40 protein-coding genes are annotated in these 53,120 nt (G+C 72.6%); 17 read left to right on the forward strand and 23 right to left on the reverse strand.

Going from position 1 to position 53,120, the window contains the following annotated elements:
- The 3 genes from DVH02_RS12435 to DVH02_RS12445 form a co-directional block, all read right to left on the reverse strand.
- Positions 1 to 798: ABC transporter permease (locus DVH02_RS12435; RefSeq protein WP_114623877.1), on the reverse strand; the 798-nt coding region annotated here is incomplete at its 3' end.
- Complete coding sequence (locus DVH02_RS12440) at positions 795 to 1,409, reverse strand: ATP-binding cassette domain-containing protein (RefSeq protein ID WP_114623848.1); 615 nt, start codon at positions 1,407 to 1,409, stop codon at positions 795 to 797. The genes DVH02_RS12435 and DVH02_RS12440, both read right to left, overlap by 4 nt.
- Positions 1,410 to 1,609: 200 nt before the next feature.
- The gene (locus tag DVH02_RS12445) at positions 1,610 to 2,932 is read right to left on the reverse strand and encodes a wax ester/triacylglycerol synthase domain-containing protein (RefSeq protein WP_114623849.1); all 1,323 of its coding nucleotides are present in this window, start codon (positions 2,930 to 2,932) and stop codon (positions 1,610 to 1,612) included.
- A 633-nt stretch (positions 2,933 to 3,565) separates the two neighbouring features.
- Between DVH02_RS12445 and DVH02_RS12450 the strand changes: the two genes are divergently transcribed.
- The 12 genes from DVH02_RS12450 (at position 3,566) to DVH02_RS12510 (ending at position 27,783) form a co-directional block, all read left to right on the forward strand.
- Positions 3,566 to 4,726, forward strand: a complete 1,161-nt coding sequence (locus DVH02_RS12450; protein WP_114623850.1) for an SDR family oxidoreductase — start codon at positions 3,566 to 3,568, stop codon at positions 4,724 to 4,726.
- Between the two features lie 125 nt (positions 4,727 to 4,851).
- Positions 4,852 to 6,435: a PfaD family polyunsaturated fatty acid/polyketide biosynthesis protein gene (locus DVH02_RS12455; protein WP_114623851.1), complete on the forward strand. Its 1,584-nt coding sequence runs from the start codon at positions 4,852 to 4,854 to the stop codon at positions 6,433 to 6,435.
- A gap of 56 nt (positions 6,436 to 6,491) precedes the next feature.
- Positions 6,492 to 12,776 carry a type I polyketide synthase gene (locus tag DVH02_RS12460; protein ID WP_233518187.1) on the forward strand — a complete coding sequence of 2,095 codons (6,285 nt, stop codon included), beginning with the start codon at positions 6,492 to 6,494 and terminating at the stop codon, positions 12,774 to 12,776.
- Between the two features lie 135 nt (positions 12,777 to 12,911).
- Positions 12,912 to 19,784, forward strand: coding sequence for a beta-ketoacyl synthase N-terminal-like domain-containing protein (locus tag DVH02_RS12475; RefSeq protein WP_233518188.1), 6,873 nt, complete (start codon positions 12,912 to 12,914; stop codon positions 19,782 to 19,784).
- Positions 19,785 to 20,077: 293 nt separating this feature from the next.
- Positions 20,078 to 20,326 carry a hypothetical protein gene (locus DVH02_RS35125; protein ID WP_158575874.1) on the forward strand — a complete coding sequence of 83 codons (249 nt, stop codon included), beginning with the start codon at positions 20,078 to 20,080 and terminating at the stop codon, positions 20,324 to 20,326.
- Between the two features lie 50 nt (positions 20,327 to 20,376).
- The gene (locus tag DVH02_RS12480; protein WP_407697615.1) at positions 20,377 to 22,626 is read left to right on the forward strand and encodes a heavy metal translocating P-type ATPase; all 2,250 of its coding nucleotides are present in this window, start codon (positions 20,377 to 20,379) and stop codon (positions 22,624 to 22,626) included.
- The gene (locus tag DVH02_RS12485; RefSeq protein ID WP_114623853.1) at positions 22,623 to 23,159 is read left to right on the forward strand and encodes a copper chaperone PCu(A)C; all 537 of its coding nucleotides are present in this window, start codon (positions 22,623 to 22,625) and stop codon (positions 23,157 to 23,159) included. Before DVH02_RS12480 ends, DVH02_RS12485 begins: the two co-directional genes overlap by 4 nt.
- A 108-nt stretch (positions 23,160 to 23,267) precedes the next feature.
- Complete coding sequence (locus tag DVH02_RS12490) at positions 23,268 to 24,050, forward strand: hypothetical protein (protein WP_114623854.1); 783 nt, start codon at positions 23,268 to 23,270, stop codon at positions 24,048 to 24,050.
- A 137-nt stretch (positions 24,051 to 24,187) separates the two neighbouring features.
- Complete coding sequence (locus tag DVH02_RS12495) at positions 24,188 to 24,841, forward strand: sigma-70 family RNA polymerase sigma factor (RefSeq protein WP_114623855.1); 654 nt, start codon at positions 24,188 to 24,190, stop codon at positions 24,839 to 24,841.
- A 112-nt stretch (positions 24,842 to 24,953) separates the two neighbouring features.
- Positions 24,954 to 25,988 carry an ABC transporter substrate-binding protein gene (locus tag DVH02_RS12500; protein WP_114623856.1) on the forward strand — a complete coding sequence of 345 codons (1,035 nt, stop codon included), beginning with the start codon at positions 24,954 to 24,956 and terminating at the stop codon, positions 25,986 to 25,988.
- A 56-nt stretch (positions 25,989 to 26,044) separates the two neighbouring features.
- Positions 26,045 to 27,013, forward strand: coding sequence for a FecCD family ABC transporter permease (locus DVH02_RS12505; RefSeq protein WP_114623880.1), 969 nt, complete (start codon positions 26,045 to 26,047; stop codon positions 27,011 to 27,013).
- Positions 27,010 to 27,783 carry an ABC transporter ATP-binding protein gene (locus DVH02_RS12510; protein WP_114623857.1) on the forward strand — a complete coding sequence of 258 codons (774 nt, stop codon included), beginning with the start codon at positions 27,010 to 27,012 and terminating at the stop codon, positions 27,781 to 27,783. Before DVH02_RS12505 ends, DVH02_RS12510 begins: the two co-directional genes overlap by 4 nt.
- A 166-nt stretch (positions 27,784 to 27,949) precedes the next feature.
- Here DVH02_RS12510 and DVH02_RS12515 read toward each other — a convergent pair whose 3' ends face one another.
- Positions 27,950 to 28,414, reverse strand: coding sequence for a TetR/AcrR family transcriptional regulator (locus DVH02_RS12515; RefSeq protein ID WP_114623858.1), 465 nt, complete (start codon positions 28,412 to 28,414; stop codon positions 27,950 to 27,952).
- A 183-nt stretch (positions 28,415 to 28,597) separates the two neighbouring features.
- Here DVH02_RS12515 and DVH02_RS12520 point away from each other — a divergent pair, with 183 nt between their 5' ends.
- Positions 28,598 to 29,209, forward strand: a complete 612-nt coding sequence (locus tag DVH02_RS12520; RefSeq protein ID WP_233518189.1) for a CGNR zinc finger domain-containing protein — start codon at positions 28,598 to 28,600, stop codon at positions 29,207 to 29,209.
- A gap of 116 nt (positions 29,210 to 29,325) precedes the next feature.
- On the opposite strand, the gene DVH02_RS12525 is transcribed toward DVH02_RS12520, so the two are convergent.
- The 6 genes from DVH02_RS12525 to DVH02_RS12550 form a co-directional block, all read right to left on the reverse strand.
- A complete protein-coding gene (locus DVH02_RS12525) occupies positions 29,326 to 30,669 on the reverse strand; it encodes an alpha-L-fucosidase (protein ID WP_114623860.1) in 1,344 nt (447 codons plus the stop codon).
- 42 nt (positions 30,670 to 30,711) lie between these two features.
- A complete protein-coding gene (locus DVH02_RS12530; RefSeq protein WP_114623861.1) occupies positions 30,712 to 31,566 on the reverse strand; it encodes a carbohydrate ABC transporter permease in 855 nt (284 codons plus the stop codon).
- Positions 31,559 to 32,503: a carbohydrate ABC transporter permease gene (locus DVH02_RS12535; protein WP_114623862.1), complete on the reverse strand. Its 945-nt coding sequence runs from the start codon at positions 32,501 to 32,503 to the stop codon at positions 31,559 to 31,561. Before DVH02_RS12535 ends, DVH02_RS12530 begins: the two co-directional genes overlap by 8 nt.
- A 12-nt stretch (positions 32,504 to 32,515) precedes the next feature.
- On the reverse strand, positions 32,516 to 33,739 hold the full coding sequence (locus DVH02_RS12540; RefSeq protein WP_114623863.1) for an ABC transporter substrate-binding protein: 1,224 nt from the start codon (positions 33,737 to 33,739) through the stop codon (positions 32,516 to 32,518).
- Positions 33,740 to 33,887: 148 nt separating this feature from the next.
- On the reverse strand, positions 33,888 to 34,628 hold the full coding sequence (locus tag DVH02_RS12545; protein ID WP_114623864.1) for an SDR family NAD(P)-dependent oxidoreductase: 741 nt from the start codon (positions 34,626 to 34,628) through the stop codon (positions 33,888 to 33,890).
- On the reverse strand, positions 34,625 to 35,461 hold the full coding sequence (locus DVH02_RS12550) for a fumarylacetoacetate hydrolase family protein (protein ID WP_114623865.1): 837 nt from the start codon (positions 35,459 to 35,461) through the stop codon (positions 34,625 to 34,627). Before DVH02_RS12550 ends, DVH02_RS12545 begins: the two co-directional genes overlap by 4 nt.
- A gap of 113 nt (positions 35,462 to 35,574) precedes the next feature.
- Between DVH02_RS12550 and DVH02_RS12555 the strand changes: the two genes are divergently transcribed.
- Positions 35,575 to 36,873, forward strand: coding sequence for an enolase C-terminal domain-like protein (locus DVH02_RS12555; protein ID WP_114623866.1), 1,299 nt, complete (start codon positions 35,575 to 35,577; stop codon positions 36,871 to 36,873).
- Positions 36,874 to 36,875: 2 nt separating this feature from the next.
- Complete coding sequence (locus tag DVH02_RS12560; RefSeq protein WP_114623881.1) at positions 36,876 to 37,814, forward strand: aldo/keto reductase; 939 nt, start codon at positions 36,876 to 36,878, stop codon at positions 37,812 to 37,814.
- Between the two features lie 137 nt (positions 37,815 to 37,951).
- On the opposite strand, the gene DVH02_RS12565 is transcribed toward DVH02_RS12560, so the two are convergent.
- The 5 genes from DVH02_RS12565 to DVH02_RS12585 form a co-directional block, all read right to left on the reverse strand.
- Complete coding sequence (locus tag DVH02_RS12565) at positions 37,952 to 38,791, reverse strand: amidohydrolase family protein (protein ID WP_114623867.1); 840 nt, start codon at positions 38,789 to 38,791, stop codon at positions 37,952 to 37,954.
- Positions 38,792 to 38,832: 41 nt separating this feature from the next.
- Positions 38,833 to 39,168: an L-rhamnose mutarotase gene (locus DVH02_RS12570; protein ID WP_114623868.1), complete on the reverse strand. Its 336-nt coding sequence runs from the start codon at positions 39,166 to 39,168 to the stop codon at positions 38,833 to 38,835.
- On the reverse strand, positions 39,168 to 39,839 hold the full coding sequence (locus DVH02_RS12575) for a FadR/GntR family transcriptional regulator (RefSeq protein ID WP_114623869.1): 672 nt from the start codon (positions 39,837 to 39,839) through the stop codon (positions 39,168 to 39,170). Before DVH02_RS12575 ends, DVH02_RS12570 begins: the two co-directional genes overlap by 1 nt.
- A 57-nt stretch (positions 39,840 to 39,896) precedes the next feature.
- On the reverse strand, positions 39,897 to 41,141 hold the full coding sequence (locus tag DVH02_RS12580; RefSeq protein WP_325051353.1) for an alpha-hydroxy acid oxidase: 1,245 nt from the start codon (positions 41,139 to 41,141) through the stop codon (positions 39,897 to 39,899).
- Positions 41,142 to 41,534: 393 nt separating this feature from the next.
- On the reverse strand, positions 41,535 to 42,152 hold the full coding sequence (locus DVH02_RS12585; protein WP_114623882.1) for a TIGR03086 family metal-binding protein: 618 nt from the start codon (positions 42,150 to 42,152) through the stop codon (positions 41,535 to 41,537).
- A gap of 238 nt (positions 42,153 to 42,390) precedes the next feature.
- Between DVH02_RS12585 and DVH02_RS12590 the strand changes: the two genes are divergently transcribed.
- Together DVH02_RS12590 and DVH02_RS12595 are read left to right on the forward strand one after the other, a co-directional pair.
- Positions 42,391 to 43,893 carry a multicopper oxidase family protein gene (locus DVH02_RS12590; protein WP_114623871.1) on the forward strand — a complete coding sequence of 501 codons (1,503 nt, stop codon included), beginning with the start codon at positions 42,391 to 42,393 and terminating at the stop codon, positions 43,891 to 43,893.
- A 40-nt stretch (positions 43,894 to 43,933) separates the two neighbouring features.
- Positions 43,934 to 44,632, forward strand: coding sequence for an SRPBCC family protein (locus DVH02_RS12595; protein ID WP_114623872.1), 699 nt, complete (start codon positions 43,934 to 43,936; stop codon positions 44,630 to 44,632).
- A 102-nt stretch (positions 44,633 to 44,734) separates the two neighbouring features.
- On the opposite strand, the gene DVH02_RS35130 is transcribed toward DVH02_RS12595, so the two are convergent.
- The 8 genes from DVH02_RS35130 to DVH02_RS12635 all read right to left on the reverse strand — a co-directional run bounded on the left by DVH02_RS35130 (position 44,735) and on the right by DVH02_RS12635 (position 52,651).
- Entirely contained in the window at positions 44,735 to 44,908 is a 174-nt protein-coding gene (locus DVH02_RS35130) for a hypothetical protein (protein WP_158575876.1), read from the reverse strand.
- A gap of 193 nt (positions 44,909 to 45,101) precedes the next feature.
- On the reverse strand, positions 45,102 to 45,839 hold the full coding sequence (locus DVH02_RS36050) for a hypothetical protein (RefSeq protein ID WP_233518191.1): 738 nt from the start codon (positions 45,837 to 45,839) through the stop codon (positions 45,102 to 45,104).
- Positions 45,839 to 46,411: an RNA polymerase sigma factor gene (locus DVH02_RS12605; RefSeq protein WP_147286048.1), complete on the reverse strand. Its 573-nt coding sequence runs from the start codon at positions 46,409 to 46,411 to the stop codon at positions 45,839 to 45,841. The genes DVH02_RS36050 and DVH02_RS12605 overlap by 1 nt, the downstream gene beginning before the upstream one ends.
- An 890-nt stretch (positions 46,412 to 47,301) precedes the next feature.
- Complete coding sequence (locus DVH02_RS12610; RefSeq protein WP_233518192.1) at positions 47,302 to 48,228, reverse strand: DUF6182 family protein; 927 nt, start codon at positions 48,226 to 48,228, stop codon at positions 47,302 to 47,304.
- Positions 48,225 to 49,439 (reverse strand): hypothetical protein, encoded by a 1,215-nt coding sequence (locus DVH02_RS12615; protein ID WP_325051354.1) that lies wholly within the window; start codon positions 49,437 to 49,439, stop codon positions 48,225 to 48,227. The genes DVH02_RS12610 and DVH02_RS12615 overlap by 4 nt, the downstream gene beginning before the upstream one ends.
- A 32-nt stretch (positions 49,440 to 49,471) precedes the next feature.
- Positions 49,472 to 50,368, reverse strand: a complete 897-nt coding sequence (locus DVH02_RS12625) for a class I SAM-dependent methyltransferase (protein WP_114623874.1) — start codon at positions 50,366 to 50,368, stop codon at positions 49,472 to 49,474.
- Positions 50,365 to 52,086 (reverse strand): GH3 family domain-containing protein, encoded by a 1,722-nt coding sequence (locus DVH02_RS12630; protein WP_114623875.1) that lies wholly within the window; start codon positions 52,084 to 52,086, stop codon positions 50,365 to 50,367. The genes DVH02_RS12625 and DVH02_RS12630 overlap by 4 nt, the downstream gene beginning before the upstream one ends.
- Positions 52,073 to 52,651 carry a nucleoside/nucleotide kinase family protein gene (locus tag DVH02_RS12635; protein WP_114623876.1) on the reverse strand — a complete coding sequence of 193 codons (579 nt, stop codon included), beginning with the start codon at positions 52,649 to 52,651 and terminating at the stop codon, positions 52,073 to 52,075. Before DVH02_RS12635 ends, DVH02_RS12630 begins: the two co-directional genes overlap by 14 nt.
- Positions 52,652 to 53,120: the final 469 nt, after the last annotated feature.

Genomic DNA, 53,120 nt, shown 5'->3' on the forward strand with positions numbered 1-53,120 from the left:
CGGGGCGGGGTGGTCCGGGGCGCGTCGCTTCCGTAGCGGTCGGAGCGCGTCTCGGGTGCGTCGGCGGAAGACCAGGAACGCGGCGAACGCCGCGCAGCCGAGCCACAGGAGCTGGATCGCGAGGCCCTGGGCAACCGACGCGGTGGAGAAGGCCGCGGACATGCTGGCCTGTACGGCCCCGTACGAGGGCAGGAAATGCACGACAGCGCTGTCGGATCCCGAACTGGACAGCGGGTTCTGGAGGGCGACATCGAGGATGCTGATCATCAGGATGGCGAACATTCCCTCGACCTCGCGGCCGAGCACCGACCCGAAGACCACGCCCAGCGCCCCGTAGGTCAGCGCGGCGCAGAACAGCGCGGCGCCGAGCATGAGGGGCTGCCGGGGCGACCAGGCGAATCCGGCGGCGGCCGTGGCGTACGCGGCGATGGCGGCGCAGACCAGCGTGAGCGCGGAGAGCTTGGCGAGCACCAGGTGGAAGCGTGGGTATCCCGCCATCGCCAGCCGCCGGTCGAAGGCGCCGCCCGTGAAGGTGGCGGCGAACATCATGAACCCGGCGATCAGCGTGACCGCGTTCAGCGCACCGGTGATCTGGGTGAGGTGATTGCCGGGCGGGGACAGGACCTGGCCCGTGGCCCGCAGCCGGAAGGGTGCCGGGCGGTCGGGAATGGTCACGTAGGCCAGGACGATCCAGACGGGGATGTACACGACGACCAGCAGCATCGCGAACCGGTTGCGGGCGTGCCCGATCAACGCGTACCGGGAAGCCGTGGTGAACAGGGTCCAGTGCCTTCTCATGCCGCCTCCTCCGGCCGCCGGTCCTGGCGGGTGAGGCGCCCGCCCTCCAGACGCCACAGCTCGTCCAGCCGACCGACGTCGTACGCCAGGTGCGAGACGACCAGCACCGAGCGTCCGGCGTCGCGCAACCCCGCCGCCAGCTCCCAGAAGCGCAGATACGTCTCCCAGTCGAAGCCCTGGTACGGCTCGTCCAGCAGCAGCACGTCCGGGTCGTGCATGAGCGCCAGGGTGAGGTTCAGCTTCTGCCGCGAGCCCCCGCTGAGCAGACCCGCGCGCTGGTCGAGATACTCGGTGAAGGACAGGGCCTCCATCACCTCCTCGGCCCGCCGCAGATCCGGGAGCCCGTAGGCGTGCCGGAAGAGGTCCAGGTGCTGGCGGACGGTGAAGGAGTCGTCGAGGACCACGGACTGCGGGCAGTAGCCGAACCTTCCGCTGTGGTGCACCGAGCCCCGGTCGGGGCCGAGTTCACCGGAGAGGATCTTGAGCAGCGTCGTCTTGCCCGCGCCGTTCTCCCCGACGATCCCGGCGAGGATCCCGGCCCGCAGACGGAGGTCCACGCCTCGCAGGACGGCGTGCCGACGGTAGGAATGATGCACTTGTCTGACGTCCATCGGGCCGCTCCCTCGATGCCAGGTCTTCCGGTCTTCGGGGCCATGTGCCCATGGGGCCACGGACGTCGGGCGCTTCGGGGCCACGGCGCCTCGGGGCTTCGGGGCTTCGGGGCGTCGGGGCTTCGAGGCTTCGAGGCTTCGGGCATCGGGGCTTTGGGCATCGGGGCTCACGAGCGGCGGCGAACCGCTCCGCACATCCCTCACCCGGGCCCCTGTTCCTGCGCCAGTTCGGCCACGGCCCGCTCCCACAGCCCCGGCAGCGACTCCCCGAGGGGAAGTGCGCGGTCGGCCACGAAGGACACCTCGGCCCAGGTGTCGAAGAACGACAGGCCCACCCCGAAGAGGTGCCCTGGCACGAGCAGGGGGAGCAGGGCGGTTCCCGTCACCCGGGTGTCGCCGAGGCCGCCCTTGTCGGCGAGGGGCATGGACGTGGCCATGACGTCGGTGACGCGCGGCGAGATCACCCGTCGCAGGTACCACGCGGTCGGACGGCCCGGCATGAACCGGACCATGTCCTGAATGGCCTGCCGCCAGGTGTCGCCCCGCAGCTTGCGGGTCCTCGCCATGACGCGGTCGAGTCGCCAGAGGGGCGAATCGCCGCTCCGGCCGCCCTCGGCGTTCCGGTCCTTCGGCCCTCTCCGTACGGGCAGTTCCAGCGGCACCGCGAAACAGCGATTGCCCCAGGTCTGATCCTCGTCGGGGCGGCGCGCGTCGACGGGTACCAGGGCCGTCACCCGTGGGAGCGGTACGCGGGACCGCTCCGACCACGCCGCCAACGTCCCGGCGAGCGCCGCCAGGTGGACGTCGTGGGCGGAGCCGCCGCGCGCCGCGCCGATCCGGCGGAGCGCGTCCGCGGGGACCCGGCCGCGCCACAACCGCCGTTCGCCCGTGGGTACGAAGGGGGCGGCCGGACGAGGACCGCGGGCGACGAGGGAGCCGGACGCGAACTTCGCCGCCAGCCCGACGGCCGTGCCCACGCGCCGCGGCAGGTCGGCCCGGCGGCCCTTCGGAGGCACCGGGCGGGCCGAGGGCTCCCCGTCGCCCAGCAGGGTCCGGAACGTCATCGCGGCCGCCGCACCGTCCTGACAGGCGTGGCGGAAGCGGTAACACACCGCGTACCGGTCGGGCGCGTGGCCGTGGAGCAGCCAGACCCCCCAGTAGGCGCCGGGCGCGAACGGCGCGTTGAGCGCGGTGTGCAAGGCCGCGTCCCACTCCTCGGGGCCGTCCGCGACCACCTCGTGGACGTGCCGGTCGACGGCGAAGTCCGCGTCCGTCCGCCACCCGGAACGTCGCGTACCGCCCTCGACCCGGCTCGTCAGCAGGGGCAGTCGGGAGAGGCGGAAGCCCACGTACAGCCGCAGGTCCGCCAGGCTCGGGGGCGGGCCGCTCAGATACGCGACGCCACCGGCGTCCCAACGGGCGTCGGGGCGGCGGCGCTCCATGCCGAGGAACGCGCGGTCGAGCGCGTGGGCGGGGTGGCGGGGCGAGGGAAGGGGCGGGACTGGCGGGACGGACCCGGGCATCGGAGGACTCCAGTTCGTACCGACGGGCGAACAGGCGAACATGCGGACAGGCGAGCGGACGGGCCGACGGGCAACGGACGGGCGGACGGGCGGACGGACGGAAAGACGAACCGGGCGGGTGGCTCCGGAGCGCGCGCTGCGCCCCTGCCGTACCGGGACCAGCGCGCTCACCCCGCATGCCAACCAGGTTCGCGCGCGCCGGGACCATGTCCCGGCCCACGACCGTGGAACCACCCGAATGGAGGACATGGCCGCAGGCGACGCCGCAGCGGCCACTTCCGTCACGTACGTACCATCGCGCCCCTGAGCTGCGGCGGAGGTACCGCAGAACCGCCAGCGGCGCACCCGGATCTGGCGTGAGTACTCCGTTCAGGTGAGTGCGGCGCATCGGGGTCCCGTCGTCGCCCGCCTTCTGACACTGTGTGCGTTGCGTCAGCGGTCACCGGCTCCGGGGGGAGTTCCTGACGGCCCCTCGGGTGACCTCCGACGACGTGGTCACGCACGGACGCACCCGGCTCCACGCGTTGCCGAAATGCCCTGGTAGCTCCGCACCGACGACAACGCCCCTCCCCACCGCACGCGTTCACGGTCCCGCCCCATGCGAAGCCCTTCGAAGCCCTTGGAGTCAAGGTCGTGCATGTCGCCCTCACCGGCGCCACCGGGTTCCTCGGACTGCGCCTGTTACGCGGTCTGCTCGCCGCACACCGATCGGTGACGGTCCTGGTCCACGCGGGCTCGGGCGACGCGCTGCGCCGTATCACCCGGTTCTTCGAACTGACCGGCTCCCCACAGGCGTTCACCGCCGGGCTGTCCGACCGGCTGCGGGTGGTGGAGACCGAGTTGGAGCGGCCGCGGCTGGGGCTCTCGGGGCGCGCCTTCGCGCAACTGGCCGACGGTCTCGGCGCGATCTGGCACAGCGCGGGCAGTATCAACCTGGAGGGAGACCTCCCCGAGCTGCGCCGGACCAATGTCGAAGGCACCCGCCGCGTACTGGAGTTGGCCGCCGCCGGACGCGGCAGGCCCGTGGTCCACCACGTGAGTACCGCGTTCGTGGCCGGGGGGCGGCGCGAGGGCGTGGCGTACGAGGACGAGCTGGACGGCGCCTACGGCTTCGAGAACGCCTACGAACACTCCAAGTACGAGGCCGAGCAGCTGATCCACACCTGGTCCCGGGAGCACGCCCGGCCCGTCGTCGTGCTGCGGCCGAGCATCCTGGTCACGGACCTGCCGCCGCACCCGGAGCTGCCGTCGCATCCGCTCCAGGTCGTCGAGCGGATCATGCGCGACGCACACCGCACCGCCGCGGCCACGGTCCGGGGCGAGCGCGACGACGGCCGCCCCCGCGTCCGGCTGGTGGGCCACCCGCACGGCCGGCTGAACCTGGTACAGGTCGAGCACGCGGCCGAGGTCATGGTGCGCCTCGCCGACCGGACGCCCTCCGGCGGCGTCGACACCTACCACGTCGTCCATGACCGTGACGTGCCCGTGCCGACGGTGGTGACCCTGCTGGAGGAGCTGGTGCCGGTCTCGATCGAGCTGGTCGCCGCGGAGCCGGACGACCCGTCGGCCCTGGAGTCCCTGTTGGAGTTCTACCCGGGGCTGACGGCCTACCTCGCCCACCGGCGGCGCTTCGACGACACCCGGGTCAGGACCCTGCTCGGGCCTTCGGCGACCTCCGGCCGCGTGGACCTCGGCTATCTGCGCTCCGGGCTGGCCGGGAGGGAGCGGGTCCCCGCCGGGCCGCCACCGACCGTCGGTTGTCCGGCCGACGTCCCGTCCGCGCCTCGTCCCTGACTATCCGTCACCATGTGCGGGCGATCACCGGACCGGGTCCTGCGAGACCGCGCCTCCCGCGACCGGTTCAGCGCCGTCAGAAAGCCTCAGTGACCGTCAGCCCCGCCTCCCCCACTGGAGCCCCCGTGTCCGTCCTCGCCGCACCCGACTCCCCCGCCACGTGCCCGCCGGTCTTCACCCCCGACGGGATCGCCGCCCTCGCCCGGCGCATCCGGGAACCCGTCCACATCGTCAGCGGTCCCGACGGACGCGAGCTGGGGCTCGCGACCGGCTCCGTCACCGGCGTCCCGGTGCTCGGTACGCTGCCGCCGCTGTACCCCGAGTGGCTCGGCGGGCGCACCTTCTGCGCGGCGCACGGCATCCGTTTCCCCTACGTCGCCGGGGAGATGGCGAACGGCATCGCGACCACCCGGATGGTGTCCGCGATGGCCCGTGCGGAGATGCTCGGGTTCTTCGGCGCGGGTGGCCTGGCCTACGCGGACGTGGAGCGAGCCGTGCGCACACTGGCCGACGAGCTGCGTTCCCACCCGAACTGGGGGGTGAACCTGATCCACTCACCGGCAGAACCCGAGCTGGAGTTCCGCGTCGCCCAACTGCTGCTGCGGTGTGGTGTGCCCAGGATCTCGGCCTCGGCGTTCATGGAGCTGACCCCGGCCGTCGTGCTCTGCTCGGCCCGGGGGCTGCGCCGGGACCCGGACGGCCGGATCGTACGGCGTACGCGGATGCTCGCCAAGGTCTCCCGTCCCGAGGTGGCCGAGAGGTTCCTCTCGCCGGCCCCGGCCGCGCTGCTGGACCGGCTCGTCAGAGAGGGTGAACTGACACTTCAGGAGGCGGAGTTGGCGGCCCTGGTACCGGTGGCCGAGGACATCACCGTGGAGGCGGACAGCGGAGGGCACACCGACAACCGGCCCCTGTCGGTCCTGCTGCCGGGAATCGCCGCGCTGCGCGACACACTGTGCCGGCGCTTCGGCTACCACCACGCGGTCGGGATCGGCGCGGCCGGCGGGCTGGGCACACCGGCCGCGGTGGCCGCGGCCTTCGCCCTCGGCGCGTCCTACGTGGTCGTCGGGTCGGTGAACCAGACGGCCACCGAGGCCGGGCTGTCCGACGAGGCCAAGGCGATGCTCTGCGAGGCGGATGTCGCCGATGTGGCGATGGCCCCGGCGGCGGACATGTTCGAGCTGGGCGTCCGGCTGCAAGTCCTCTCCCGGGGAACGATGTTCGCCCAGCGGGCGGGCAGGCTCCACGCGGCGTACCGGACGTACGGTTCGCTGGAGGAGATCCCGGCCCCGGTGCGCGCGCCGATCGAACGGGACGTGCTGCGCGCCCCGTTCGACGAGGTCTGGCGGCGCACCGTCGCGTTCTGGGAGCGGCGCGATCCCGCCGAGATCACCCGCGCCGAGTCCGACCCGAAGCACCGTATGGCGCTGGTCTTCCGCTGGTACCTGGGCAGTTCGAGCCGGTGGGCGATCACCGGCGAAACGGTCCGGCGCGCCGACTACCAGATCTGGTGCGGCCCGGCGATGGGGGCCTTCAACCGGTGGGCCGCGGGCACGTTCCTGGCCGAACCGGCGCACCGGTCGGTGGTGCAGATCGCGCTCAACCTGCTCGAAGGCGCGGCACTGCTCACCCGCGCCCATCAACTGCGCACCTACGGAGTGCCGTTGCCCTCCGGCGCGCTCGCCCACACCCCGTGCGCGCTGGGATGAGCGGCCCCGGTGCCCCGGATCCGTCAGCTCCCGCCGTCCGACCCCGAGGAGAGACCGTGACCGCCTCCACCCCGCGCCAGGTGCCCGTCGCCGTGGTCGGTGTCGGCGCCCTCGCGCCCGGCGCGACGGACGCGGCCGGCTACTGGCGGATCGTGACCGGCGGCCGGGACATGATGACCGAGGTGCCGGCCTCCCGCTGGCTGGTCGCGGACCACTACGATCCGGATCCGGCGGCCCCCGACAAGACGTACGCCCGCCGGGGCGCGTTCCTGCCGGACATCGACTTCGACCCGATGGCGTACGGTGTGCCGCCCACCAGCCTGTCCACGACGGACACCGCGCAGCTGCTGGCCCTGATGGTGGCCGACCAGGTGCTGACCGACGCCGGTGGTCTGCGGGACATGGACCGGGACCGGGTCGGCGTCGTCCTCGGAGTCTCCGCTCTGGAGCTGCTTCCGCACATGTACGGCCGCACCGAACGCCCCGTGTGGTTCAAGGCGTTACGGGAGAGCGGCCTCTCCGAGGCCGAGGCGCGGGCCGTGTGCGACCGCATCGCCGCGTACTACACACCGTGGAGCGAGTCGGCCTTCCCTGGGCTGCTCAGCAATGTCGTCGCGGGCCGGATCGCCAACCGGTTCGATCTGCACGGCTCCAACCACACCACCGACGCGGCCTGCGCCAGCTCCCTGGCGGCGCTGTCCACCGCGGTCGGCGAGCTGGCGCTCGGCCGGGCCGACCTGGTGATCAGCGGCGGTGTGGACACCGGCAACGGCATCGGCATGTTCCTGTCCTTCTCCAAGACCCCCGCGCTGTCACCGAGCGGTGACTGCCGGCCGTTGTCGGACGCGGCGGACGGCACGATGCTCGGCGAGGCCGTCGTCATGTACGCGCTCAAGCGGCTGTCCGACGCGGAGCGGGACGGCGACCGCGTCCACGCGGTGATCCGGGGCATCGGCTCCTCGTCCGACGGCAGGAGTTCGGCGATCTACGCGCCGCTGCCCGCCGGACAGGCGCGCGCCCTGCGCCGCGCCTACGAGGAAGCGGGCTACGCGCCGGGGACCGTGGAGCTGGTGGAGGCGCACGGAACGGGTACGAAGGCCGGGGACACCGCGGAACTCGACGCGCTGACCGAGGTGTTCGGCGCGGCCGGGCGCACGGACGGACCGTGGTGCGCGATCGGGTCGGTCAAGTCGCAGATCGGCCACACCAAGTGCGCGGCGGGAGCGGCGGGGCTGCTCAAGGCGGTCATGGCCCTGCACCACAAGGTGCTGCCGCCGACCATCAAGGTCGATCGGCCGAACCCGGCCGCCGCCGTCCCCGGCGGCCCGTTCTACGTCAACACCGCGGCCAGGCCCTGGGTACGGCCCGCCGGTCACCCGCGCCGGGCGTCGGTGTCGAGCTTCGGCTTCGGAGGCAGCAACTTCCACGTCACACTGGAGGAGTACGTGCCCTCGGGCACCGCGGGCCGGGTACCGCCGCGCCACCGCCGCGCGGCGAGCGAACTCCTCCTGTTCAGCGGCGCGTCGCCGTCCGACCTGGTGGCGCCGGACACCGACGGCGGCCGTCCGCTGGCCGCGCTCGCGCGGGACAGCCACCGCGCGTTCTCGCCCACCGCCGCGGTGCGGCTGGCCGTCGTCGTCGGCGACGTCGAGGAGCTGCGGGAGGAGTTCACGCGGGCGCTCGCGCTGATCCGGCGGCAGCCCGGCACGGCGTTCTCGACACCGAGCGGTGCCCGGTACGCCCCGGGGCCACCCGTGCCCGGCCGTATCGGCTTCCTGTTCCCGGGGCAGGGGTCCCAGTACGTGGGGATGGGCGCCGATCTCGCCATGCTGGCACCGGCCGCGCAGCGTGTGTGGGACCGGCTGGGCGGCGCCGAGTTCGACGGACTGCCACTGCACCGGGTGGTGTTCCCACCGCCCGCCTTCACCGGAGCGGAGCGTGCCGCCCGGCAGGCGTCGCTGGCCGCCACCGAGTGGGCGCAGCCCGCGCTCGCGGTGCACTCGCTCGCGGCGCTGGAGGTGGTGCGGTCCTTGGGGCTGCGGCCCGACTGCGTGGCGGGCCACAGCTTCGGCGAGCTGGTGGCGCTGCACTGCGCGGGCGTCCTGGACGCCGAGTCGCTGGTCACGGTGGCCCGCAGACGCGGCGAGCTGATGCGGGACGCCGGTGCGTCGCCGGGCGCCATGCTCGCCGTGGCGACGGATCGCGCGCGCGTGGCGGCGGTCCTGGCCGGGGACGGACTCGGCGACATCTGGGCGGCGAACCACAACTCGCCGCTTCAGACGGTACTTTCGGGGACGCTGGAGGCGGTCGCGCGGGCCGAGGCGGTGTTCGCCGCCGAGCGGGTCGACACCCGGCGGCTGGCCACCTCGACCGCCTTCCACAGCCCGCTGGTCGCCCCGGCCGGTGAGCCGCTCGCCGCCTTCCTGCGCACGGTCCCGCTCACGGGGCCCCGGATCGACGTCTACGGCAACGCGGACGCGGCCCCGTACCCGGCCTCGCCCGACGAGGTGCGCCGCAAGCTCGCCGGACATCTCGCCTCGCCCGTGCTCTTCCAGGACCAGATCGAGGCGATGTACGCGGCGGGGGTACGGACGTTCGTCGAGGTGGGCGCGGGCGCCGCGCTGACCGGTCTGGTCGGGCAGATTCTCGGCGACCGCGAGCACGCGGCGGTCCCGCTGGACCGGCCCGGCCGGTCCGGGATCGACACGCTGCACAGCGCGCTCGGCGAACTGGCCGTACGCGGTGTGCCCCTCGATCTCGCCCCTCTCTGGGCCCCGTACACCCCGCTCGAAGCGGCGGCGAGGGCGGCCGGGCCCCGGATGGCCGTGAAGATCAGCGGAGCCAACCACGGTCAGCTCTACCCGCCCCGCGCCGGAGCCGCCGACCCACCGCCGCCGCTGCCTCCGCCTCCGCCATCTCCCTCCACGCCCCTGCCTCCGCCCGCACCCGCATCCGCATCCGCACCCATGTCGAAGGCCACGGTGCGACGACAGCCTCAGCCCGATGCCGTCCCGACTCCCGTTGCCGTTGCCGTTCCCGCTTCCGCTTCCGACACCTTGGCGGTTCCCATGCCCGTGTACGACTCCACCGCCCGCCGCGCCTCGGAGCCGCAGGCGTACGATGCGGCGTCCACGGCGTCCGCCGAGGCCGCCGTGCCCCCTTACGACGCCGGGCCCGGGGCCACCGTCGGCCCCGACTGGTACGCCGCGGTCGAGAGCGTCCAGCGGCAGACGGCGGAGGCCCACGCCGCCTGCCAGCGCATGCTGACGGACAGTCATATCGCTTTTCTGCGCATGACCGAGACCACTCTGACCGCGATGCTCGGGGTGCGGGGCGGGCAGGGAGCGCAAGGAACCCCCGGCCTCGGCGATCAGGGCGACGGCCGCGGGCACAGCGGGGACAGCAGGCACAGCGGGGTCAGCGGGGACAAGGACGGCGGGGCTCGGGACTCCGGAGGTCGCGGAGCCCATGGGGTGGTCGAGGCCCCGGCTCCCCTGGCGCCGCTGCCACTCCCCCGGCCCCCGGAGCCGCGTCGGGCACCGGCGTCCACGACACAGCCCGCGGTCGACGTCCCCACGGCCGTCGCCACGGCCGCCACCGCGCCGGTCCCCGCGGCCTCGGCCACGGCAGTGACCGCCGCCGCCACACCGGCGACCGACCGGGTCCAGCCGCCCGAACCGGCATCGGCCGCCCCCTTGTCGGCGCCGGAGCTGGCGGAGCTGCTGCTCTCCGTGGTGGCCCGGCTCACCGGCTATCCCGTGCACATGCTCGGTGTGGACATGGACTTGGAGGCGGATCTGGGGGTCGACTCCATCAAGCGGGTCGAGATCCTGTCCGCCGTGCGCAGGGAAGTGGGCGACATCGCGGCGGGGGACGTCGGTCAGCTCGGCAAGCTCCGCACACTGCGCGAGATCGTCGAGGCGCTCACCACCGCCACCGATCCGGAGGTTCCCGGCGCGGCGGGCGCCCCGGCCCCCGAGGCTCCCGCCCTGCCCACCGGATCAGAGGCCGTGACCGAAGCCGCGACCGGAGCGGCGGCCGAATCGGCGACCGGAGCAGGCCCGATGCCGTCGCTCACCAGGCTGGTGCCGCGCGCGGTGGAGTCACCCGCGGCGGGGCTGGCGATGGCGGGGCTCCTTGACGGACCGCTCGTGGTGACGGGTGAGGGACCCCAAGGCGACGGGCTCACCGGCCTCGTCGCACGGAAGCTGGCGGAGCGCGGCGTGGACGCCACCGCCGTCGCCGAGGTGCCCGAGGACGCGCGCGGTGTCGTCCACCTCGGTGCGGTGACCGCGAGCGAGGCGCCGGACGCGGCGCGGGAGGTCCACCGGTCGGTGTTCCGCGCGGCGCGTACGGTGGCTTCCCGAGTGGCCCGGGAGGCGGGGCCGGGCAGGCTGTTCGTGACCGTACAGGACACCGGGGGCGACTTCGGGCTCGGCGGCCACGCGCCCGGCCGCGCGTGGCTGGGCGGCGTCGCGGGGCTGGTCAGGACGGCGGCGAAGGAGTGGCCTGACGCCTCGGTCAAGGCCGTCGACTGCGAGCGGGGCGGCCGGGACGACGAGGCGGTCGCCGAGGCGATCGTGCGGGAACTGCTCGAGGGCGGCCCCGCCCCGGAGGCCGGTCTGCGCGCGGACGGTACACGCACCGTCCCCCGTGCCGTGCCCGCGCGGGTGACGCCCGCCGCCGCGCGGCGGATCACCTCCGCGTCGGTGATCGTGGCCACGGGCGGGGCCCGCGGGGTGACCGCCGCCGCGCTGCTGGACCTGGCGAGGACACACCGTCCGCGCATCGCCCTGCTCGGCAGGACGGAACCGGCGCCCGAGCCCGGCGGGCTGTCATCGGCCACCGACGAGCCCGCGCTCGTCGGGCTGCTCGCGGAACGCTCCGCCGCGGAGACCGCGGACTCGTCGCCCGCCCAGCTCGCGGCGCGGGCCCGGGAGATCCTGGCCGCGCGCGAGGTGCGGGCGACGCTCGCGGCGCTGGCGGAAGCGGGGTCTCCCGTACGGTACGTCCAGGTCGACGCCCGCGACGGCGACGCCCTCGCCGCCGCGCTGCGCGACGTACGCGAGGCGTGGGGCCCGGTCACCGGCATCGTGCACGGTGCGGGGGTGCTCGCCGACAAGAGGATCGCCGAGAAGAGCGACGCGCAGGTCGAGCAGGTGATGTCCACCAAGGTGGACGGTCTGCGCGCGCTGCTGGCCGCGACGGCGGACGATCCGCTGGACGTGATCTGCCTGTTCTCGTCGGTGGCCGCCGTGTACGGCAACGCCGGGCAGAGCGACTACGCCATGGCCAACGAGGTTCTGGGCCAGGTCGCCTCGGCGGAGCAGGCCCGCCGCCCGGACTGCCTGGTGCGGTGCGTCGCCTGGGGCCCGTGGCAGGGCGGCATGGTCACGCCCGCCCTGGCCACGCACTTCGGCCGGTCCGGGGTTCCGCTGATTCCTCTGGAGCAGGGCGCCGCCGCCTTCACCGCCGAGCTGGACGGCACGGTCGGCGAGGCGCGGGCCGTCCTGGCGGTCGGGGACGATCCCGCGGCCCTGTCCCCGGCCGCCGCTCCTGCCCCGGCGCAGCTCCTGGTCCGGTCGGACACCCTGCCGCAGCTGGCCGACCACGCGATCGGCGGGGTTCCCGTACTGCCCGTGGCGATGGTCCTGAACTGGTTCGCCGGGGCGGCCACCGCCTGGCGGCCGGACGGCGGGCCGCTCGTCCTGCGCGATCTGCGGGTGTACAAGAAGTTCGCCCTGCCGGAACTGTCCGGCGACGGCCACCGGCTCACCGTGCACGGGAGCCGGGGCGCGGCCGGTTCGGTGGCGGGTCTGGAGGCCGAGCTGCGGGGCGCGGACGGCGTGGCGCACTTCAGGGCCGTGCTGGACACCGGGTCCGCCGAGCCGGATCCGGGCGCCTGGGGCCGCCCGGAAGGACTGGAGCGGCTGGACCGCGCCGGGTTCTACGACGGAGAACTCCTCTTCCACGGCCCCCGGTTCCAGGCCGTCAGCGCCCCGCACGGGGTGTCGGAGCACGGCGCCGAGGCGAGCGTCGTGGGCGTGCGCGCCCTGGGCTGGCCGGGGGAACACTGGCCGCTGGACCCGGCCGCCGTGGACGGCGCGCTCCAACTCGCTCTGGTCTGGGGGCAGCACGTCATCGGTGCGGCGACACTGCCGATGGCTGTCGCGGAGTGCCGGGTGCACCTGCGCGGCCCGGTCGAGGGCACCGTTCGGTGTGTGGTGCGCGGGCGCAAGGCACACAGCACGGGAGCGCGCTGCGACGCGGCGCTGATCGACGCGGACGGGGCCGTCCGTCTGGAACTGCTCGGCGTGGAGCTGGTCAGCCGTCCTTCCTAGGGCGTGTCCGCGAAGCCCGGCCTGCCCTCTCTCCGTCCTGCCTGCCCTGCCCGAAGCCCTGCCTGCCCTGCCTGCCCTGCCCGAAGCCTTGCCTGCCCTGCCTGCCCTGCCTGCCCTGCCTGGAGTGAGACGCGCATGGAATGCGAACCGATCGCCGTCGTCGGCCGAGGCTGTGTGCTGCCCGGTGCCCTCGATCCGGACACGTTCTGGGACAACATCGCGGCGGGCCGCGGCAGTCTGTCGGCCGTCCCCGAAGACCGGTGGCGGCTGCCGCGCCGCTGGGCCATGGGCCCGGTGGACGACCATCTCGACCGTACCTACTCCGATGTCGGCGGGTACGTCAGCGGGTTCGAGTCCGTCTTCGACCCGAGCGGACTCCACCTCCCCCCGGAGCGGCTCCACTCGCTGGATCCGCTCTTCCACTGGGTCATGTACGGCGTCCGCCAGGCCCTCGCGGAGGCGGGCCGCGAGGGGCCGCTGCCGCACGCGGGGCTGGTGCTGGGGAATCTGTCGTACCCCACCCCCACGGGGACGGCCTTCGCCGAGCACGTCTGGCTCTCCGCGCAGCACCCCCGGGTCCGCGACGCCCTGCTGACCGGAGAGCGCCGGGTGCGGCCCGACGCCCGCAACCGCTTCTCGTCCGGGCTGCCCGCCCGGCTCGCGGCCCGCGCGCTCGGCCTCGGCGCGGGCGCGTGGTCCCTCGACGCCGCCTGCGCCTCCTCGCTGTACGCGATCAAGCTGGCGTGCGACCGGCTGCACGACGGTACGGCGGACCTGATGGTGGCGGGGGCGGTCAACCGGGCCGACCCCCTCTATCTCCACGTGGGGTTCTGCGGGCTGTCCGCGACGAGCCGCACCGGGCGCAGCCGGCCCTTCCACCGGGACGCGGACGGACTGGTGCACGGCGAGGGCGCCGGGTTCGTCGCGCTGGCGCGGCTGTCCGAGGCGCGCGCCGCCGGGATGCCGGTGCTCGGCGTGATCCGCGGCGTCGGGCTGTCCAACGACGGGCGCGGCGCCGGGCTGATCAGTCCGGCGGAGGAAGGCCAGGTACGGGCCATGCGGCTGGCGTACGACGCGGCGGGGATCGCGCCCGCGACCGTATCGCTGGTCGAGTGCCACGCGACGGGGACTCCGGTCGGGGACGCGGTGGAGGCGCGCGGCATGGCGCGGGTCTTCGGGGCCTGTGACGACGTGCCCCTCGGTTCGGCGAAGTCGAACGTCGGGCACCTGCTGGCCTCGGCGGGGGTGGCGGGGCTGTTGAAGGTGCTCGGTGCGCTGCGTGCGGGAATCCGTCCGCCGTCGCTCGGCGCCGAACGTCCGCTGGACGCGCTGAGCGGCACACCGCTGCGGGTGCTGACCGCGCCGGAGCCGTGGCCGGGGCCGCGCAGGGCGGCGGTGAGCGCGTTCGGATTCGGCGGGACCAACGCCCACTTGATCGTGGACCTCCCGGAGGACGGCGGCGATCTCCCGGAGTACGGCGGCCCGGTGTCCGCCGTACGCTCTCCCGCGCGCCCGGCGTCCGCCACGCGCGCCCCGGCCCCGGCCCCGGTGCGGGGTGCGCCGGGTGGCAGGACCCAGGTGGCGATCGTGGCGCTGGGCGCCCGGGTCGGCGACGGGACCTGCGCCGAGGACTTCCGCCGGGCCGTGCTGGGCGGCGAACGGCGCGGGCCCGCCACGGAGATCGCCGTGGAACTGACGGACCTGTGCTTCCCGCCGCTCGCCCTGGAGCGGACCGTACCCCATCAGCTCCTGGTGCTGGAGGCGGCCCGGGAGGCCGCGGCGACGGTGTCCCTGCCGCGCGAGCGGACCATGGTGGTCATCGGCATGGGGGTCGATCCGGAGGTGGCACGGGCGGGGGCCCGCTGGCGGGTTCCGTACTGGCTGGAGCAGGCGGGGCGGGGCGAACCGGCCGGTGCGGTCCCGGCCACGGCCGTCGCCCGGGACGCCTTCGTGGGGCCCATGAACGCGGAGGCCGTGGTGGGCAGCATGCCGAACCTCGTGGCGAACCGCATCAGCACCCAGCTCGACCTGGCCGGGGCCGGTTTCGCGGTGTCGGCGGAGGAGGCGTCAGGTCCGGTGGCGCTGGAGATCGCGGCCCGCGCCATCCGGGCGGGAGAGGCCGACGCCGCGCTCGTCGGCGGCACGGACCTGTCCCACGAGGCGGTCCACCGGGCCGCTCTTCGGGAACTGGGGCGCGAGAGCGAACCGGGGGACGCCGCCGTCGTCCTGATCCTCAAGTCCCTGGAGACCGCCCGCAGGGACGGTGACACCGTCATCGCCCTGCTCGACGAGGAACACACCGCCCTCGTCGGCCCGGCTTCGCCCACTTCCCTCCCTTCCTCCACCCGCCCGGCCGGATCCACCCACTCGGCCGACTCCGGCGGATCCGGCGACCCCGGCGACCCCGGCGGCTCCGGCGGCTCCGGCGGCTCCGGCGGCTCCGGCGACCCCGGCGACCCCGGCGACCCCGGCGGCTCCGGCGGCTCCGGCGGCTCCGGCGGCTCCGGCGACGTGCCCGACATGGTCATCGGGGACGGCCCCGACGCGGTGTTCGACCCGGCGTCGGCCTTCGGCCGCGCGCACGCCGCCCATGGGCTGGTCTGCGTCGCGGTCGCCGCGCTCGCGCTCCAGCACCGCGCGGTGCCGCGTTCCGGCTTGCCCGCCGACACCACCGCCGTCGCGCTCACCGCAGAGGCGGTGGTGACACCGTTGGAGGGGCCCGCCGTGCGTGTCCGGCTGCGGGCGGGGGACGCCCGGCCGTGGCTGCGGGGCCCGGCTCCGCGCCTGTACGTGTTCTCCGGGGCCGACCGCCAGGAGGTCCTGGCGGCGCTGGAGTCGGACACCCGGTCCGCCTCGGGTCCGGCCAGGCTGGCGCTCGTGGTCGACGGCGACGCCGCGTTGCCGGGCCGCAGGGAGGCCGCCCGCCGCTGGCTGGCCGAGGGCGGAATCCGTCCGGCGGACGTGCTGTACCGGGACGGGCCGGTCGCGGGGCGCACGGCGTTCGTCTACACCAACGGCTCCGCCGCGTACCCGGGCATGGGCCACGAGCTGACGCTCGCGCTGCCGTCGCTCGGGGAGGCCGTCCGGACCGCGCACGGGGCGATCGGCGCCCGGCTGCGGTCCCGGCGCGAGCGGGGCGTGTTCGAGCAGATCTGGGACGCCGCCGAACTCGCCGTCTTCCACACCGTGCTCAGCCGGGAGGTGCTCGGCCTGCGGCCGGACGCCGCGGTGGGTTACTCCTCGGGTGAGTCGGCCGCGCTGGTCGCGCTGGGCGCCTGGCCCGACGCCGCGGGGCTGTACGACGCCACCCTGGACAGCGGCCTTTTCACGACGGAACTCACCGGCGAGCTGCGGGCGGTGCGACGCCACTGGGAGCGGCTGGGCATCCAGGGTTCCCGCTGGACCACCTACCTGGTCAACGCGCCCGTGGACGCGGTCCGCACGGAGCTGGCCGGTGAGGTCGCGGTCCATCTGATGGCGGTGAACGCGCCCGGGGTCTGTGTCATCGGCGGCGAGTCCCGTGCGTGCGCGGCTGTCGTGGCCAGGACCGGCGCCGACCTGGCGATCGAGCTGGACTACGAACTGGCCGCGCACGCACCTGAGTTGATCGAGGTACGTGAAGCGTGGTACCAGGCACACCGCCGTCCCACCGTCGATGTCCCCGGGGTGCGTTTCTACAGTGGGGCGACCGGACAGTCGTACCGCGCGACGGCCGAGCGGGCCGCCGAGGCGCTCACCGCGCAGGGGTTGGACACGATCGACTTCGCGGCCACGGTGGAGCGGGCCTGGGCCGACGGCGTCCGGATCTTCGTGGAGCACGGGCCGCGCAAACTCTGCACCGGCTGGGTCAAGCGGGTGCTCGGTGACCGGGACCATGTGGCCGTCGCCCTGGACGCCCCGGGTGGCGCCGGGGTGCGGCAGCTGTGCCTCGCGGTCGCCGAACTCGTCGTCGCCGGAGTGCCGGTACGCGCCGACGACCTGTTCGCGCGGCTCGCGGACGCCGCCACCGAGGTCCCCCGCCCGGGATCCACCGTTCCCGTACCCGTACCCGCGACTCCACGTCTGCCCACGCCGCCCCCGCCGCCGTCCCCGGCACCACCGGCCGCGGTGACCCTGCCCAGGGCCCCCGAACTGGCGCCGGTACCAGAGCCGTTGCCGGTACCGGACCCGTTGCGGGAGCCGGAGCGGCCGGCCGGCCCGCCCGACGCCCCGGCCACCGTCCCCGCGCTCGTCGCCGGGCTCGTCCCCACGCCCGGGACCGCGCCCGCCCCCGTACCCGATGTGGTGGAGCGGCAGCCGTGGGCGGCGGGGGCCCGTGCCGCCGTCGCCCGGCAGAGTCTGCGGGTCGCCTCGCTGCACCGGGAGGTCATGGCCGTACACACCGAGGCCCACCAGCGGTTCCTGCGGATCTCGGCCCTCGCGGTCAGCGCGCTGACGGTCGGCGGGGCGCAGACTCCCGTACGTGCCGAGCGGCTGCCGGACACCGCGCCCGCCACGCCGACACCGACCTCTGCGGTCGCCCAACCCGTGCGGCCAGGGCCGAAGTTCGACCGCGCCCAGCTGGAGTACCTCGCCTCCCGGGAGATCTCCGCGCTGTTCGGCCCCCGGTTCGCCGAGCAGGACGCGTACGCGGTGCAGACTCGGATGCCCGAGCCGCCCATGCTGTTCGCGGACCGGGTCACCGGCATCGACGCGGTACCGGCGGCGCTCGCCGAGCCGGGCCCCGTACGCACCGACGGGACCATCTGGACCGAGACCGACGTCCTGCCCGACAGCTGGTACCTGGACGCCACCGGTCGCGTACCGGCCGGGGTGCTGATCGAGGCGGGCCAGGCGGACCTGCTGCTGCTCAGCTGGCTCGGCGCCGATCTGCTCAACCGGGGCGAGCGCGCCTACCGGCTGCTCGGCTGCGAGGTGACCTACCACGGCGGCCCGCCTCGGGCGGGGGACGTCCTGCGCTACGAGATCCACGTCGACGGCCACGCGGAGCACGACGGCGTCCGGCTGGCCTTCTTCCACTACGACTGCTTCGTGGACGGCGCACTGCGCCTCAGCGTCCGCGAGGGCCAGGCCGGGTTCTTCACGCCGGAGGAGCTGGCCGGCGGAGGCGGTGTGCGGTGGGACCCCGCCGAGCGTCCGCCCGGTGACGAGCTGCCGCACGACCCGCCCTCCGTACGCGGCGAGTCGACCCGCTTCGCCGCGGAGCGGGTGTCGGCCCTGGTCCAGGGCAGGCCGGCGGAGTGTTTCGGGCCCGGCTGGGAGGCGACGGCGGCGCACGTCCGCTCACCGGGGCTCGACGGCGGCCGGCTGCGGCTGATCCACGAGGTGACCGTGTTCGATCCGGCGGGAGGGCCGTGGGGCCGCGGCTATCTGCGGGCCGAGACGCCTCTGTCGCCTGACGACTGGTTCTTCGCCGGGCACTTCAAGAACGATCCCTGCATGCCGGGCACCCTGATGCTCCAGGGCGGTCTCCAGGCGATGGCGTTCTACCTGGCGGCCATGGGCTTCACGGTGGACCGGGACGGCTGGCGCTTCGAGCCGGTCGACGGGCACCCGTGCCGGACGATGTGCCGGGGCCAGGCGACCCCGTCCGGCCAACGGGTCGTCTACGAGGTGTTCGTACGCGGTGTCTCGGCCGGTCCCGTGCCCACGCTCCACGCCGATGTGCTGGGGTCCGTGGACGGGGCGAAGGCGTTCCTCGGGCGTGACGTGGCGCTGCGGCTGGTCCCCGACTGGCCGCTGTCGCACTGGCGGGGCTCGGGGCCGCCCACCGTGCAGACCGAGGGCGTGCCGGTGGCGCTGCCGCTGCTCGGCGGGCTGGCCGGACACCGGGAGGAGCGGCCCGTGGCGAGGGCCGCCGACGGACTCCCCTTCGGCTACGCCTCGTTGCTGGCGTGTGCCTGGGGCCGGCCCAGTGAGGCGTTCGGCGCCGCGTACGCGCCGTTCGACGGGGCCCGCAGGGTCGCGCGGCTGCCCGGCCCGCCGTACCACTTCATGAGCCGGATCGTCTCGGTGGACGGGCCGCAGGGCGGGATGCGGGAGGGCGGCGGAGTCGTCGCGGAGTACGACGTACCCGCGCGGGCCTGGTACTTCGAGCAGAACGGTGGCCGCACGATGCCGTTCGCCGTCCTGATGGAGATCGCGCTGCAGCCCTGCGGGTGGCTGGCCTCGTACGTGGGCAGCGCGCTGACCACCGGCACGGATCTGCTGTTCCGCAACCTCGACGGGACGGGCACGGTCAGCGGTGAGGTCACCCCGGCGACGCGCACCGTCCGCACCCATGCCGTGCTGAACCGCGTCTCCCGGATCGGGGACATGATCGTCGAGTCGTTCGAGGTGAGGTGCACGGCCGACGGCGTGCCGCTGTTCGCGCTCTCCACGGTCTTCGGCTACTTCCCGGCGTCGTCCTTCCTCCACCAGCCGGGCCTGACGGTGCCCGCCGAGGAGCGGGCCCGGCTCGACGAGCCCTGTGGGCGCGCGGTCGATCTCACCGGGCGCCCCGCGCGGTACTGCGCCGGGCGGCTTCGGCTGCCGGGTCCGATGCTGCTGATGCTCGACCGGATCACCGGCTCCTGGCCGGACGGGGGCCGCGCGGGGCTCGGCCGGCTGCGGTCGGAGAAGGACGTGGTCCCCGGCGAGTGGTTCTTCCGGGCGCATTTCTTCCAGGACCCCGTACAGCCGGGCTCGTTGGGCCTGGAGGCCATGTGCCAGCTGCTCCAGTACCACCTGCTCGAACGGGGCGCCGCCGACGCTCTCCCGCACCCCCGGTTCGAGCCGGTGCTGCCCGGCCGCGAGACGGCGTGGACGTACCGCGGCCAGATCACCCCGGCCAACCGGCTGATCCGGGTGGACATGGACATCGTCGAGTCCGGTACGGACGCGCGTGGCCCGTACGCGATCGCGGACGCGACGCTGTGGGGTGACGACACGTGCATCTACCGGGTGAGCGGACTGGGCATGCGCGTGGTCTCCGACACCGCTCCCGGACGGCCTCCTGGCCAGGCGTAGGCCGCCCGTACACAGGGGCGACGGGCACGCGGAACCGACGTGCTCCTCCACAGAACGTCGGATGCGCAACCGCTCCGGTTCCCGTGCGGTGCCGGGAGAATCGTCACGTGTGGGAAGAGCGCGCAGGAGGGTATCTGAGCATCCCCGCCGTGTCAGCATGGTGCTCGCGGGCCTCTCCGGACACTTCCGTCGGCTCTTCGTATGTCCCCCACACTCGCCCCGTGTGACCGCGGGCCTCCGTCCCTGGAGCGGCGATGGCAGATCAGCAGCGACAGCGACCGTCCGATTCTGCGGTGTCCTGGCGGTGGGTCCCGCCGTCGGCGCTCAGCGGGTTCGTGGTGCTGCTCATCGCGCTGTTCGGCGTCTCGTACGGCGTCGGATCGGCCGTCGGACCGGTCGCCCCGAACATGCGCTCCGTCACCGGGACCGGCGGTGGGACCGGTAACGGCACTGGCACAAGTACCGGTACGGGTACGGGTACGGGTACGGGTCAGGAGGAGCGCGGCGGAATGGACGACATGCACTCGGGCGGTGGGCGATGACGGTGGATCCGGTGGGCACTGTCACGTCCACGGATCTGATCGTCGGCGGTATGACCTGCGCGGCGTGTGTCAGCCGCGTCGAGAAGCGGCTGGCCAGGCTCGACGGGGTCAGCGCCACCGTCAATCTCGCCACGGGACGGGCCAGGGTGACCCATCCTTCCGATGTCGCGCGGGAGGAGCTGATCGCAGCGGTCGAGCGCGCCGGGTACACGGCCGAACCGCCCCCGGCGCCCCGCCCGTTTGAGGCGGCGTCTCCGACGGAGCCTCGCGCGGCGGACAGCCGGGCGAGGCGGGAGGAGCGGGACCGGTTGCTGATCACCGCGCTCCTCTCGGTGCCGGTGCTCGTTCTGTCGATGGTCCCCGCCGTGCAGTTCCGGAACTGGCAATGGCTCTGCTTCGTGCTCGCCGCGCCGGTGGCCGTCTGGGGTGCCTGGCCGTTCCACCGACGCGCGCTGCTCGGGCTGCGGCACTCGGCGGCGACCATGGACACCCTGGTCTCGCTCGGTGTCGCCGCCTCCTTCGTCTGGTCCGCGTACGCGCTTTTCCTCGGCGGCGCGGGGGACCCCGGCATGCGGATGCCCTTCACACTGCTCCCGTCGGCGGGCGGGGACGTCGCGCGCGTCTATCTGGAAGCGGCGGTCGCCGTACCGCTGTTCGTCCTGACGGGCCGCTTCCTGGAGGCACGGGCCAGGCGAGGCACCGGTGAGGCGCTGCGTTCGCTGGCGGGGCTGGCCGCCGAGGAGGTGACGGTCCGCGAGGACGCGGAGGAACGGCTCATCCCCCTCGCGCGGTTGCGGGTGGGGCAGGAGTTCATCGTGCGCCCGGGGGAACGGGTCGCCACCGACGGGGTGGTGACGAGCGGCAGTTCGGCGCTGGATCTGTCCCTCGTCACCGGGGAGAGCGAGCCCGTCGAGGTGGCTCCCGGGGAGCGGGTGATCGGTGCCGCGGTGAACGCGGGCGGTCTCCTGCGGGTACGGGCCACCGCTGTCGGCGCGGACACCCGGCTCGCCCGCATCACCCGGCTCGTCACCGATGCCCAGGCGGGCAAGGCCAGGGCGCAGCGGCTGGCCGACACCGTGGCGGGCTTCTTCGTACCGGTGGTCCTGACGCTCGCCGTCACCGTTCTCGGCTTCTGGCTCGGCGCGGGCGCGGATCCGCAGGCGGCCGTCACCGCCTGCGTCGCGATCCTGGTCGTCGCCTGCCCCTGCGCGCTGGGCCTGGCCACGCCCACCGCCCTGCTCGCGGCGACCGGCCGCGGCGCCCAGCTCGGCGTGCTCGTCAACGGCCCCAGGGCCCTGGAGACACTGCGCCATGTCGACACGATCGTCCTGGACAAGACCGGGACGCTGACCACCGGCCAGATGACCGTCGCCAAGGTCACGTCGGTGCCGGAGGGCCTCGGCCATGACGCCGCGCTGCGGCTGGCCGGTGCGGTCGAGGCGGGCTCCGAGCACCCGTTGGGACGGGCGATCGCCGCGTACGCGCGGCGGACGCTCCCCGAACAGCCCCTGCCCGAGGTGACCGGGTTCCGGTCCACCGCGGGCTTCGGGGTGGCGGGCCGCGTCGACGGTCACCGGGTCGAGGTGTGTGCTCCCGGGAGCGCTCTGCCCGACACACTGGCGCGGGCCCTCACCGATGCCGAGGCCGCTGCCCTGACCCCCGTTTCGGTGCGGGTGGACGGAGCCGACGTGGCCCTCGTCGCCGTGGGGGACCGCCTGCGGCCCGGGGGCTACCGGGCGGTGCGACGGCTGCGGCGCCTCGGGGTGGAGCCGGTCCTGGCGACCGGCGACCGCGAGGCCCCCGCACGGGCCGTCGCCGCCGAACTCGGCGTCACCGACGTACACGCCCGGTGCACGCCCGAGGACAAGGCCCGGCTGGTACGGCGGTTGAGGGAGCGCGGCCACCGGGTCGCGGTCATGGGCGACGGGGTCAACGACGCGGCGGCGCTGGCCCGCGCAGATCTGGGGATCGCCATGGGCGGTGGTACGGACGTGGCGATCGGGGCCGCCGATGTGACCTTGGTACGCGGTGACATCGAGGCCGTCGCCGACGCGGTCCTGCTCGCCCGGCGCACGCTGGGGACGATCCGTGCCAACCTGTTGTGGGCCTTCGGCTACAACGTCGTCACGGTGCCGCTGGCCGCCGTGGGATGGCTCGATCCGATGGTGGCCGCCGCAGCGATGTCGGCGAGTTCCCTGCTGGTGGTCGGCAACAGCCTGCGGCTGCGGGCCTGGCAGCCTGCCCCGTCGCGTCTCTCGCGTACAGTCCGGTCTCGCGCACGAGGAGGGAGTCGGCGATGACGAACCCCGCCGCACCGCCCGCCGCGACGCGGTGGCGGTCCTCGCGCGCCCGCCTCCGCGACACCCTCCTCGCCGCGGCGGCTCCGGTGGTCGCCTGCGCGGTGGCCCTGGGCGGCCTGACGACCTGGGCCCGCTCGGGGGCCGCAGGCAGCCCGCCGCGGATCGGGATCAGCGACTCGCGTGTCTTCCTGCCGTACGGCGACGGCCGGTACACCTCGGCCTACTTCCGGATAGCGAACAGCGGCGACGCCGGGGACGAACTGATCTCCGTGACCTCGCCGGAGATGGACGAGGCCATGCTCAGCAGGGACCGGAGCAACGGCGAAGGGGGCGCCTCCATGACGATGGTGCGGTCGGCCGCCGTACCGGGAGGCGGGACACTGACGATGTCGCCGTACGGCCTGAACGTGATGGTGAGGACGAGGGCGAGGACACAGTGGCAGCCGGGCGACACCGTGCCGTTCGTTCTGCACTTCCGCCACAGCGGGCCTCGGAAGACGCTGGCCGTCGTGGTCCGTCCCGGCAGCGACTGACCCCGCCGGAACGGAACCGCCGGTGCCACGCCGCCCGCACGGCCACGAGACCGGCCCGCTCACGCCCCTGACGTCCGGCCAGGACCTCGGTGGAAAGATGAGGCCGTGATGACGGCGGGGCCGGTGACCCGGATGCTGCGGGCTGTGCTGTTCGCGGCCGTCTGCGTGGTGCTCGCCGCCGTCGGCCATGTGTGGATGTCGGGCTCGGCGCTCCCCTGGTGGGCCCTGTCCCTCGCGTTCGTGGCGACGGTTTCGGCCGCTTGGGCCGCCGCCTGCCGGGAGCGCGCGTGCTCCACGGTGACCGGGGCGGTGGTCGTGGCACAGGCCGCGCTCCACACCGGTTTCTCCCTCGCGCAGGCGCTGACCCCTTCCCACGGCTCGGGAGGCGTCTCCTTCGCGCGGCGGTGGCTGGGCCATCTGACGTGCGGGGTGAGCGCACCGTACGGCATGTCCGGCGGCGACGCCGAATACCTTGTCCACGCGGCCGGTTCGGGAAGCGCGGCACCCGCCGCACCGCCCGGGATGCCGCACGGTGCGATGGAGGGCCTGGGGCACGCGGGCCATCTGATGTCCGCGGGCGCCGACTCCTCGGCCGCCATGGCGCACGGCCCGGCCGGAGTGTCACCGGCCGGGATGCTCCTCGCGCACCTGGTCGCGGCCGTGCTGTGCGGGGTGTGGCTGGCTCATGGGGAGCGCGCCGCGTTCCGGCTGCTGCGTACGTTCGGTGGCTGGGTGCTCGCCCCCCTGCGGGTCCCGCTGACTCCTCCGGTGCCGTGCGGGCCGCCCCGGGTCTGTCTGCGCGGCACCGGTACGCCGCGTCGCCCGCGCCGTTTCCTGCTGACCCACTCGCTCGTCTCACGAGGTCCGCCCGTCGTCGCCGCTGTCAGCTGACAGCCGGCTCCCCGGGCCGCGGGCCGTGTCGGTCCGCGCCCCGGTCCATCGATCCCGCCACGAGGCGGAGTCGAACGACGTACCGGTGTGTCGCGGCGCACCGGTTATTCCGGATCATCCGAGAGGGACGACCGTCGATGTCTCCTGCCCTGTACACACCTGCCGGGCACATCCGTGCCCGGTCCGGACCCACCACCGACCGGACACACGGCGAAACGGCCACCGGTGACGAAGCGGCCACCGGCTGGGCGCTCGCCGCGCGAGGCGGCGACCTCCAGGCCGCCGACCGGTTCATCCGCGCGCTCCACCTGGACGTGTGGCGCTTCGTGGCCCATCTGAGCGCCGACCCGCAGTCCGCCGACGACCTGACCCAGGACACCTTCCTGCGCGCGCTGGGCAGTCTGCACGGTTTCGAGGGGAGGTCCTCCGCGCGGACCTGGTTGCTGACCATCGCCCGCAGGACGGTGATCGACAGCTTCCGCAGCGCGGGCGCCCGCCCCCGGCATGTGGACGGCGAGGACTGGCACCTGGCGTTGGAACGCTCCCAGCGGCGTGATCTGCCGGGGTTCGAGGAGGGCGTGGCGCTGGCCGAGCTGCTGTCGCTGCTCCCGCGCGAGCGCCGCGAGGCGTTCGTGCTCACGCAGATGCTCGGCATGCCGTATGCCGAGGCGGCGTCGGTGTGCCGCTGCCCCGTGGGTACGGTGCGTTCGCGCGTGGCGCGGGCCCGTACGGCTCTGTGGGAGCTGCTCGACTCCGCCGAACACGCGACGGGTGAACCCCGGGACGCCTGACCACGGGCCGCGACCGGCCACGGACCTCGGACCACGGACCACTGGCCCCTGGCCACGGCACCGCGCCGCGACTACTGGATCGAAACCCCTCGCCCCGCACCAAGGAGTCCGTATGCCGAAGAAACGGTCCATCGCCGTGGTCCTGGCCACAGCGTTGTGTCTGGTCACGGCCGGATGCGCCGAGTCCTCGACCCGGACGGCGAGCGGCGGGGCATCCGCCCGCGCCGCCGGGTCCGGCTACCCGGTGACCATCGAGAACTGCGGACGGACCGAGACCTTCACCAAGGCCCCCAGCAGAGTGGTCGTCATGAACGGTGGCTCCGTCGGGGAGGTCTCCACGCTCCTCGCGCTCGGCCTCGGCGACCGGATCGTCTCCAACCAGCAGTCCTACGGCATGTCCGAGGTCGCGGGCCGCGCCGAGGCCATCAAGGCGTTGCCCACCGGGGACATCGAACTCAACGACGCCTACGACATCCCCGGCGAGGCGATGCTCGGCCTGCGGCCGGACCTCGTCCTGTCCGTCACGACCTACGGCTTCGACGCGAAGAACGGCTTCGCCACCCGGGATCAGCTCAGGACGGTGGGCGCGAACAGTTATGTCTCCCCGCAGGGCTGCGACGACGATCCGTCCAAGATGACCGTCGCCGACAGCTACAAGCTGCTGCGCGACCTGGGCAAGGTCTTCGACGTGGGCGACCGCGCCGAGAAGCTGATCGCGGACTCCGAGGAGCGCGTCGCCGCCGTGGCCGCGAAGGTGCGGGGCAAGAAGAAACCGAAGGTGATGGTGCTCTTCGCCAACATGTCGATGGGCGGCAACGACTTCAGCTCGGTCGTCGCCCAGGGCATCTTCAACGACATCCTGGCCGAGGCGGGCGGCGCCAACGCCTTCGCGTCGGCCGCCACGACCACCTTCGCCGACCTGAGCAAGGAGAAGGTCGCCGCCACCGATGTCGACGCCCTCGTCGTCATCAGCTACAACGATCCCGACCCGACGGGTTACGCCCGGAAACTGCTCAAGGAGTTCCCCCAGTGGCCGGCCGCCAAGACTCACACGTACACCGTGCTGTCCGACTCGATGTACCTGGGCCCCAGCAACGATCTGGCCGTCGGCCGGATAGCCAGGATGCTGCACCCCGACGCGTTCTGAACCGGCTGGGACTCCCGTTCGCCCTGCTCGCGCTGTTCGCCGTGCTGATCGTCACCATGACGGTGGCGGTCAGCGTCGGCGCCGTCGGCGTCCCGCTCGGCGACGTGTGGCGGATCGTCCTGCACCACGTGAGCGGTGGCGGCGCGAGCGCCGACCCGGCGCTGGACCAGATCGTATGGAACTTCCGGACCCCCCGCGTCCTGCTGGCCGCTCTGGTCGGCGCGGGGCTGGCGGTCTCCGGCGCGGTGCTGCAGGCCGTGGTCTCCAATCCGCTGGCCGATCCCACCGTCCTCGGCTTCTCCTACGGCGCCTCGCTGGGCGCCGTCGTCGTCATCGTCCTGGCCTCGGGCGCCACGGTCGGCGGGCTCGGCGTGTCGGCGGCCGCGTTCGTCGGCGCGCTGGCGGCCGGAGCGCTGGTCTTCGCCCTCGGTCAGCGACGCGGCCGGATGGCACCGACCCGGCTGGTGCTGGCCGGGGTCGCGGTCGGCTATGTCTTCCTGTCCGCCACGAGCTTCCTGCAACTGCGGGCCACGCCCACCGAACTGCGCACGGTGATGTTCTGGATGCTCGGCAGTGTCGCCGGGGCCCAGTGGAGCCAACTGCCCACCGTCAGCGCGGTCGTCCTCACCACGGCCGTCCTGCTCAGCCTGTTCGGCCGACGGCTCAACGTCCTGCTGGCCGGGGACGAGTCGGCCACCGCGCTCGGCGTGGACGTCAACCGGCTGCGCGCCGTACTGCTGGTGCTCTCCTCGCTCCTCACCGGAACGACGATCGCCGTCGCCGGCGGCATCGGATTCGTCGGCCTGATGATCCCCCACCTCGTCCGCCTCACCATCGGCGCCGACCACCGCAGGCTCCTCCCGCTGACCGCCCTGCTCGGGGCGGTCTACCTCGTCGTCGTCGACCTGCTCTCCCGCACCCTCGTCCGCCCCAACGAACTGCCCCTGGGCATCCTCACCGCCCTCCTCGGCGCACCGTTCTTCATCTGGCTGCTGCGCCGCGACAAGGTCCTGGACACCGCATGAGACTGACCGTGGACCGGCTCCACATCACCCTGGACCGCAGGCCGATCCTGCACGACGTGAGCCTGGAGGTACGCGAAGGCGACATCGTGGGACTCGTCGGCCCCAACGGCAGTGGCAAATCCACCCTGCTGCGCGCCGTCTACCGCTCACTGCGCCCGGCAGGCGGGGTGGTACGCGTCGGCGACGACGACGTGTGGACGCTGTCCGCCCGCGCCGCCGCCCGCCGGACCGCCGCCGTCCTCCAGGACTCCACCGGACACACCGCCGGCCTGTCGGTCGCCGAGACCGTCGCCCTGGGACGCACACCGCACCACGGCCTCCTCGGTCGGGACGGCACCGACGACCGCGAGGCCGTCGACGACGCGATCGACCGCTGCGGAGTGCGCGCCCTGGCCGAACGGGAGTACGCCTCCCTGTCCGGCGGCGAACGCCAACGCGTCCTGCTGGCCCGCGCCCTCGCGCAGCGCCCCCGGCTCCTGGTCCTGGACGAACTCACCAACCACCTCGACATCCGGGCCCGCTTCGAACTCCTGGACCTGATCCGCGCCACCGGCACCACCACGCTCGCCGTCCTGCACGACCTCGATCTGGCCGCCAGGCTCTGCGACCACCTGGTGGTCCTGGCCGAGGGCACGGTCGTGGCGGCGGGGCCGGTCCTGGACGTTCTCACCCCCGACACCCTGCGTGAGGTCTTCGGCGTACGGGCCCGTACAGAGCGTCACGCCGACGGCGTCACCCGCATCAGCTACGCGGCCCGGCCCCTCGACTGAGCGTCGAGGCGTCTCGCCGGGGGCCCACTCGATGGGTACGGGCGTTCGCGACAGCCGCATCATCAGGGCAGGAGAGAGCATGACGACGTCCCTCACCGTGCGTTACGCGGCACGGCATATGCCTCGCGCGCCGCTCCTCCCGGTGGTACCCCACGGCCTCGCGGACTCACGGCCTCGCGATCCCGCGAGGCACGGGCGCCTGCGCGACGGCGGCCGCGATGAGCTGGTCCGCCGTGTGCCGCGCCATCTCCGCGGGCGCTTCGACCGTGCCCAGGGACCGGGTGGAGACCGCCCCTTCGAAGATCAGGAGCAGTTGGTCGACCAGGAGGCCGGGGTCCCGCGCGCCGGCGGCCTCCGCGAGGGTGAGCATCCGGGCGCGCAGCGCCTGCTTGTGCTCGGTGACGACCGCGCGGATCACGCTGCCGGGCTCGGCCAGTGCTACCCGCGCGTTGACGAACGCGTTGCTGCGGAAGCCGTCGCACGGTGCGTGGGCCCACTCGGCGAGCGCGTCGAAGACCGCGAGCAGCTGGGTACGAGGGTCCTTCCCCGCCGTTTGCGCGCAGTGGTCGAGAACCAGCTCCCAGCGCAGTCGGCGGCCGTCGACGTAGGCGAGGAACGCGGCAGTGTTCATGGAGTTCTCCTTGAGGGCGGGCGGGGCGAACGCACCGCCCGCGATCCGGCTTCCCGAGGCGGGAAGCGTTTCTCGTCCGGTCCCGTCCTTACGGAGGCAGGCGGGCACGCGGCCGACCCGACACACCCGTAAGGGCTATAATTTAAGTTCTCGCATTACCCTAGCACGGAGTAAGATGTGAAGGTGCTTTTTTCCAATTACAGCTTCGGAGCGGGGCTCGCCACCGACCTCGTCAACACGTCGGCCATCGTCTGGACCAGCGCAGGTGAAGTCCTCACCGATCCGGCCGCGTTGGCGCGCTTCCTGGACGAACACGAGGCACGGCTCGACGCCCTGCCCGGGGGCGCCCTGCCGACCGGGACGGATCTCGCCCAGGTACACGCGCTGCGTCAGGAGACGCGCGCCCTGCTGGCGGCCGAGCACGAGGACGAGGTCGCCAGGGGCGCGAACGAGCTGGCCGCACGGGCGTCCGCGGCCCCGGCCCTGCTGCGGAACCCGGCCGGGGAGTGGGAATGGCAGGTGACCACCGACCCGAGCGCCTCCGTGGCCGACGAGCTGGGCGCCCTCGTGGGGATCGGGCTGCTCGGCGTACTGCACACGCTCAGTCACGCCCGCTTCCGGCACTGCGCCTCCCCCGTCTGCGCGGGCATGTTCGTCGACACCAGCAAGGCCGGCCGGCGGCGCTACTGCATGCCGGGCCTGTGCGGGAACCGGCTGAACGTCGCCAACTACCGGGCCCGCCACCAGGGGGGCGCGGCACGCCCGGGAGACGGGAGCGGCACGGGCGCGCGGTGAACCGACGATGGGCGCCGTAGGGATGGTGAAGGATCACCATCCGCACAGCGCCCATCGTCGGCCCCGTAGGGACGTGCGAGGCCCGGCGGGGTCGGGCCGGGTCGAACGGGTCGGGGTCAGCGCAGCGGGATGTCCACTCGGACGGGACCGGCCACGGCAGGTGCGCCTACCGTCACCACGAGCGCGCCGTCGACGACCTCGGTGGTGGCGTCGGCCGCGGCGGCGGCGGAGAGGTCCATGGCGGCGCCGTCGGTGTCGAGGGTGACGCGGGTGCCCTCGGGCGCGTCGACGAAGGCGTGGGCGGTCTGTCCGGTACGGGTCCAGCGGACCCAGGGCTCGTCGTGGGGGCGGGCGAGGCCGGTGGCCAGGGGACGCGAGCCGAAGACGGCGTCCGCGTGCGCCCGGTTCCAGGCGCCGAGCGCTTCCAGGGTGCGGCGCTGGAGCGGGGTGACCCCTCCGGAGGCCGTGAGCCCGACGTTCAGCAGCAGGTTGCCGCCGCGCGAGACGACGTCCAGGAAGTGCCGGATCGCGCCCTCCCCGCTCAACGAGTTGGACTCGTCCTCCAGCTGGTTGTGCCCGAAGGAGAAGCCGACGCCTCGGCAGTTCTCCCAGGCGTCGTCGCCCTCGCTGTCACGGCCCTGCTCGTACTCGCTGGTACGGAAGTCCCAGTGCGTCTCGCCCCAGCGGTCGTTGGCGACGCCCTCGGGCCGTGCGGCGTAGAAGCGCTCGAAGAGTTCGACCAGGCTCTTCTCCCCCTCTGGCTTGCCCGCGTCCGGGTACTCGATGTCTCCCCACAGAAGCTCCGGCCGGTACTTCTCGATGAGGTCGGCCACGTGATCGAACGCGTAGTCGGCGTATGCCTTGTCCCGGGGGCGCAGTGTGTCGTCGATGTGCTCGACGATGGGCGGGGTCTGGGTGAAGTGCCAGTCGAGGCCGCCGGAGTAGTACACGCCGAAGCGGACGCCCTTGCGTTCGGCGGCGTCCCGGAACTCGCCGATCAGATCGCGTCCGGGGCCGCGGCGCACGGTGTTGCGGTCGCCGGTGCCGGGTGCGTCCCACAGGGTGACACCGTCGTGGTGCTTGGTCGTGGGCACGAAGTAGCGCGCGCCGGTGGAGGCGACGAGGTCCATCACGGCGTCGGCGTCGAACGCCTCCGCCTTCCAGAGGTCGAGGAAGGTGTCGTAGTCGGCTCCGCCGTAGACCTCCTGGTGGTGGCGGCGCGCCGGGCTGCCTTCGATACGGATGGTGTTGTAGTACCACTCCGCGTACGGGTTGTGCTTGAACCACTCCTCTTCGGCGATGGTGCCGAGCGCGCCGATGGGTTCGCCCCAGGCGGGTACGGAGTACGGGCCCCAGTGCACGAAGATGCCGAGCTTCGCGTCCTGGAACCAGGCGGGCGTCGCGCGCTCGAACCGCCGGTAGTGCTCGGGGCGTTCGGGGGTGTCCTTGAACATGGCCATGGCGGGTCTGTTTCCTTTCCGCGGTGGTGTGTCGCCCGGGTCTCAGCGGCCTCCGAGGCCCGAGGTGACGATGCCGCGCACGAGATAGCGCTGGAGGGCGATGAGCAGGATGGTCGACGGCAGCATGGAGATGACCGAGGCCGCCATGATGAGGTGCCACTGGGTGCCCTGCTGGCCGAAGAACTGCTGGAGGCCGAGCGGGATGGTGCCGAGGCTGCTGACGTCGTTGACGACCACCAGCGGCCACAGGAACGAGTTCCAGTACGTGATGAAGGTGAACACGGCGAGCACGGCCAGTGTGGGCCGCGCCAGCGGAAGCATGATCCGGAAGAAGGTGCCGAACTCGCCCAGGCCGTCGATGCGGGAGGCGTCCTCCAGTTCCCTGGGGACCGTGACGAAGAACTGCCGCAGCAGGAAGGCGCCGAGCGCGGTGAACGCCCAGGGGATGATGAGCGCCTGGTAGGTGTTGATCCAGCCCAGTTCGCGCATGAGGACGAACGCGGGCACGATGATGACCTCCTGCGGCAGCATCATCGTCGCGAGGAAGACCGTGAAGGTCGCGGTACGGCCGCGCCAGCGCAGCCGGGCGAACGCGTACCCGGAGAGCGCCGACACCGCGAGCGTGATGACGGTACCGCTGACGGCGACGACGACGCCGTTGACGAGGTAGCGGGCGAACGGCGCGTAGGAGAACACCTCGGCGTAGTTTCCCCATTCGAGGGTCGCGCCGAACAGGGCCGGTGGCGTCGCGAAGATCTCGGACGGTGCCTTCAGCGAGGTCCCCACCATGAAGATCAGCGGGGACATGAAGAGCAGCGCGACGAGGACGAGCAGGGTGTAGCCGACCGCCGAGCGCAGGTTCCGCGGGCCGCGTCCGCGGGAGATGACGTCACTCATAGTGGACCCACTTCTTCTGGCCGAGGAACTGCACGGCCGTGACTCCGAGGATGATGACGAACAGCACCCAGGCCGCCGCGGAGGCCAGTCCCAGCTTCTGGAACGTGAACCCCTGGTTGTAGATGAACTGCACGAGTGTGACGGTGGAGTCGCCCGGACCGCCGCGCGTCATGATGTAGGGCTGGATGAAGACCTGGAAGGACGTGATGAGGGTCATCGTGGTCGCGAAGAACAGCGACGGCGATATCAGCGGGAGCTTGATGCGCCAGAACGCCGTCCAGGCGTTCGCGCCGTCCAGCGAGGCGGCTTCGAGCTGGCTCTCCGGGACCGAGTCGAGCGCGGACGAGAAGACGATCATGTTGTAGCCGAAGCCCTGCCAGACGCTCATGACGACAATCGCGATCATGGCCCAGTTCGGGTCGGCGAGGAAGTCGGGCATCTTGATGCCGAAGAACGACTGGGCCGTCGCGTCGATGGCGCCGCCCGGCTGGTAGAGCATGCGCCACACGACCGCGTTGGCGACGATCGGGGTGACGGTCGGCAGGAAGAAGATGACACGGAAGATCTGCCGGTGTCTGATCCGCGGGGACAGCCAGGCCGCCATGCCGAGCGACACGACGAGGTTGAGCGGGACGTAGAGGACGACGAACAGGAACGTGTTGCCCAGCGCCGTACGGAACGTCGGGTCGGTGAGCAGTTCCTGGTAGTTGTCGAGGCCGATCCACGACGGACTGCCGATCATGGGCCAGTTGTGCAGGCTCATGAACAGGGCGATGCCGATGGGTACGAGGGTGAACAGCGCGAGCCCGAGGGCGTGGGGCGCGGCGAATCCGACGCCCCACGCCCCGGACCGGCCGCGTCGACGGCCACCGGAGTGGTCCTTCGGCGCCGCCGGAGCGCTCGCCTCGGTCACCTCGCGTGCGGGGACATTTGCCATGCGGGGACCCAGCTACTTTCCGAGTTGGCTGGAGATCTCCGCCAGCACGTCCTTGGCCGGCTTCTCCCCGTTCACCATCTGCGGGCCGTACTGGCTGAGCAGCTGGTTGAGCTTGTCACCGTCGGCGCTGCCGGGCAGCGGTACGGCGATGGCGAGCGCGCTGTTCAGCGTCTCCTCGGCCCCGTCGATGCCGGCGTTCTTGTACCAGGCCGCCTGGGCCGCCGTACGGGCGGGGAAGGCGCGGCCGTCCTGGGCGAGGGAGGTCAGGGTCTTCTCCGATGTCATCGCCGTGATCGCCGCGAAAGCGCCCTCCGGGTCGGAGCAGGTCTTGGAGATACCGAACCCGCTGCCGGCCGCATACGTCTTCTGGGCGCCCTTGGGCGAGGGCAGAGTCGTGACACCCACCTCGAACGTGGCCTTCGCCTTGAAGTCGAGCGAGTTCCACGGACCGCCCACCACCGTCGCGGCCGTCCCGTTGATGAAGGCGTTGTCGTCGGCGCTGGCGTCGGCTCCGTCGGCCCTGGTCGCGGTGGCGTTCTTGACGAGGCCGGCGATCCATTCGACGGCTTCGGCGTTCTTGGCGTTGTCGAGCGTGATCCCGCCGGAGTCGTCGACCATCTGGCCGCCGTCGTGGGCGAAGACCAGCGCTTCGAGGAAGATGTCCTCGACGGTGGTCGCGAGCGCGGTCTTCCCCTTCTTCTTCAGGGCGGTGGCCGCGGCCTCGAAGTCGTCGACGGTCCAGCCAGGGGCCGGGGCGGCGACCCCGGCGTCGCCGAAGGCGTCCTTGTTGTAGAAGAGGAGCAGCGGGCCGGTGTCGTACGGGATGGCGTACTGCTCGCCGTCCACGGCGAGGGCCTTCATGGCCCCTTCGTCGAAGGCGTCGCTGTCGAATCCGGTCGACTTGACGAGGTCGTCCAGCGGCAGGAGACCGTCGGAGAACTGGTTCACGCGCAGGCTCTGCATCGTGACGATGCAGGGCGCGCTGTCCGTCCCCAGCTGCGTCGATATCTTGGTCCAGTAGTCGTTGAACGGTGAACCCTGCAGGGACACCTTCTTGCCGGACGCCTCGGCGCCCGTGCCTCCGACACCGTCCCAGACCTTCTGGTCCTCCGACGAGCCGATCCACATCGACCAGGTGAGGGTGTCACTGCTGCCGACGCTCTGGCCACCGGAACAGCCCGTGAGGAGCAGAGCCCCCACAGCCGCGGCGGCGACGGCCGCGGTCCGTACTCTCATGTCATCACCTTTGATTCCATTCGGCCTGGTGGCTGGGGTACTCCGGGACCAGGCACGAGCGATCTAATCATCCGATGTTTACCGTGTCAACGGCTGCGCAATCCTGCGATATCTCCCCGTAACACTCGTAGACATCGGACAATCGGGTTCAGGTGCGGACCCTGAGACCCGACATCCCGCCGTCGACCTCGACGACCGTCCCGGTCGTGGAGCCCGCGCGGGGGCTGGCGAGATAGGCGACGGCGTCGGCGACCTCCGCGGCCTCGACCAGGCGTCCGTGCGGCTGCCGGGCCTCAAGGGCGGCGCGTTCGGCGACCGGGTCCTCGGCGGAGCCCAGGAGGCGGTTCACCCAGGGGGTCGCCACGGTCCCCGGGCTCACGGCGTTCACCCGGATCCCCTCGCGTACATGGTCGGCCGCCATCTGCAACGTGAGGGAGTGCAGCGCCCCCTTGCTGGCCCCGTACAGGGCACGCCGCGGCAGCCCGGCGCTCGCCGCGATGGAGCACATGTTCACGATCGCGGCGTGGTCGGACGCGCGCAGCCACGGCAGCGCGGCGCGGCTGACGCGCACGGCGCCGAGCACATTGACGTCGAGGACGTGGTGCCACTCCTCGTCGGAGTTGTCGGCCACGGTGCCCTGCGCGCCGATGCCCGCGTTGTTGACGACCACGTCGATCCCGCCGAACTCCTCGGCCACCCGGGCCACCGCCGTACGCACCTCGTCGTCCCGCCCGACGTCCACGCGGTAGGTGTCGGGCTCGCCCTCCGGCGGGTTCAGGTCGAGTACGGCGACCCGCGCGCCCTCCGCGCGGAGCCGGGCGACGATCGCCGCGCCGATGCCCGACGCGCCGCCGGTGACCAGGGCCCTGACCCCTTCGAAGCCGGTCATCGGGTCACCTGCCGCTGCCGTCCGAGCCCGTCGATCTCGACTTCGACGACGTCCCCGGGGCGCAGATAGGGGAAGCGGCCCGACAGGGCGACGCCTTCGGGGGTGCCGGTCATGATCAGGTCACCGGGTTCGAGCACCAGGAACTGGCTCAGCCGCCAGACGATCTGCGCGACGCCGAAGATCATGTCGGAGGTGTGCGAGTCCTGGCGGGGTTCGCCGTTCACGGAGCTGCGCAGCCGCAGCTCCGTGGGGTCGATCTCGTCGGCGGTGGCGAGCCAGGGGCCGACGGGCGAGAACCCGGGGAAGGACTTCCCCTTGCTCCACTGGCCGCCGGAGCGCTCGATCTGCCACTCGCGCTCGGAGAGGTCGTTGACCAGCGTGTATCCGGCGACGTACGAGAGGGCCTCGTCCGGTGAGTCCAGGTAGCTCGCCCTGCGCCCGATCACCACACCCAGCTCCACCTCCCAGTCGGTCTTCACGCTGCCCGGGGGGATGGTGACGTCGTCGTCGGGGCCGGCCACGGTGTTGGGGGTCTTCAGGAACACCACGAGGTCGTCCGGTGGCAGGGCCCCGGACTCGGCGGCGTGGGCGGCGTAGTTCATCCCCACGCAGATGACAGCGGACGGCCGCGCGATCGGAGCGCCGATCCGCTGCCCGGCGCGCTCGACGCGCGGCAGTTCGCCCGCGCGCACGGCGGCGGCCACCCGGTCCTGGGACTGCGACAGGAACGTCCCGTCGATGTCGTCCGTGAGCGCCGACAGGTCGAGGTAGTGGTCTTCGGCGACGACGACGGGCCTTTCCCGGCCGGCCGCCCCGATCCGTGCGAATTTCATGCGATCGCCTCCGGAACATCGGAACTCTGAGCCCATCTTTCGGGCAGGTCGACGGCACCATACCATTTGACCCTTCGATTGATCCGATGTTTAGATGCTCCCCGGGAGGACCCATGACCACGATCACATCCGTCTCCACGGCAGACGTCCGCTTCCAGACCTCCGCGTCGCTGGACGGCTCGGACGCCATGAACGCGGACCCCGACTACTCGGCGGCCTACGTCGTCATCCGCACCGACGCGCCCGACGGCCACGAAGGGCACGCGTTCGCCTTCACCATCGGCCGCGGGAACGACGTGCAGGTCGCCGCCATCCAGATGCTGGAGGGCCATCTGCTCGGGCGCCAGGTCGAGCCCTTGCTCGACGACATGAGCGAGGCGTGGCGGATCCTCGCGCACGACTCCCAACTACGCTGGCTCGGGCCCGAAAAGGGCATCATGCACATGGCCATCGGCGCGGTCCTCAACGCGCTGTGGGATCTGAAGGCGAAGCGGGCCGGTCTGCCCCTGTGGCAGTTGCTGGCCCGGATGACCCCCGAGCAGATCGCCGACCTCGTCGACTACCGCTATCTCACCGATGCGCTGACCCGCGACGAGGCGATCGGCATCCTGCGCCGCGCCGAGGCCGGGCGGGCCGAGCGCGAACGGATCCTGCTGGCGGAGGGGTATCCGGCGTACACGACGAGCCCCGGCTGGCTCGGTTACTCCGACGAGAAACTCGCCCGGCTGTGCCGGGAGGCCCTCGACGCCGGATTCCCGCAGATCAAGCTGAAGGTGGGCGCCGACCTCGACGACGACATCCGACGTCTGCGCATCGCCCGGGAGATCTGCGGCGACGGATTCCCCATCGCGATCGACGCGAACCAGCGCTGGGACGTGGCCGACGCGATCGCGTGGGTACGCGCGCTGGCCCCCTACGGCGTGGCCTGGGTGGAGGAGCCGACCAGCCCCGACGACATCCTGGGGCACGCCGCCATCGCCCGCGGGATCGCCCCCGTGGCGGTGGCCACCGGCGAGCACCTGCACAACCGCGTCATGGTCAAACAGTTTCTTCAGGCAGGGGCGCTGGAGGTGCTCCAGATCGACGCGGTCCGGGTCGGCGGCGTCAACGAGAACATCGCCCATCTGCTGCTCGCCGCGAAGTTCGGCACCCGCGTCTGCCCGCACGCGGGGGGCGTGGGCCTGTGCGAGGCCGTGCAGCACCTGTCGATGTTCGACTTCGTCGCGGTCTCCGGCACGACCGAGGACCGCATGATCGAGTTCGTCGACCACCTGCACGAGCACTTCGTCACCCCGACGGTGGTCAGCGGCGGCCGTTACATCGCCCCGACCGCCCCGGGCGCCGGAACCGAGATGCGGGCCGCCTCGATCGAAGCCCACCGTTGGACCGCGGAGACAGGGATCGCCGTATGACCATGACCGAGCGCCTGGGATTCGGAGCCGCCTCCATCGGCAACCTGTACCGCGAGGTGTCCGACGACGACGCCCGCGCGGTGCTGGAGGAAGCCTGGGCGGGCGGCATCCGCAGCTTCGACACCGCGCCCCACTACGGACTGGGGCTCAGCGAGCGCCGGCTCGGCGCGTTCCTGCGGGAGCGGCCACGCGACGCGTTCCGGCTGTCGACGAAGGTGGGCCGGCTGATCGTGCCCAACACCGGCCACCGCGCGGGCACCGACGAGGCCAACGGCTTCGCCGTCCCCGACGACCACGTGCGGCGCTGGGACCCCGGCCTCGCCGGGGTCCGGCGCAGCCTGGACGCCTCGCTGGAGCGGCTCGGACTCGACCGCGTCGACACACTGTTCCTCCACGACCCCGACGTCTACGACCTCGACGAGGGCCTGCGGCTGGGACTGCCCGCGCTCGCGCGGCTGCGGGAGGCGGGGCTGGTCGACGAGATCGGCGTCGGTGTCAACAGCGTGGCGGCGGCCGTGCGGGCGGTCCGGGAGGGCGACATCGATGTCGTCATGATCGCCGGCCGCTACACCCTGCTCGAACAGCCCGCCGCCGAGGAACTGCTCCCCCTGTGTCAGCGGCGCGGCGTGCGGGTGCTCGCGGTCGCGGTGTTCAACTCGGGGCTGCTCGCCTCGGACACCCCCGCGACGGCGCACTACAACTACGGCGCCGTACCGCCCGAGCTGGTCGAGCGGACGGAGCGGCTGCGGGAGGTCTGCGCACGCTTCGGTGTCGCACTGCCCACCGCCGCCCTCCAGTACCCGCTGCGCCATCCCGCGGTCGACCAGGTGGTCGTGGGCACGGCACGCACCAGTTCGCTGCGTGCCAACATCGCGCACATGAGGGCGATCGTCCCGGACGAGCTGTGGGAGACGCTGCGCGAGGAGGGGCTGATCCCCTGAGCCGAGCGGGCCGGGCCCCGGCAGGGGCGGACGGCCGGCCCGGACACCGCGACACGCGGCGTCCGGGCCGGCCGCCTTCGGCTTGTCCCCTCGGCTCTCCGTCCCTTGCCTTTCCCCGGCTCCGCGCGACGAGTGCCTCAGCCGCGGATTCCGTAGACCGCGCGGGCGGTGCCCGCCGCGACCCGCGGCCAGTCGGACGCGCCGACGACCTCGCGCACCAGGTCGAACCACTCGCGCGCGGTCGTCGTGCCGTCCGCTCCGGTGCTCACCGGCCAGTCTCCGGCGACCATGCACCGCTCCGCGCCGAACACGTCGAGGGCCGCCCGGAGCAGCTCCGGGCCGTTGCGGCGCAGGGTCGTCGCGTCGGGCGCCTCGGCGGGGAGCCCGGAGAGTTTGACCACGAGCCGTTCGTGCCGGGCGAGGCGCCGCAGCGCGGTCAGCCAGATCCGTCCGGCGTCGGAGCGCAGCCCCGCCTCCAGTGGAGGCTTGCCCAGGTGGTCGAGGACCACCGTCCCGTCGAACGTGTCGGTCAGGAGACGGTCAAGCGCGTCGAGCTGGGTCCAGCGCACGCAGGCGTCGAAGACGAGACCGGCGCGGGCGACCTCGCCGAGCCCCTCGGCCAGCGCGGGCGCCGCGAGCCGTTCCGGGGGCAGGCCCTGGAGCAGGTGGCGCACCCCTCGTACCAGCGGCAGTTCGGCCGCGCGGGCGATCCGTTCGGCGGCGTCGGGCGCCTCCAGGTCGGCCGCGACGACCATCGCCGCCAGTCCTGGCCAGTCCAGCTCGGCGACCCATCGCGCCTCGTCGAGGGCCGCGGCGGGAGCGGCGTCGGCCTCCACGAACACCCAGCGCGACACCGTGCCGTCGGCGTCGTCGATGTCGCCCGGCAGCCGCGGCCGGTCCAGGGCCGTTCCCGCGAGCCAGTCGTAGCGCAGTCGCTCCGGGTCCCAGACGTGCGTATGGGCGTCGATCAGCTCCATGGCGGCGCCTGTCCCCGGCGGCCCCGCGGGCAGCGGCCGGGTCACCGTCCGCCGTCCCGCTGGGCCGCGAGGTCCCAGATCAGTTCGAGGGGCGCGGTGCCCTCCGCTCCGTCGGCGTCGCGGAACACTTCCACGAATCGTCCGATGTCACGCTGCCATGCCTGGTCGGCGGGCTCGTGGGGCAGGGCCGCGACGACAGCGTCCCAGTCGTCGCAGTCGACGAGGTGGAAGAGCCGGTGCCCCGAACGCCAGATGGTCCAGGCGTGGATGCCCAGCCGACCGAACGAGGCGACCAGGTCGTCCGGGATCCGGCCGTGCTGCTCCCGGTAGGAGTCGACGGCGTTCTCGCGGATCTCGGAGTGCAGTGCGACGCGCATCAGCGGGCCTTCCTGAGCCAGTGCTCCACTCCGGAGACGTGCGCGATCATCAGCGCCTGGGCGAGTTCCGCGTTGCGCTGACGCACCGCCTCCAGGATGCCGCTGTGTTCGTCGATGGTGCGGGCGACCGAGCCGCCCTCGGTGATGCCGCGCCAGACCCGCGCGCGGACGGTGTGGCTCGACAGGGAGTCGAGCAGGCTCGTGAGGTAGGCGTTGCCGGTCGCCTCGACGAGGAGGTGGTGAAACGCGATGTCGTGAGCCACGAGCGTCTCGACGTCGGCGTCCTCGCCGACGTCCGCCACCTGCTTCTCGATCTCGGCCAGCTGCGCTTCCGTGATCGAGCGGCACGCGAGCGCCGCCGCCTGGGGTTCGAGCATCCGCCGTACGGCGAAGACCTCCAGGACCGAATCGTCCTGGTGGAGATCGACGACGAACGACAGGGCCTCCAGCAGGAGCCTCGGCTCCAGGCTGGTGACATAGGTGCCGTCGCCGCGCCGCACGTCCAGGACGCGGATCACCTCCAGCGCCTTCACTGCCTCGCGCAGGGAGTTGCGCGAGAGACCGAGCGACTCGCTGAGTTCCTTCTCGGGGGGAAGCCGGGTTCCGGGAGACAGCTCCCCCGAAACGATCATTTCCTTGATCTTGAGGATTGCCTCATCGGTGACCGCCATGGCGACCACTGTAGACCAAATGATCGGATGTTTGGGCAGGGGAGCCTCGAACGAGTCCTACGGAAGCAGAGGTGTCGTCCTGGTCAGCTGCGTCACATGGCGCGGAGTGAGTTCTTCCAGGCAGGAGACCTGCAGCAGTTTCATGGTGCGCACGATCTGGTCGGAGAGGATATGCACGGCCCGGTCGACGCCTTCACGCCCGCCGGCCATGAGGCCGTAGAGATACGCGCGCCCGACGAGCGTGAAGCGCGCCCCCAGGGCGACGGCGGCGACGATGTCCGCCCCGTGCATGATGCCGGTGTCGATCGCGATCTCCATGTCGGTGCCGACTTCTTTGACGACCTTCGGCAGCAGATGGAAGGGCACGGGTGCGCGATCGAGCTGTCGGCCGCCGTGGTTGGAGAGCACGATGCCGTCCACCCCCAGGTCGGCGAGGGTCTTGGCGTCCTCCACGTTCTGGACCCCCTTGACGACCAGCCGCCCCGGCCACATCTCCCGGATGACCGCGAGGTCCTCGTAGCCGATGGACGGGTCCATCGCCGAGTCCAGCAGTTCGCCCACGGTCCCGCCCGTCGAGGTCAGGGAGGCGAACTCCAGCTTGGGCGTGGTGAGGAAGTCCCACCACCACCGAGGCCGGGGCAGCGTGTTCAGCACGGTGGTCGGTGTCAGCTGGGGCGGGATCGAGAAGCCGTTGCGCTTGTCGCGCAGCCGCGCGCCCGCCACCGGGGTGTCGACCGTGAAGAAGAGTGTGTCGAAGCCTGCTTCGGCGGCCCGGCGCACGAGGCCGTAGGAGATCTCGCGGTCCCGCATGACGTACAGCTGGAACCAGTTGCGCCCAGCGGGGTTCGCGGCTTTCACCGTCTCGATCGAGGCGGTGCCGAGCGTGGAGAGCGTGAACGGGATCCCGGCCGCCGCCGCCGCGCCCGCTCCCGCGCTCTCGCCCTCGGTGTGCATCAGCCGGGTGAAGCCGGTCGGCGCGATACCGAACGGCAGCGCGGAGAAACCGCCGAAGACCGTGGTACCGGTGTTCACCTCGGGCACGCTGCGGAGGATCGAGGGGTGGAACTCCACGTCCTCGAACGCCTGGCGGGCCCGAGCCAGCGACAGCTCGCCCTCGGCGGCCCCGTCGGTGTAGTCGAAGACGGCGCGCGGGGTGCGCCGCCTGGCGATGTCCCGCAGATCGTGGATCGTCAGCGCCTCAGCCAACCGACGCCTGCGTCCGTTGAGTTGGGGCTTCTTGAACTTGGCCAGCTCAAGGATCTCAGCAGGTCTGGGGATCTGGCGCTGTACCAAGGCGGTCACCATTCCAGTGTGCGACGGCAGCCCCGACGGGCCACGAGAGCACTATACTAAACATCCGATGTTCCTGTCGGAGTGGTGACACCACGGATCTGGATCCCCCCTCCGGGACGAGCTGATCAAGATCCGTGCGCAGGTGAAGGCTCCTCGCCGGTCCGGGAGCGGACCGACCGTAGGCGTCGTGGCGGTACGCGCCGGATCCCGTGACCTGCGTCGGCCGCCCCAGAAACATCCGATGCATTTCTCGGCGCCGACCGACGTGCCGGTGCTGATGCCGGTCTGGTGCCGGTGCCGGTGTTGGTGGCGGTGCCGGTGTTGGTGGCGGTGCCGCGCGGAGGGGATGCGGGAACGGCCCGTACGCCGTACGCCCGTGCGGGCCGTCGCGCCCGGCCCTGGTCAGCCGCCCTCGGTGCCGGGCGGGGGTGTGGGCGTCCACTTCGGTGACCGGCCCGCGAAGCCCAGCAGCCGGTCCAGTGCCGGGGCGTCCGGGCTCACCGGCACCTCGGGGGCGAACGGCAGGCCGACACCGCCCCGGTACTCCGGCTTGATCTGGTCGGCGAGCAGCGCGTACGCCCGCTCCGACGCCTCGGGATCGGGCCGCCAGGTCTGGCCGGTGGCGCGGGCGACGTCCCAGCCGTGCACCACGGCCTCGGCGACCAGCATGCTCAGCACGTAGTCACCGGAGAACGTGCCGCCCAGGGCGGGCGCCCGCACCGGGACCGCTTCCACACCGTCGGCCAGCGCGGCACGTACGGCCTCCGACAGCTCCCCGATGGCCGCGACCAGGACTTCGGCCTGTTCCGGGCCGACGTAGGCGCGCGGGTCCGGCCGCTGGTCGCCGTCGGGGTCGGTCAGGACGAGGGTGAAGTACCCGATTCCGCCGAGCAGATGCCGACGCAGCGCGACCACGTCGAGGCCGGCGCACGGCGTCGGCGCCGTGTCCTGTTCGGGAGTCGTCGCACCGATCACCTGTGCCAGACGGTCCAGGACGGGGAGCACCGGATGAGAGGACATCAGTTCCATTTCGCTGGTCGGGACGGGCCTGAGCCACGGGGCGAGGAGCCGTTCTCCGGAGTCGGGACCGGCCACCCCGAAAGGGCCTCCACGGGACACCCTCCCTCGGCGGAGCGTCCTTCGCCTCGGTGAGAACTACGTAGGTGCGCCCCAGCCCGCCCGGAGCCGTCGGCGGAACACCGGGTCTACGTAATTTGCGCCGACGCGAAGCAGCCCTGCCGCACGCGAGGGTGTCCGCATGAAACGACGCACAGCGCTGAAGGCCCTCGGATACGGCATCGGGGGCGCGGTTGTCCTCACCGGCGGTGGTTACGGTGTCTACTACGCCGCCGCCCAGCAGGACACGGTCGGCGAGATAGCCTTCGACAAGGCCCTGTCGATACCGCCGCTGGCTGAGTCGGAGATCAACGCTTCGGGTGCCCGGGTCTTCGCACTGGGCATCCAGTCGGGCGAGACGCGGTTCAAGGCCGGTTCGGCCACCCGCACCTGGGGCGTGAACGGTACGTACCTCGGGCCGACGATCCGCGCGCGGCGCGGCGAGAAGGTCGAGTTCGCCGTGCGCAACGGCCTGGACCAGGACACCTCGCTCCACTGGCACGGGATGCACCTGCCCGCGGCCATGGACGGCGGACCGCACCAGATCGTTCCGGCCGGAGAGACCTGGCGACCGCGGTGGACGGTCGACCAGCCCGCCGCGACGCTCTGGTACCACCCGCATGTACACGGTTCGACCGCCGACCACATGTACCGGGGTCTCGGCGGGCTGTTCCTCGTCGACGACGAGGACACCGAGGCGTCGAAACTGCCCTCCGAATACGGCGTCGACGACATCCCGATGATCGTTCAGGACCGCGCGTTCGACGGGGACAACCAGTTCGAGAAGCGGGTGCCGCTGGGCGGCTCCCTGGGCGTGATCGGTGACGAGGTGCTCGTCAACGGCACGATCGGTCCGTACGTCGACGTCACGACCAGGCTGGTGCGGCTGCGGCTGCTCAACGGCTCCAACGCGCGCCTGTACAACTTCGGGTTCTCCGACGACCGGACGTTCTCGCTCGTCGCCTCCGACGGCGGGCTGCTCGCCAGGCCGTGGAACACCGAGCGCCTCTACCTCTCGCCGGGGGAACGCGCCGAGATCGTGGTCGCCTTCAAGCCGGGAGAACAGGTCGAACTGCGCTCCTACCCGTCCGAGTACGGCGGCTTCCTGGGACGGATCGAAGGCTTCGACGACCGTCTCGACATATGCCGGTTCCGGGCCGCGTCCACCCTGTCGGACGACTCCGCGATCCCTGCCTCGCTCGGCGTCGCACCGGACCTCGCCGGAGAGAAGGTCGCGCGGGAACGCTCCTTCGTGCTCGCGTCGGACCAGATCAACGGCCGGTCGATGGCGATGGACCGCATCGACTTCGGTGTCCGCGAGGGCACCGTCGAAGTGTGGGACGTGGTCAACGACAACGGTTTCGTGCACAACTTCCACGTCCACGACGTGCAGTTCCAGGTGCTGACGGTCGACGGCGGGAAGCCGCAGCCACACCTGCGCGGCTGGAAGGACACCGTCCTGCTGGCGCAGGGCAAGCACTACCGGCTGGCGATGCGCTTCCGCGGGCACACCGACCCGAACACGCCGTACATGTACCACTGCCACGTGTTGCAGCACGAAGACGACGGAATGATGGGCCAGTTCGTCGTGCTGGGCGAAGGCGAGAAGGTCGGCACCGTGCCGCGGACACACCACCACTCCTGAATCCCCCCACCACGACAGAGAACAAGGAACAAGGATCTCCATGCGCGTATACGATTCCCCGCGTCGTCCCACCGCGAAGGCAGCCGCCACGATCGCCGCGGCCGTGACCCTGGCCATCACCCTCGGTGGCTGCGGCTCCGGGGACGACTCCGAGGCCAAGGCCCAGGACAGCAAGCCCTCCACCGCGTCCGTCACCGACTCGCCCGGTCAGGCCCAGGACAACCAGTGCGGCGGGAAGAGCACGGACCCCGACGCGGCGCTCACCCGGTCCTCCGACATCGACATCGACGCGCCCGTCGAACGGGTCTGGGATGTGCACACCGACGTCGTGAAGTGGAAGGAGTGGCAGGACGCAGTCCTGACCATCGAGCGTCTCGACTCCGGCGCCTTCTCCGGCACCTCCAGGTTCCGGTGGACCACTCCCGTACCGAAGTCGCAGTTCGCTCCGGCGGACACCCTGACGATCACGTCGAGCGTCCAGCACGTGGAGTCCGGCTCGTGCGTGATCTGGGAGGGCCCCGCTAAGGGCAAGGCGATCACCATCGACAAGGGAACACACCTCTGGGTCTTCACCGAGACCGACAAGGGCACCCACGTACACACCCAGGAGTCCTGGGACGCCCCGCTGCTGGATTCGCTGCGAGGGGCCGACCGTGACGCCGTCGCCGACATGCTCGGCGGAGGGCTGGACGTCTGGCTCAAGGAACTGAAGGCGAAAGCCGAGGGCCCGGCGAGCTGACGGCCCGGCCGTCCGACGGCCCTGCGGCCGTCAACCCTGCGGGCCGCCCGCCGTACTCGTACCGCCTCGTACGGCGGGGGGCGCGGCGGGAGGCCCGGCGGGTCAGACGAATTTCTGTACCCAGAGGACCAGGAGGCCGGCGATACCCGTTCCGATGCCGTAGCAGGCACCGCGGAGCATGTGTCCCGCGGCGGCGTGGCGGCGGGACTTGAGCCATCGCAGCAGGCGCACCGGGAAGGACCGGTGGGTGGCGGGCGGGTGAGGTAGGGCGTTCACGAGGCGCTCCTTGGGGCATGGCGAAGTCGGCCCTGCCGGGCCGGTGGGTGGGTGGGTTGGTTGGACGGTGGGGCGGGCGCGTGCGCGTCGCCGGTCTCGAATCGACGGCGCCGCGCACGCGCACGCTTACTCGTAGACGTACTCGTACACGTAGACGTACTCGTACACGCTCGCGCTCGCGCTCGCGGGAGAGTCAGCGACGGACCAGTTCCGCGGGCAGCTGATCGAACGTCATGAACTGGCGCAGCCGGGCGTCCCAGGGCGCTTGACGGGCGAAGCCCTGGGCGAGGCGCGTACTGGTCCGGGAGGGGCGGGGAAGGTCGAGGTCGGTGTAGCCGAGCATGCGGGCGAAGGCCCGCCACACCCGGGCGTCCGGTACCGACCCGACCGCGGCGTGGTGGGCGGCGAGGAGATGGGCGGCGAGCGGGTCCCCGGCCCCGGCGGCGAAGCGCCACCAGTACAGGGCGCTCTCGCGGCGGTCGATCGTGTACAGCAGGCACGCGAAGGTACGGGCACCGGCCCGGTCGTAGTCCGTGTCGAAGGCCAGCAGCGCGTGCACGTCGTCGGAGCGCAGCACGGTGTCGCACAGCCGACGGATGTGAGCGAGGACCGCGGCGGGATGAGCGACCGGGTCGCTGGTGACGATCGGGGTGGGACGTCGGCGGATCGGCCGCTTCCGGTACCGCGGGCCGGTGGAGCGTTGGGGCCGCGCGGTGAACGACGGCGGCGGCGCCGCCGGTCCGGGCGCGTCGTCCGCCGCCGCCGCCGTCTCGGCGGTGGCCGCGGGTCCGGTATCGCTGCGCACCCGGGGAGGACGGGCCGCGTCCTGGGCGATACGGGTGGCGAGGCGTCGCATGAAGTCACCTGTGTCGTGGGTGCCGAGCATGTCGTGCAAGACCCGCGCTTCCGCGCGCAGGGTTTCTTCGAGCATCAGGAGTCCCCTTTCCCCAAGTCAGTGACGTCCATGAAAGCTTGCAGTTTCTTGAGTCCGAGGTGAATGTTGGTTTTGGCCGCGCCTTTCGTGATGTTGAGGTACTTGCCGATTTCGTCGAAATCCATGTCGGCGAGGTAGCGCAGCCGGACGCATTCGGCCTGGGTGGGGGCGCGCTCGCCGAGGCTGGCGAGAGCGCGGTCGAGACCGTCGTAGCCGCGCAGGGCGAGGATGTCGTCGACGGTGGGGGCGTCGGCGTAGGCGGTGTAGGCCGGGCCGGGGACGGGGACCTCGCGGCCGGTGCGGCGGGCGCGGCGCCGGTAGAAGTCGGTGACGGCCGAGTTGAGGATCTTGAAGGCCAGCGCCATCGGGTTGGCGTGGGCCTTGATGCGGGGCCACTTGCGGTGCATTTGTATGGCAGCGTCCATCAGGGCCTCGTCGGCATCGTGCATGTTGCGGAGCCGGACGGCGGCGATACGCATGAAACCGCTTTTGTGCTGCGTGAAGAAGTCGGCGAATTCCCGGTCCAGCACTGCCGATTGAGTCAGGTCCTGCTCGGAGGAATCGGTCACTACTGCGCTCCCTCGATCGGGGGGCGAGCGGGCACGGCCGCCCGGTCCCGCCCGCACGGAAGTACTGGTGTGTGAGTTCGCGGTTCGTGGACGGCACGGCGAACGGTGGGACCGAAGCCCGTCCCGGTCGTCCGGCGGGTGCCCGCCCGTGCCGGTGTGCGCCAGGCCCTGTGAAGCCCCACGGGCCCTCCTTCGTTCCAAGTGGGTTGCCGACAGGCGTCGTTGCCTGCCGGGATGTGCGCGTCGTTCTCACCCCTACACCGATGACGGACCCCGTCGGAGTTAACTCTGAGACATACGTTCTTCGCGGAACGTGATCACCCGGATGGCCGCACGGTGTGTGACCCGCACGGTCGGATCCGCTACGTGACGCTCATCACATGTTTGAACGGGTGGTGGCGCGAAAATCGGCCATCACTCCCGTCCCACCCGTCACAGCGGCTGTCCGCTGCGGCGGGGCGAGATCGCCACCGGCAGCGCGGGGTACTCCCACGGCGACCCGAGGCTGATCATGGCCGCCCGCTGTCCGGCAGCGGTGCGACCGTCGCTCCGGCCGCCGGTCGTCGCTCCGTCGGCGCGTGGCAGCGTCTTCGCGGCTCCGGAGGGTCGCGTACCTCGGAGTCGTGGTACGGCAGGAGTGCGCGCAGGGGTACGTGGTCGAGGTCGGCGGCGCGCTGAGCGCTTCGCAACGCCCGCTCCCCCGATGAGCGCGGCCTCGCCGGGAGGACCGACCGAGGGCAACGAGTTCCGCCCGGACTCGGACAGCTCAGCTGTGGGCTCTGCCCCTCGGTCCCGGATCCGTGTCCTCGGTGCGGGTTACTGGTCCCGGGCGGCGACGTCTGGGCGGCGGGCGGCGGTGACCGGGGGGATCCGCCCGCGCTTCGGCATCGTCACTCCGGGCCGGACGGCTGCGGGCCGCTCAGCGCGGCGGCGGCCCGCAGCCGACCGGGCAGGTGTGCCTCGGCTACGGCGCGCACGGCGGCGAAGCGGTCCGGCGGGCCGCCCAGTCGCGGGATCCGGCGCAGCACGAGGTGGTCCCCTGGGGCGACGAGTCCGTCCATCACGGCTTCGACGAGGACGTGGTTGAGGTGGACGAGGGCGTCGGAGAGGGTGCAGCCCGCGGTGGCGAGGTAGAGGTCGCGCCGTACGGGCGGGCGGTGTCCGGGAACGGCGGGGGCGCCGGGCGGCCGGGGCCCCTCCGGCGCGCCGGGGACCTCGAAGGGGGTGTCCGGCCCCGTGGGCACCGGGGCGTCGGCCTGGAGGAGCTTCAGCAGCCTTCGCAGTGCGGCGGTGGCCGCGGGCGGTCCTGGCGCGGTCCAGGCGGCCGAGAGGTCGGGGGCGGTCCTGGCCGGCGGGAACCGGGTCATGAGGTGTTCGGGGTTGCCCGCCAGGAACACCGTGCGGGTGAAGGACCGCCGCCAGGCGGCGGCCGCTGCGGTGTCGAGGTCCAGCGCGAACGCGCAGGTCTGCCGGGCCCAGACGGCGAGGTCGAGATCCCGCACCACCACGGCGACCAGGGCGCCGTCGCCGTCCTCGCCGGTCGTGGGCGCGATGGCTTCGGCGCCCGCCGCGGCGAGGCCGTCCGCCGAGGCGAGGTCGTGCCGCTCGGCCAGCTCGGGGCGGGCCCGGCGCAGCCGGTCGGCGAGGGAGGCCCGCAGCGCCCGCTGCACGGCATCGGACGCACCGGACGCACCGGAGGCACCGGACGTACCGGACGGCGCGGCGGGGCCGGACTCCGCGGTCGGCGCGGTCGGCGCGGTCGGCACGGTCTGCGGGGTCGGCGCGGTTGTGCCGGGAAGGCTTTCGGCGGTGGTCACACGAACACCCCCGTCATGAGGTCGGTCGCGGGGGCGCGGCGGTGTCGGCCGAGGAGGGAGGAGGTCAGCCGGTAGGGGTCCACATGGAGCTGGGACCTGCGGTGGCGGGCCAGGCGGTCGCCGAGCGGCGGGAGGGCTTCGGTGCGCGCCGCCGCGAGGAGGCGTTCGGCGCGGCCGAGACACTGGTGCAGCAGGTCGGGGCGGTAGGACTCGGCCTGGCCTGGGCCGAGTACGGCGATGAAGTACAGCCGCAGTCCCAGCCGTACGGCCGCCGGGCCGTGCCCGGAGCGGCAGGCGGCGAGCAGGGCTCCGGCGTGCTGGTCCCGCCAGCCGCCCTCGCGCGCGGAGCGGATCGCGCCGTCGATCGGAACCCGCCCGATGGGGACCCGGGACACGGTCGGCCCAAGCGCGGTGAGCACGCGGGCGAGCCGCTGGTAGTCGGGGTCGAGCTGGCTGTCGTAGAGGAGGACGACCTCGTCGTGCTCGGCTGCGAGGGCGAGGAGTTCGCGCAGGGCGCAGGCCAGGTAGTTGGGCCGGCCGTCGGCGCTGATCAGTGTGCGCAGGGGCATGCCGTGCCGGGTGAGGTCGAGGTGGACGGGGCCGCCGAGGGCCCGCTGATCCAGGCACATGCCGAGGGCGTCGAGCCGGGCGATCATCTCGGCCGTGCTGAGGGCGGGTGGCTGATGGCTGAGCAGACCCGGGTCGTGCAGGCCGAGTTCGGCGTACTGCGCTGTCCATATTTCGAGAATCCGGGTGGCCGCGGGGTGTGTCCAGCCGTGTTCGACGGCGTCCGCGTAGGGGCGCAGGGCTGCCGCTGGCACCCGTTCTGCGGCCGCGCGGAAGGCGACGTACAGCGCGCCGAGGTCGAGTTCGTCGAGTGCCGTGGGGTCGAGATCGCCGTGGTTGCGGTCGAGGAACTCCCAGAAGCCCAGGGTCTGTTCGGTGGGGTGGTAGGTGGTGTGGCTGTAGCGGAGGGTGACGTCGGCGAGGTGGGCGGTGGCCCGGTACATCACATCCGTCCACAGCAGCCCCTTGAGGTGGCTCGGGGTGAGCGGCTTGGACGGGGTGACCGTCACGGGGGCGAGGAGCACCCGGGGGCGGCCGGTGCCGGTGCCGTGCTGCCCGGCGGCGGTGGGCGCCGGGGCGAGGGGCGTACCGGCGTCGGGGCCGGTGCCGGGGCGGATGCCGTCGCCGGTGCGGGGGCCGGGCACCGACACCCTCGGGGCGCCGGTGGCGCTCCCCCTCACGGGGCGGTCCGCAGTCGGCCGTGCACGAAGAACACCCGGCGCACTCCGGTCTCCTCGCGGGGCGGCACCGGGTCGGGCCAGCGGTCGAAGTGGGCTCCCTCCTCGCCCGGTTGGATCGCCCGGACGGCGTAGCCGCACGCGTCGAGGAGTTCCTCGGGTTCGTCGACGCCGAACACCCAGGGGGCGCCCCAGTCGGCGAACACGTCGAGCAGCGGCTTCATATGAGGGAGCGTCAGGGCGACCGAGTTGACCAGGTCGGCGGCGACGGCGCTGCCGGGGGCGGAGAACGCCGCTATCCGGGTGAGCAGGCGGCGCACCTCGGCCTCCGGCAGGTAGTACAGGAGCCCTTCGAGCACCCACACCGACGGGAGGCCGGGGTCGTAGCCCGCCGCCCGCAGGTGGTCCTCCCAGCCGGGCGCGAGCAGGTCGGCCGGGACGGCGTGGTGGTCGGCGCGGGGCACGGCACCGGCCAGGCGCTCGCGTTTGTGGGCGAGGACGGCGGGCCGGTCGATCTCGAACCACCGGGTGCCGTCGGGCCAGTCGAGGCGCCAGGCGCGGGTGTCGAGCCCGGCGGGCGCCAGCACGACCTGCCGGATGCCGTCGTCGGCGGTGAGGTCGCGGAGGTGCTCGTCGAGGAAGCGGGTGCGGATGGCGTTGAAGTCGGGGGTGCTGGGCACCTCGCGGCCGTCGGTCGGGCGGGCACCGGCCGCCGCGACCTCGCCGAGGAGGGCGGGGCCGGTCGTCCCGGCGAGGTCGGCGGCGTACGGGTCGGCGTAGAGCCGGTCAGGGCGGCTGGTCTCGGCGGCCCGCAGGGCGGCGGTGAGCAGCGCGGTGCGTTCGAGCGGGCCCAGCCCGGCCACGCGGGCCGCGGTGTCGTCCTGGTGCGTGGTCATGCGGGATCCTCCATGGGGCGCGGGTCCGGTACTGTCGCGGCGGCGCCGACCAGGCGATCCCACTGGGCGGGGTCCTGCCGGAAGAGCCGGTCCTTGACCTGGGTGGGCCGTACGCCGCCCGCGACGGTGTTCTCCCAGTCGCGCAGGAAGGCGTCGGAGGGCAGCCGGAGCGTGGTGGGCGCGGCGAGCCGGTCGGTGTCGCGGGCGGTGCGGTAGCCCGCGGACTCGTGGGCCAGCGCGCCGTCGAGGCGCGTGCTGAAGGCGGTGGCCTCCTCGTCGTGCCACGGGGTGGTGGGGGCGACGGCGAAGACGTACCGTCCGGCGCCGTCCGTGCCCGGCTCGGGCTCCACGCGGCAGGCGGCGTTGCGGAGTTCGAGGCCCGTGGCGCCGAGCGCGGTGGACAGGGCGCGGGTGACCTCGGCCTCCCGCAGCCGCTCCCCGGCGTGGTCGCTGCGGTTGGCACGGCCCGCGTAGGCGAGGCGCGGCACGCCGTGGGTGCGGTCGACGACCCGTACCACGTCCCCGACGGCGTAGCGGTAGAGACCGCCGACGTGGCTGAAGACCACGTGGTAGTCGCGGCCCGGTTCGAGGTCCTGGGGCAGCAGGGTCTGCGCGTCGGGCGTCAGGTCCTCGTCGGCGTCGACGAACTCGTAGACGGACGCGGTGACGACCAGGCTGCCCGCGCTGCCGTGCCGGTCGAGGGCGACGCCCACCGGTCCCTCGGAGGCGGCCACGGGGGCGGGCAGGACGGTGACGTCGGCCCCGAACTCCTCGCGCAGCCGGGGCAGATAGAGCGAGGCGAGACCTGTGGTCCAGCAGAAGATGGCGCTCAGCCGCGGCCACACGTGGGCGGGGCGCACGGTGCCGAACCGGTCGGCGAGGCGCTCCAGTTCGGCGGCGCGAGCCGGGTCGGGGCTGCCGTACGGCAGGCCGCCGAGGGTGCCGTCGCGGATCTCCTTGACGATCCGCGGCCACCACTGGCGCAGCTGGTGCGGGAGGGCGGCGACCATGGCGGGGTTGATGCCGATGACGCAGCGGACGTCGCCGGTGACCGCGAGGCGCAGCCGCAGGTACGCCTTCTCCAGGTGGTCCTGCGCGGCGACGGGCACGGGCAGCGCGCCCCAGGGGGCGTCGGTGCCGGGTTCCGCGGACAGGGGTTCACCGAAGGTCTCGCCGAAGTCGACCTGGCTGGCGCCGACATGGGGCTTTCCGGAGCTGGTGGTGGGCGGTGCGGTGAGCGGGTCGTGCTTGAGGTTGAGCACCGCGTCGGGGCGGGCGAGGACCTCGGGGAAGTGGGCGATGAGCGGCGCCCAGGCCGCGTAGTAGAAGGGGAAGAACGTGGTGCGCATGAAGCGCGGGGTGACCGGGATCTTCTTGTGCGCCCCGGTGCTGCCGCTGCTGGTGAAGAAGACGGCGGGCCGGTCGGCCGTCAGCACGTTGGCCTCGCCTGCGGCGCTGCGCTCGATCCAGGGTTCGAGGTCGGCGTACGTCTGGATCGGCACCGCCCGCCTGAACTCGTCGAGGGTGCGGATGCGGCCGAAGCCGTGGGCGGTGCCGTAGTCGGTTCCGGCGTTGAAGTCCAGCAGGTCGGCGAGGACGCGGCGTTGCTGTTCCGCCGGGTCGGCGAGGGCGGTCAGCAGGCGGGTGCGTTCCGCGAGGACGCGTGCGGTGTAGCGCGCCGCGCGGTCCTGTTCTCCTTGCGGGTCAACCGAGTTCATGGGCGATCAGCTCCCGTACGGTGGCCGCGGTTCGCGCGGCGTCGGCCTGTTCTGCGAGGACGGTCACGGGCAGGTCCCGGATCTCCTCGCGGACGAGCCGGTCGAGGTCGGTCTGGTAGCGCCGGAACCCGTACGGCTCGGGGTCCTGGCCGTAGTGCTCCAAGCAGTTGAGATCGGCGCCCTCGCCCGAGCGGCGCCAGGCGCTCTCGGGGGCGACGTCGAGATAGATGACCCGCTCCGGCTGGGGGAAGGAACGCCACCATGTCAGGAGCGGCTCGTCGGGCACCCCGGCCAGCCGGCACTTCGCGAGGAACTTGTAGTAGTACGAGTCGACGACGACCGGTGTCCAGGGATCTCCGTCGACGATCCGGTCGCGGAGGTGGACGACGGCGGTGTGGACCATGGCGGCGAGGAAGTCCGGGGACCACCGCGCCGTGTGCGGTGCCACGTCCTTCACCACGTCCCGGCGCAGCCGCCCGATGAGAGCGTGCTCGGGGGCCAGGAAGGTGTCGTCCACGGAGACCAGCCGCCAGGGGGCCGCCGTGCGCCGCAACTCGGCCAGCACCGAGGACTTTCCGGCGTAGTCGGGTCCGAGGAGGACGCAGAACGGCGGTGCGGTACGTGGCGGGGATTCCGCCTTTTCCGTCCGCCCTTCCCTATCGCGGGAAAGGGGCCGGTACGGCGACAAGTCGCTACGACCGGAGAGCATGGCGCGTTTCCTCCTCCTACCGGAGTTCCTGGCGATGTGCTGGTGCCGACTCCGTACGAAGGGGGAACTGCGCACCGATGCGGAGATCAGCTTCGTCAGGGACATCAGTTCGGTCAACAGTTTTTCGCCAAGTGAGAGCGGAGCTTTCGCTTGGGGGCGGAATACTAGGAGAAGCGTTAGATTCTCTTTCCCGGATTCCCCGTCCGTCGGCGCGGGGCCAGGCCCGCGCGCCACGCGCGGACCGGCCGACTCGTCCGGCTTCAGCCGTTGTACGGCGATCGGCGGCGGGGGCGATCGGCGTACAACGGCTGAAGCCGGACGAGGC

This window comes from Streptomyces corynorhini (assembly GCF_003346515.1).
GTDB lineage: Bacteria > Actinomycetota > Actinomycetes > Streptomycetales > Streptomycetaceae > Streptomyces > Streptomyces corynorhini.

What these genes read in the sequence shown, in the direction of transcription:
- DVH02_RS12545 (WP_114623864.1), bottom strand. Translation starts at nt 34,628, where the DNA reads ATGACCGGCTTCGAAGGGGTCAGGGCCCTGGTCACCGGCGGCGCGTCG.
- DVH02_RS12525 (WP_114623860.1), bottom strand. Translation starts at nt 30,669, where the DNA reads ATGGCCATGTTCAAGGACACCCCCGAACGCCCCGAGCACTACCGGCGG.
- DVH02_RS12495 (WP_114623855.1), top strand. Translation starts at nt 24,188, where the DNA reads ATGTCTCCTGCCCTGTACACACCTGCCGGGCACATCCGTGCCCGGTCC.
- DVH02_RS12440 (WP_114623848.1), bottom strand. Translation starts at nt 1,409, where the DNA reads ATGGACGTCAGACAAGTGCATCATTCCTACCGTCGGCACGCCGTCCTG.
- DVH02_RS12625 (WP_114623874.1), bottom strand. Translation starts at nt 50,368, where the DNA reads ATGACCACGCACCAGGACGACACCGCGGCCCGCGTGGCCGGGCTGGGC.
- DVH02_RS12510 (WP_114623857.1), top strand. Translation starts at nt 27,010, where the DNA reads ATGAGACTGACCGTGGACCGGCTCCACATCACCCTGGACCGCAGGCCG.
- DVH02_RS12535 (WP_114623862.1), bottom strand. Translation starts at nt 32,503, where the DNA reads ATGGCAAATGTCCCCGCACGCGAGGTGACCGAGGCGAGCGCTCCGGCG.
- DVH02_RS12530 (WP_114623861.1), bottom strand. Translation starts at nt 31,566, where the DNA reads ATGAGTGACGTCATCTCCCGCGGACGCGGCCCGCGGAACCTGCGCTCG.
- DVH02_RS12550 (WP_114623865.1), bottom strand. Translation starts at nt 35,461, where the DNA reads ATGAAATTCGCACGGATCGGGGCGGCCGGCCGGGAAAGGCCCGTCGTC.
- DVH02_RS12500 (WP_114623856.1), top strand. Translation starts at nt 24,954, where the DNA reads ATGCCGAAGAAACGGTCCATCGCCGTGGTCCTGGCCACAGCGTTGTGT.
- DVH02_RS12540 (WP_114623863.1), bottom strand. Translation starts at nt 33,739, where the DNA reads ATGAGAGTACGGACCGCGGCCGTCGCCGCCGCGGCTGTGGGGGCTCTG.
- DVH02_RS12445 (WP_114623849.1), bottom strand. Translation starts at nt 2,932, where the DNA reads ATGCCCGGGTCCGTCCCGCCAGTCCCGCCCCTTCCCTCGCCCCGCCAC.
- DVH02_RS12590 (WP_114623871.1), top strand. Translation starts at nt 42,391, where the DNA reads ATGAAACGACGCACAGCGCTGAAGGCCCTCGGATACGGCATCGGGGGC.
- DVH02_RS12570 (WP_114623868.1), bottom strand. Translation starts at nt 39,168, where the DNA reads ATGCGCGTCGCACTGCACTCCGAGATCCGCGAGAACGCCGTCGACTCC.
- DVH02_RS12595 (WP_114623872.1), top strand. Translation starts at nt 43,934, where the DNA reads ATGCGCGTATACGATTCCCCGCGTCGTCCCACCGCGAAGGCAGCCGCC.
- DVH02_RS12515 (WP_114623858.1), bottom strand. Translation starts at nt 28,414, where the DNA reads ATGAACACTGCCGCGTTCCTCGCCTACGTCGACGGCCGCCGACTGCGC.
- DVH02_RS12480 (WP_407697615.1), top strand. Translation starts at nt 20,377, where the DNA reads ATGACCTGCGCGGCGTGTGTCAGCCGCGTCGAGAAGCGGCTGGCCAGG.
- DVH02_RS36050 (WP_233518191.1), bottom strand. Translation starts at nt 45,839, where the DNA reads ATGCTCGAAGAAACCCTGCGCGCGGAAGCGCGGGTCTTGCACGACATG.
- DVH02_RS12490 (WP_114623854.1), top strand. Translation starts at nt 23,268, where the DNA reads ATGACGGCGGGGCCGGTGACCCGGATGCTGCGGGCTGTGCTGTTCGCG.
- DVH02_RS12560 (WP_114623881.1), top strand. Translation starts at nt 36,876, where the DNA reads ATGACCGAGCGCCTGGGATTCGGAGCCGCCTCCATCGGCAACCTGTAC.
- DVH02_RS12565 (WP_114623867.1), bottom strand. Translation starts at nt 38,791, where the DNA reads ATGGAGCTGATCGACGCCCATACGCACGTCTGGGACCCGGAGCGACTG.
- DVH02_RS12475 (WP_233518188.1), top strand. Translation starts at nt 12,912, where the DNA reads ATGGAATGCGAACCGATCGCCGTCGTCGGCCGAGGCTGTGTGCTGCCC.
- DVH02_RS12630 (WP_114623875.1), bottom strand. Translation starts at nt 52,086, where the DNA reads ATGAACTCGGTTGACCCGCAAGGAGAACAGGACCGCGCGGCGCGCTAC.
- DVH02_RS12485 (WP_114623853.1), top strand. Translation starts at nt 22,623, where the DNA reads ATGACGAACCCCGCCGCACCGCCCGCCGCGACGCGGTGGCGGTCCTCG.
- DVH02_RS12585 (WP_114623882.1), bottom strand. Translation starts at nt 42,152, where the DNA reads ATGTCCTCTCATCCGGTGCTCCCCGTCCTGGACCGTCTGGCACAGGTG.
- DVH02_RS12555 (WP_114623866.1), top strand. Translation starts at nt 35,575, where the DNA reads ATGACCACGATCACATCCGTCTCCACGGCAGACGTCCGCTTCCAGACC.
- DVH02_RS12505 (WP_114623880.1), top strand. Translation starts at nt 26,045, where the DNA reads ATGACGGTGGCGGTCAGCGTCGGCGCCGTCGGCGTCCCGCTCGGCGAC.
- DVH02_RS12575 (WP_114623869.1), bottom strand. Translation starts at nt 39,839, where the DNA reads ATGGCGGTCACCGATGAGGCAATCCTCAAGATCAAGGAAATGATCGTT.